The organism is Aminobacterium sp. UBA4834 (genome assembly GCF_002400205.1).
GTDB lineage: Bacteria > Synergistota > Synergistia > Synergistales > Aminobacteriaceae > Aminobacterium > Aminobacterium mobile.
This window is the reverse complement of record NZ_DHFC01000004.1, coordinates 1-57,671: the sequence shown is the minus strand read 5'-3', so window position 1 is coordinate 57,671 and position 57,671 is coordinate 1. Positions and strand designations below refer to the sequence as shown.

Here is a 57,671-nt window from a genome sequence, read left to right as displayed (position 1 = left end):
TCTGCTATTTTTCTCAGGGAATTTCATCGGCTAGGTCTCAAGAAAGGAGATAGGATTGCTATCTTTTCTTCCTCCTCTTTTCCAGGCTTGTTGCTTAATGTTTTAGAGGCTGCAGAACATGGCGGTTTCCAGATCGCTCTCGTAGTATCGCTGGGAGCCTCTACATGGGGGGCGAATGTGCCGGAAGCTCCTTGGCCTGTAATGGCTTCAGAGCTTCGAAGGGTAGGCCTTTTGCATAGCAAGGCTCAATATTATACCCTTGGTGGCAATGATGAAAATGGCGGTGGTATAGCACCTGAAGGAATAGCCATTATGGAGAGGGCTGCAGCAGAAGAAGGCGTTCCCATTCTTCGTGGAAAAGATCTGCAGGAAATGATAGATCAAAAGATAAGGCTTGTGCGAAATTTTTCTCCTAAACTTGTTGTGAGCATTGGGGGATCCCATGCCAATATGGGAGAGGATGAAGAAATTCTTTCTTTACCTGGAGGGCTTCATCTTCCAACATCCTCTAATCATGGCGGGGATGGGCTTATAGGGAAAGCTCTGAGAGAGGGGTATCCTGTCCTTCATCTTTTAAATTTAAAAGATCTCAGCTTGAAATATGGCATTCCTTATAACGTACAACCTTCACAACAGCTTTCATCAAGCATCGGTTGGAAGTTTTCTTTATTGGGCATAATCCTATTTATGGGTGTTCTAGCGGTTTATAAACGGTGGCAAATAAGCGACGACAGTGTGGGAGGAGTAAAGGATTGACGACTCTTCATATAGGCGTTATAGATGATGATCGAAATGTTCTTTACCAGCTGGAAAAAATGGCGGAGGAAGAAGATTGGCGTTTCTTTTCTACTGTGGAACCTGAGGAAGCATTAGGTTGGGTGAAGGATGATGAAGTAGACCTTCTGTTGATGGATGTTTGGTTGCCGGTGGCCAGTGGCTTGCAGCTTATTCGAAAAGCCAGGGGATTGTCAGAAAAAGTAGTTCTTATTGGCCTTTCAGAAATGGATAAGGAAAACGTGGCTTCTCGCCTCCTCTTGGCGGGGGCCGATGATTTTATTTTGAAACCCCTTAGGATGCCAGACTTTCGTGCGCGCCTTCGGCTCCACGAAAAGTTGGTAAATTACAGGGATCAACTGAATTGGGATATTCGTAAAAAAGGTATTAGCATAGATACGATGCGAGAAATTATCTATTGCGTTAAAAGGCATAAGGGGCCTATGGATTGTGATGCGGTTGCGGCTGCAAGCGGACTTGCGTATGTAACAGCTCATCGATATCTTGACTTCCTGGCGGATCGAGGAATGGTTGTACGATTAACAGCTTCTCCAGATGGCCGTCCAGGGCGCCCTAAAACTTTTTATGAATGGAAGGGGGGGCTTTAAAACATATGAAGTCCAACATATCCTTAGCTTTAGGTCGAAGGAAAATAAAAATTTCTTTAGATAGAGCAGTATTGAGCGGAGTACAAAGTAAAAACAAGCCCCTTCCTAACTCTCCTGAAAATGCATTGAGCTCTCCTTATGAAAGCCCTTCTTTGCGAGAGATGCTTCGTTATGTAAAAGACATAACGGTTGTTGTTCCCGACGCTACTCGATCGTGGGAACAAGTCCCCCTTATGGCCCAAGCTATACGACGAGAAATTAGATCTGGCGGACGTTTTCCCGTGACATGGGTTATAGGTGGAGGTCAGCATCGTTTGCCCACAAGGGAAGAGACGGAAATGCTTCTTGAAGATATTCCTCTTGCTGGCGATGTGGTTTCGCCCCATGATAGTTTAAAGGGTATCGATACAGGAGAAAAAACCAGTCGCGGTACGCCGGTTATTCTTCATGAGGCTGTGGCTCAAGCAGATAGTCTTATCCTTCTGGGGGGAATAGTACATCATGATCTCGCAGGTTTTAGTGGGGGACGAAAATCTCTCTTGCCAGGTGTATCTGACGGCATCTCTATTCAACATAACCATAGCCTGTGTCTGGAAGGGGAGACTTTTGCTTCGGGTGTAGAATGTGGGCGATTGGAAGGTAACCCTGTGGCAGAAGATATGGCTGAATATGAAGAACTTGTTCTTCGGACGCGGAAAGGTTTTCTGCTCAATGTTATTCCAGATAGTTCTGGTTCCCCTTATTGTTACATAGCAGGACATCCAATTCGTGCCTGGCGCTACGGAACGGAGATAGCCTCATTGCTTCAAACGTTGTGGATTCAGGAATCAGTCCCATTAGTACTCGTTTCCTGTGGAGGATATCCTTACGATATTGATCTTTATCAGGCGACAAAATCTATTTCTGCTGTATTGCAAGCCCTTGCCCCGGGAGGTGGAATTCTTCTTTGTGCAGGTTTGGAAGATGGGGCTGGCCCTGGTACTTTCGCTCAGTCTCTCGCCCTTGCTATGGAAGCTCCGGAATTGGCCATGTCCGAACTGTCAAAAAATTTTACTATACCGGCTTTTATCGCGTCAAAGGTTGTTTTTGATCTGAAAGGCCATCCAGCAGCTCTCATGACTGAAAAGCCGGGACTTCCTTTCCCTGGGAAAACTTTCTTGAATTCAGCCGAGGCCATATCATGGCTTAATAAATATATTCCTAAAGGCCCAGCTTTATGTGTTGAGGCAGGTAATTGTGTAGTTGTAAAAAAGAATATAAAGGGGGGCGGACGATAGATAGGTCCTCCCCCCTTTAATGATTTTGTTTAATTTTAGAGATGGAATTTTCAGTTATTAAACCATTTCTTTTGTAGGTCTTGAAGTTCCCCAGAATCTATTATTTCCTGTAGAGCTTTGTTAACAGCATTGAGAAAATCTTTTTCTTCTAAATGAATAGCCATAGCCTTGCCTGCGCCAGTAATTTCTTGCTTAAATGCGGCGGCTATTTCTCCTTCAAAATCCCTTTGCTCCAAAAATTTTTTCGCAACAGGAATGTCCATGAGAGAAGCGTCTGCCCTGCCGAGTATTACTTCTCGCACGCAGTCGTCAAACTTCTGAAAGGTCTTTACCGCCGCTCCTTCTATAGATCGGGAGAAAGATTCCTGAACTGTCCCCAGCTGTACCGCAATAGTTTTCCCCTTCATGTCGTTGAGTTCTTTCATCGAATTGTTCTTAGCCTGTACAATAAAGGTACTCATGGAGATTTCATAAGGAGTAGAGAAAGCGACTCGCTTAGCCCGTTCAGGTGTAGCGCTCATCCCTGCGGCAACAATATGAATTTTCTTTGCCAAAAGAGAGGGGATAAGGCTGTCAAAAGGCATGTCTACCCATTCAAGCTTTTTCCCGAGCTTTTTAGCGATAGTCTCCATAAGTTCAATATCGAAACCTTGCAGGTTATTTTTTTCGTCGCGAAACTCGTAAGGGGGATAAGTACTCTCTGTCCCTACTATAATTGTATTGCTACCCAATACTGCAGCAGAGGCAAGAAAAGGAAAACACAAAAACAGAAGAGTTACAGCGAGAAATACGGAAATTTGTTTCATTATATACGCACCTCCATGGTAAACAATTGTTTATTTATGATATAGAATATGCCTTAAAGTTTATAATAAAATGCTAACAGAATTATTTTTCATGTCAAGAGTAAGATATTATTACAATGAGGTGATGACATGTATTGGGAGTCTCTTTTTAACCACCGAGCATTGCGACTACAACCATCTATCATCCAGGAAATGATGGCGTTTGCTTCTCGTCCAGGTGTCATTTCTTTTGCGGCAGGACAACCTTCTGAAGATTTGTACCCTACAGAGGCCATTGCTGAAGGGCTGAAGTTTTCATTATCGGAACTTTCTGTTCTAGCCTATCCGAATACAGCAGGGGATACTTCTTTGCGAGAGTGGATTTCAGTATGGATGGCGAAAGAGGGTCTGTCCTCAGGGGAAAAAGGGGCGGAAAACATTCTCCTTACAACTGGTTCACAGCAGGGGCTTAATATCCTTTCCCAACTTTTTTTGCAAGAAGGGGATGGAGTTATAGTCGAAAATCCGTCATATCCTGAGGCAATGTTGACATTTGCCAAGGAAGGCGCAAGATTTTTCCCGGTCTCTCTCGATGAAGAAGGACCAATCCCAGAAGAATTAGAGACTCTCTTATCTCAAGAAAAAATTCGTTTCTTCTACACGATCCCTACTTTCCAAAATCCATCAGGGCGCAGCACCTCTGCAGCGAGGAAAAAAATAATTCTTGAGGTGTTGAAGAGACATAATGTTTTTGTTGTAGAAGATGACCCCTATCGTCAATTATGGTTTGATGAGGAACCTGCGTGTACATATTTAAGTATGGCTGAAAAAGAGAATCATGTTGTGTATTTAGGTAGCTTTTCAAAAATTATTGCTCCTGGTCTTCGATGTGGCTGGATGGTGCTTCCCCCTGAAGTTATGGAAAAAGCCGTGTATTTACGATTGACCTTAGAACTAGGAGTGTCCTCTCTTTTGCAGAAAACCGTATTATATGTTGTGTCGCAAGAAAAATTTTTACATCATATGCGCAGAATTAGAGCTGTATATGCTCAGCGCCGTCATGCTATGGCTTCAGCGGTGGAAGAATATTTGAATCCTCTAGGCTTTAAAAGTGTCGTTCCCAAGGGTGGTTTTTTCTTTTGGGGTGAGCTCCATGGGGTGAATGGCGTGGATCTTGCATATTTGGCAGCGGCTAAACATAAAGTGGCTGTTATTCCTGGGGAAATATTTTTCTCCAAACCTGAAGAGGGACGTTTCTGGATGCGTCTCTCTTTTGCCAAGGTGGGAGAGGAGAAAATTATAGACGGAGTGAAACGTTTGTCTTGTGCAATTCAGGAATTTATATGAAAATTTAGTTTTTATTATGTTGACGGAGTAATGGGTGTTCGTTATAATACCTCCAAATATTTTAAGCAATGGCGATGAAGCAGGGCGCAGAATCGATGTAAAAGTGATACCAGGGATGAACATTCAGAGACTGAGAGATGTTCTTATCACGGTCGGGAAGCTCAAAACCTGCAGAGCTGAAGCGGAAAGAGAAAGCGAAAATAAAAACTTGGAGTACGCTTCCGGGTTGTCTCCGTTATCAGACGAGAGAGGGGTATTCGTTGTTTGAGAATATCCAAGCAGGGTGGTATCGCGAGCATAAGCAGCTCGTCCCTTCGGGGACGGGCTGCTTTTTTTATGAGGAGGAACAGAGATGTTTGCTGAGGAGAAACATTTTGTTTTTGATGGGTGCGATACGGTGGAGCTTGCAGACACTTTCGGAACGCCGCTTTATGTCGTATCAGAAACGGCGATTCGAGAGCGATGCTGTGAAATTAAAAGAGATTTTCTCGATAAATATCCTGGGACGAGGGCCGTTTACGCGAGCAAGGCCTTTTTAACTCTTGCGATGGCCAGAATTATTGCCAGTGAAGGGTTAGGTCTTGATGTGGTTTCCGGCGGAGAAATATATACAGCTTATAAAGCAGGGTTCCCTATGGAGAAAACAATATTTCATGGGAACAACAAAACTCAGGAAGAGCTTGTACTAGCCATGCAGACAGGGGTAGGTAGAATAGTTGTGGATAGTGAATCAGAACTTGAGCTTGTTGAAAAAACTGCAAGAACCATAGATGTACGACCAGCTCTTCTTTTTAGAATAGCTCCAGGCGTAGATGCTGAAACCCATCAATATATAGCTACAGGGCATTCTACGTCTAAATTTGGCTTCTCTTTAAATGACTCCTCTTTGGAACAACTTGTTCGGCGTGTAATGGATTCAGACCATATGGTTCTGAAAGGGTTCCATTTTCATGTGGGGTCACAACTTCAAAGCAATCGGTCACACCTCTTGGCGGTAGATGTCTTGGTCCATTGGATGGGGGCCCTTTCTCGAAATATAGGGTTTGTTACAGAGGAGTTGAACATAGGGGGAGGTTTTGGCGTTCCACAGCAACCTGATGAGGGAAGAAAGCCCCTTGCCTATTTTACAGATTCCATAATGACCAGAATTCGAGAGGAATCAGAAAAAGAGGGTATTTCTCTCCCTTCCGTGCTTATTGAGCCCGGGCGATGGGTTGTATCGGAAGCTGGAATTACTCTTTATCGCGTAGGGAGCATAAAAGAGATCCCGGGAGCTATGACATACGTAGGAATTGACGGTGGTATGACGGATAATCCAAGACCAGAACTGTATGGAGCTCAGTATTGGGGAGTTTTGGCAAATAAAATGGGAGAACCGGCAGTAAAGCAGGTAACCGTAGTGGGTAAATGCTGTGAGTCCGGCGATGTGCTGATGCGAGACGTTATGGTACCTGACTCTATCAGGAGAGGAGATGTTCTGGCAGTCTTTAATACAGGTGCTTATACCTTCTCTATGGCGAGTAACTATAATCGTTTGCCTCGTCCAGCAGTGGTCCTTGTTCATGAAGGAGAAGCTCATGCTATTGTAAAGCGTCAAAGCTACGACGATCTTCTTCGAGGGGAAGAAATTCCTGAACACTTGCGCTCTTAGTTTCTACATATTTCACTTTGGACAGAGAAAGGATGGACATAATGAGTTATAAGGAAGAAGTTTCGACGAGCTCAACATTGCCCGGAGAAAAAAAGAAATTCAAATTGCCCCATGTTTTTGTGCTGCTCTTTTTAATGATTTGTTTTGCTGCTTTTCTTACCCATATTTTGCCAGCTGGGCAGTTTGATCGCCAAGCTCTCGAAATTGGACCCAACCAGGTGAGGCAGGTTCTTGTCCCTGGAAGTTATCATACAGTGGAGCCTTCTCCTGTCGGACCTTTTGAAACCATGATTTCCATTTATAAAGGCATGGTTGCTGCGGCAGATATTATTTTTTTAGTGTTTCTCCCGTATGCTTCTTTTTGTATTGTAGTAAAAACTGGGGCCATGAATAGTTTTGTTAGCGGGCTTCTACATATTACTAAGGGGAAAGACGTTCTTCTCATTCCTCTATTTTCCATTGTTTTTAGTTTAGGCGCCTCATTATTTGGCATGTTTTCCGAATTTTACGGTTTTATACCTCTTTTTGTAGGCCTTGCTATTGCGCTTGGTTATGATGCGATGGTTGGTTTGGCTATTGTTGGGTTATCTACAGGTATTGGTTTTGCTGCTTCTATGACAAATCCATATACCGTTGGTATTGCTCAAAAAGTTTCAGAGGTTCCCCTCTTCTCGGGATTAGGGTTCCGTTTCTTTCACTGGGCTCTTTTTACAGCTATAGCTATTTGGTGGACCTTGCGATATGCCAGGAAAGTAAAAAGAGACCCTTCGACTAGTTTGGTGAACGGCACAAACTATGACCATGTCGCTATGAAACAGGAGGATATAGAAAATAACTCTACATCGTGGAGAGATAGGGGTGTTTTGTCCATAGTGGCTGTGACTATGGTGCTTCTTGTCTACGGGACATTAAAAAAGGGATGGGGGTTCAATGAGCTGTGTGGGCTTTTCCTATCTATGGGTATATTGAGCGGACTCACTGCTGGTTGGTCGCCTAATAGAATCGCTCAAGAGTATTCAAGCGCATGTAGTGATGTTGTAGGTGGTGCTTTCGTTGTAGGATTGGCTAGAGGTGTCCTTGTTGTTTTAGCAGATGGAAACGTAATAGATACCGTTATTTACGGGTTATCTCTTCCTCTTTCTGGGCTCCCTCGTTTTATATCTGCCCAGGGGATGCTTTTTACCCAGACGCTGATCAATTTCTTTATTCCATCAGGGTCAGGACAAGCTGCTACAACGATGCCTATTATGGCACCTTTAGCTGATATTTTAGGAGTAACACGCCAGACGGCTATCTTAGCCTTTCAGTATGGTGATGGTTTCTCTAATTTGCTTTTCCCTACGTCGGCTAATATTGTAATTATGTGTGGCATTGCCCATGTTACGTTGGAGCAGTGGTGGAAATTCTTTATTCCTCTTTTTGGACTTTCCTACCTTGTACAGATGGGCCTCCTTGTTTTGGCGCAGTTGACTGGATATTAGTAAGTTTAGGAGGTGTTGGGGGAGTTTATTTTAAAAGGGAGTGATGATGGTGAAGAGATTGAGACGATGGAAAGTTCCAATGGAATTTGGTCTAGTAATAGTAACGCTGCTGTTTTTTGCCAGTATAGCTTTTGCAGCAGAGGGGGAGGCCAAACCTGATTTCGGAATTCTTTCTCTTTTGCCACCATTCATTGCTATTAGTCTCTGTATTATTTCTAAAGAGGTAATTCCTTCTCTTTTTATTGGAGCTTGGTTTGCTGGTACTATGGTGGCAGGGTGGAATCCCATTGTAGGTTTTGGGAAAGCAGTAGAGCTCCTGTGGGATAATTTGGGAGATCCCTGGGGGGCTCGAATAGTTCTTACAAGCCTTACAATGGGTGGGCTCGTGGGGATTATGCAAATTGGGGGAGGCATAGAGGCAATAGTTCGCTGGATTACGAAAAAGGTTGAAACAGCGAGGGGAGCCATGTTCATTGCTGAACTTTCAGGTTTCATCATTTTCTTCGAAGACTATGTAAATGCCCTCGTTGTTGGGACGACAATGAGCCCCATTACAGATGAATATCGAGTTTCGAAAGAAAAACTTTCATATATAGTAGACTCTACTTCGGCACCTATTGCTTGTATTGCCGGCATATCCTCATGGGTGGCATATATGGTGGGGCAGATCGGGAATCAGTTCAACAACCTTGGAATTACGTATTCTCCTTACATTGCCTATCTTCGCTCCATTCCCTTTGTCTTTTATAACATTATCGCTTTGATTCTTCTAACATATGTTATTTATTCCGAGCGAGATATGGGATCTATGCTTCAGGCAGAACGTCGAGCCCGAACTACTGGACACGTGTTGCGAGAAGGTGCTAAGCCTCTTATTAACACGAAGCAGGCTGACTTGCAACCAGAAGAGGGTCTCCCGAAGCGCATTATAAATTTTCTTATTCCTCTTGGTTTTATGGTGGGGCTCATCCTTTTAATGCTTCTTATAACCGGGGGATGGCCGGAAGTCTCTATGCCAGTTGCCATGGGAGAAGGGGACAGTTCGAAGGCTTTAGTATGGGGAGCTTCGGGAGCAGTGCTTCTCACTCTTATTTTCTTTAAAATTCAGGGGCTCGCTACATGGGAACGGCTCTTCTATGGTTTTCTGCAGGGCATGAGCTCTATCTTTTTCGGCACCCTTATTCTTATTTTTGCCTGGGCTATTAGTTCTGCCATTAAGGAAGTAGGGACAGCCCAGTACATTGTAAGAGTGGCTGGAAGTGCTCTATCTCCTGCATGGATTCCTCTCCTCACTTTTTTTGTGGGAGCGGTTATCTCTTATTGTACAGGTACTTCTTATGGCACAATGGGAGTGCTTATGCCTATAGTTGTTCCCCTTGTCTATTCTGTAGCCCAAAATCACGGAGCTGAGCTTGTAGATATACTGCTTCCTTCTATTGGCGCTGTTTTTGCAGGGGCGGTGTGGGGAGACCATTGTAGTCCTATTTCTGATACCACTATTATGAGTTCCATGTTTAGTGGAGCAGATCATATGGATCACGTAAATACTCAAATGCCTTATGCTTTTGTTGCGGCTTTCGGGGCTGTTGTGGGATATGCTCTTCTGGCCTTGGGAATATCTGTTTACGTTGGTTTGGCGATAGGAGCCCTTGCATCATGTGCCTTGTTCTATTTTATTTCTAAACCTATAGAGCAAAAAGCCTGAGGAAAATACGGAAGCCTTCTTATAAAAGGTACGGTACAATAATGGCAGAGGAAAACCTCTGCCATTATTAATGAATAATACGAGGTGTTTACTTTGTTGGAATTTGTTAAAATCCAAGGGAATGGTAATGATTTTGTGGTTATAGATAATCGGGGTAAGAAATTATCTGACAGAGAGCTATCTGCTCTTGCTCAAAAGGTATGTGAGCGCCGTCAATCTTTAGGCGGCGACGGGCTTTTGGTCGTAGAGGTATCGAAGACGTATGATTTTAAAATGCGGCTTTTCAATAGCGACGGTTCAGAAGCGGAAATGTGTGGAAATGGAGCTCGATGTATTGCCAGGTATGCTCAAAAAAAGATGCTGGCAGGGGAGCAAATGGTATTTGAGACATTAGCTGGTGCGATTCGTGCTACAGTTCAAGGAGCTTATGTAGAACTTGATATGGGAGAGATACATCTTTCAGAAGGTTTTTGGGGGGAGAATCTTACAGTGGAAGGAATGACTTTCCCCTTCGTATACCTTGTAGTTGGAGTCCCTCATTGTGTGCTATTTGTGGAGGATCTCCATGGTTTTTCGAGAGATGAGCTGGTTTTTATAGGACGGACAATTCGGCATGATACGCAACGTTTTCCCAAGGGAACAAACGTTAATTTTGTAGAGAAAACAGGCCAGTCTGCGTTACAGAGTATCACTTATGAAAGAGGAGTAGAAGATCTGACTCTTTCCTGCGGGACAGGTTCCGTAGCTTCAGCTATTGCCTCGGCTATAGTTTTCGATATGTCCTCACCAGTGGAGGTGCATAATCCTGGAGGAATAAATTGGGTATCTCTGCAATTTAACGAGTCGAAGAGTCAATGCCATGCTTACTTGAAAGGGAAAACAGTAATAGTTGCGGAAGGACGGTTTTGTGAGGAGCAACAATAGGTAAAAGGAGAAGACGGGAAGACGCCGAGGAGGTGCAATGGATGAAACGAAGTAGAAAAATGACCCTCGCTCTTTTTGTAGCTGTAGGGATAGTAGGCTTACTTCTCATTGTGGGAAGTTTGAATATTGGCGGAGACTTGGTAAAACGAGAGGCTAGTCAGGCCGCAGCTACCATCATGGGGGCAGATCTTGCTATCGATAGTGTCACGGGCAATCCTTTGCGAGGATATAAGCTTTATGGTCTTCACTTAAGAAAGGGAGAGAACGTTCTCTTCTCGGCGGAGTCGATTGGGGTAAAAATAAACCTTATGTCAGTTTTGTCGAAAAATCCTCGTCTCTCTCAGGTGGCAATCGAAGGTATTATGGCAGATGCGGATTTATTAGCTAAAGAGATTGCTTCTATGAAAGTGCAACCTGGTGGTGGAGAAAGTCCAGTAGAAGAGCTAGCTCTAAAGGGAGGAGTCGTTCGCTCTCCGTGGGGGGAGACTTCTATCACAAAAGCTTCAATTTCTCTTGGGCGAGAAAGTATAAAAACATTTCTAGATATAGCCATGAACAGTGTTCCGGTTAAAGGGGATATTGCTTTGAAGCGGACTGAAAAAGGACTGGACCTGAAAGATCTCGATCTACGTGTGGGCGATGGAAAAGTAAAGGTAAATGGAAGTGTCATGCCCGCCCTTTCGTTGAAAGGGGATCTCAATAAATTGAATGTAGCTCAAATCGTACACCTTTGGCCAGTTCTTCCTATGGATAGTTACGATGGGACTCTTTCTGTCCGTTTCTCTGCTAATGGAACGTGGGATAATCCCCAACTTCAAGGTCATCTTTCTTTTGCGGGTGTGTCTCTAGCAGGGTATCCAGTACAGGAGGTCGAGAGCGACCTGAAATATGAGAATTTCCGCTTAGATCTCGATAACCTGCAGGGGGCAGTGTTTGCATTGCCTCTTCAAGGACGAGCGACAGCGGCATTTGCTCCTGGAAAAGTGCCATCCCTGGATCTTGCCCTTAGAGGCGAGAAGGTGTCTCTTGCCAATCTTCGAGATAAATTCCCTGCCCTGTCTTCTGTTAAGGGAACAGTGGATTCTTTTTCAGTTTCCCTAAAGGGTTCTGTAACGGCACTTTCAGGAAGCATAGATTTAAAAGCTTCGCAAATTGAAGCTTACGGGCAGGATCTTCGAAATAATATGTTGACAGTTGTTTTTAAGGATTCTACCGCTACTGTAAATGGAACGTCTATGCTAGACAAAGGGGCTCTCTCATTGAAAGGTACGATAGCTCAGATACAAAAGGATCCCCTTCTTAATATCAATGTTGCGGCACGAAGTCTCGATATTGGTAAAATCGCGGCTTCCTTTCCTCAACCTCCTAAAGTGAAACCTATAGGAGATGTAAGTGGTGATGTAACTGTGAAAGGGCGTATGGCTCAGCCTCGTTTAGAAGGATCGGTATGGTCTAATCATATAGCTGTAGGGGAAGAATCTATGGATGATCTGGCTTTAGCTTTTATTTTCCAAAATGACACGCTATCAGTTTCTACGGCGAAAGGTCGATGGCGTGGAATTCCTCTTGTAGGGAGGGGAGGCATAGCTCATGTTTCCCAGCCGTCTCCTTCTCTGGATCTTGTTTTTGAAGTTCCCAATGTAGAGCCTCGAGTTCTGGAATCTTTCGTCCCTGCTTTAAAGGAGTATGAACTTCGTGGTTCAGTAACAGGAACGGCACATATATCTGGCACCCTTTCTACTCCTGGTGTGCAGATGTCTCTTCGTTCAACACATCTTGGGTTTATGGGGCGGGGATATGTTGCGAATATGGATATGGGAACGGCATTTACTTTCAAAGAGGGGGTACCTAAAGAGGTGGAACTTAACCTTTCTGCTGGTGCTATGGGCTTTGCTGGTATAGGTGCAGAGAAAATATTAGCTCGTATTGATGTTTCTCAGGAACGGATATCACTAACTCAGGCTCGTGCCACTCTTGGGGCAGGTGAGATTTCCGGGTCGGGAACGGTTAAAATAAAGCCTAAAGAGCCAGCTGACGTGGATCTTTCTTTCGCAGTAAAAAATGGGGATCTCGGTGTTTTAGCTCGTGCAGGAAAATTATCCTACCCGATGTCGGGGATCCTTGATGGCGCCATTACGTTGAAAGGTCGGTCTGATAATCCGTCTATTTCGGTGGATATGAACTCTTCGCGAGTTGTCTTTTCAGGATTGTCTTTCACAAATATGACGGGAAGCCTTGTAGGCAATGTTGAAAAACTGACTTTAAAGAATTTTAACGCAGCTGTTGGCGGTGGTTCGCTTACTGCTTCCGGTGCTTTCTACCTTAAAAAAGAAACTCCTGCTGCTGAGATTGTCTTCGATGGCAAAGGACTCGACATAGCTTCTCTTTCATCGGGATTCCCAGAGGCTGTTGCATATAAACCAACAGGATCTTTTAGTGTAAAATTTGATGGAACTATTTCAGGGAGTACCAGTAGCGGGAAGGGGGCCCTTTCTTCCCCGGCATGTTCCATAGCTGGAATAAAATTTAATGACATCTCATACCCCTTTATCCTCAAGGGGATGACTCTCTTTTTCCCAGAAGGTCGGGCTCGCCTTTATGGTGGTGCAGCCACTGGGAAAGGAGAGGTAGATTTTAGCAAGGGATTTTTCAGTAAAACGGTAAGCATGGAAAATGTAGACGTGGATCCTCTTTTACAAGACGCTACAGGAGGACTGAAAGGTCATATTCAAGGAAAAGCGAAAGGGTCAGCTGCTATTTCTGGAACCTTCGGCAAAAAGTTTTTGTTGAATGGAAAAGGCGAAATGCGTATGGGAGAAGGGGCTATTACAGATTTCAAGGCGGTAAAGGTAGGGGCGGCTCTTTATGGCCTTTCGTCTATACGATTTGTTTCAGTAGTAGCTCCATTTAAGTTGGAAACTCATCGCATTCTTCTCGATAATGCCAAGGCGACGGCGGTGGAGGGAGATCCGATCTATCGCTTCATTAAGGCTTCCGGGCCAATTGGATTTGATACTTCCTTAGGGCTTCAGTGTAGTGGGGACGCAAATATACAGGTATTAAATGCTCTTTTTGGAGGAGTAGCGGGCGTTCTTGGCGCGGGTTCAGGAAAATCTTTGGAAGATGTGGTGAGAGGGGCCCTATCGGGAGCCAAAACAGGATTGGAGAAGCCTGATTTCAGAGATGTATCTTTTTATGTAGGTGGTACTATTGCTAATCCTAGCTTTTCCAGTATTAAAATAGCCCCCGCCCCTCAGGGAGCGCAGCAGCAGGTTCCTCAGAAAGCGCCTGTAGAGCAGACAGCTCCAACTCCATCTCAGGAAGAGCCTACTGAACAGCAGCCTACCAAAAAAGAACAGGAACCAGAGAAACTTCTTGAAGAAGCTATTCAGGAAGGGCTTAAAAACATTTTAAAATTGAACTGATTTTTCATTTCAAAGCAGGTGAGATTGGTGAGGCTATGGGCTTTTAACGGCAGCCCACGCGGTGCGCGAGGGGCAACGGCTATGATGATAAACACGTTTTTAAAAGGGGCAAGGAGAGGAGGCGCAGAAACCCACGCAATTTCTCTCAGTGAGAAGGTTATCCATCCGTGTCTTGGTTCTTTATATTGTTGGACGAAAACTCCTGGTCGGTGCCTTCTTCAAGACGATATGCGTCTGCTGCTGAAATGTTTTGTAGAGGCTGATGTGGTGATACTTGCGACCCCGCTCCATTTTTTAGGGGTTACTGCTATTATGAAGGCCTTTATTGACAGGCTTCTCCCGTGTTTTCGTCCAGAGACATCCTCTGACAATGCTCGAGTGAAGCTTTGTTTTCGAGATAGAAAGGAGCCGCTTCCCATTGTTGTGATGGGAAGTGGCAGTTTTTCTGAAGAAAAGTCTTTCCATTCTTTGAGCAGCTATATGCATGTTTTAGCGGAAAACATAGAAGGAGGACATGTAGCTCTGGAAATATATCGATCACAGTCCGACTTCCTTCATCAAAGGAGTGCAGAGGCAGCAGACAGTGTTAATAGATATCTCGATGCTCTTGAAGAGGCTGGAAATAGCTTTGCCCTTTCAGGTAAAATAGAAACTGATCTCAAGGAAAGACTCTCTATGCCATTAGCAGATGGGCAAACGTATTCCAGTTATTTTTATGATTATTGGACATCTATTTTTCAAACGAATGGAGTTAACGGAGGACGGTAGAATCTTTACCGTCCTTTCTTTTTATTCATGAGAGCGCTTTCGTAAATTTTTTTGTAATGGAGTGATGATGCATTCCATGAAAAATCCTGCCCCATGCCACGCTTTACTATCTCTTCCCAACGTTTTCTGTCACGAAAGGCATTAAATGCTCTTTGAGCTGTTTCAAAAAGAGAGGAGGCGGTGTAGGTTTCAAAGGTAAATCCATATCCTTCCTTGTCATGATCGGCATCTTTTATAGTGTCTGCCAACCCGCCTATTTCTCTTACTATGGGGACAGTTCCATAGCGTAAGGCTATCAGTTGAGCTAAGCCGCAAGGTTCGTAGAGAGAAGGCATGAGAAGCATATCAGAACCAGCATAGGCAGTATGAGAAAACTCTTCATGAAACCCATTGAAAAAAACAACGTGGTCGGGATAATCTTTTGCTGTTTTGTGGAGATGCATTTCAAAATCAGGATTACCGGAACCGATAAAAATACACCGAAACCCTAGTTTCAATAATTCTGGGAGAGCTGGAAGTAAAATGTCATATCCTTTTTGTAGTGTAATTCGGCTTATAGATAGAAGCAATGGACTGTGTTCCTCTCTCCATCCAATCTGGTTAAGCAAGGCACTACGGCACTCTTTCTTCCCTTCTAAATTTTCAGACGAGTATAAAGACGGGATAATGTGGTCGCAAGTAGGAGACCACTGCTCGTCTATGCCGTTAAGTACGCCATGGAGCTTAAAGTGATTTTCGCGCAACACTCCGTCTAATCCATACCCCATGGCTCGTGTCTGTATCTCTTCTGCATATCGAGGGCTTACTGTTGTTACGAGATCTGAGGTTATAATAGCTCCTTTTAACAGATTAACGTGACCAAAATATTCTAGCCCGTAAATAGTAAAAGCTTCATCCCCAATTCCCCACTCGTCTAGAACATGAAACGGCAATATTCCTTGATGCGCTACATTATGGATAGTGAAGAGTGTAGCTGGTTGAAGTGTTTTGTTACGATAATATTTATGCCACGAGAGCGCTATGGGTACTAAGGCTGAAGGCCAATCATGACAATGGATAATATCTGGAATCCAACGGGTCCGTTTTTCTAGCTCAAGGGCGGCAAAAGAAAGAAAGGCGAAGGGAAGCACGCTATCTGACGTCATTTCGTGGGGATATATGGGAATTCCTTCAAATAAATTAGGATTCTCAAGGATAAAAACAGGAACCCCATCAATTACCGCTTTCCATATTTTCCCGCTATAGACCTGCCATTTAAGGGCAGCGTGAAGTTGCGCAGGCAAACGAGTCAGCTTCTCTCCTTTCTTATTGGCTCTTTCAAGAACTCCAGGCCAGGCGGGAGTGATAACACGTACGTCTATATTCAGTTTTTTCAGGGCTTTGGGAAGCGAGCCTACCACATCTCCCAATCCTCCTGCTTTCGAAAGAGGGGCCATTTCAGTAGCGACATGAAGAACTTTCAACGTACGTCACCTTCCTCTCTCATTACATACCTCGAAAGGCTATGCCATATGCTTTTTCACAATACTCCTTTACCACTCTGTGTGTATGAAAGTAGCAGCTGTTGATTGCTATTGTATTTTTCATCATATTTATCCACTTGTTCCTATCATCGTAATAAGTGGGGATGATTTTTTTCTCAAGCTTATCGAAAAGGTCCAAAGCATCCTGTGACTCGTTATAGACATGAAGATCTGAGCTGCTAGGTTCAGGTCCGATAGACCAACCTGTTATGTCTTCTATCCATCCCTCAATCCACCACCCGTCCAAGACAGAAAAATTCATAACTCCATTTAATGCACACTTCATTCCACTCGTTCCCGAAGCTTCTCTTGGCCGAAGCGGTGTGTTGAGCCACAGGTCTACACCTTGCGTCATGAGTCGTCCTAAATCCATAGTGTAATTGGGGAGGTAAATAATGGGGATAAAGAGATTGACCTTATTTGATATATTTAAAATTTCTTGTATAAGGGCTTTCCCGCCCTCGTCTTTGGGATGGGCTTTACCTGAAAAAATCAGTTGCAGCTTCCCGTGCCCTATTTGCGTGAGTCTTTTTATATCGGAAAATATAAGGTCAGCTCGTTTGTATGTGGCGGCTCTTCGTGCGAAACCTATAGTGAGAATGTCAGATTTTAAATCCCATCCGGTTTCTTCAAGAACGTATGTCAAAAGGCGCATCTTAGAGGCCTGGTGAACCTTCCAAAGCTCATCTGACGGTAGGGCTAGAGCTTGAATAAGACGGCCAGGTTCGTTCTCCCATCCTGGAATGTGTCGAGAAAGGAGGTTTTTTATCCCAGGGCTGATCCAAGTCATGGGGTGTATCCCATTTGTGACGTTTTGGATATTAGGCACATTAAAAAGCTTGCGACTTACTTCTGCGTGTTTTTTTGACACCCCGTTTACGAAATGACTGTATCGGAATCCCAGCTCTGTCATCGAAACTCCTTCTGAAGGCATCATGCGTTTTAAGGTGGCGAGAGCATCTTCCGACATAGTTTTTTCTATCAGGTCATATTTGAAATAATCATGTCCTGCTGCAACAGGTGTATGTGTTGTAAATACTACCTGTTCTCGAACCTTTTGAGGGTCGTAATAACCCATTTCCCGCATAAGTTCGAGAGTTAAAAAGCCTGCATGTCCCTCGTTAAGATGAAAAGTTTCTATGTTGTTGTAACCTAAATCCCTTAAGATCCTAAGACCTCCTACTCCCAAGATAATTTCCTGACATAGACGACAAAGAATATCTCCGCCATAGAGAGACCATGTAAATTGACGATCTTCAGGTTGGTTCAATTCAAAGTCTGTATCGAGAAAATAAATAGGAACGGTATATCCTGTAAGACCGGATATCTCATAACTCCAAGCTCTAATTCGAACATCACGACCTTGTATAGACACTGATATCTGATTAGGCAGCAAAGTAAGTTCTGCAGCTGGATCCCAAGTTGAAGGTTTTTCTATTTGCCAGTTTTCTTTAGTGAACGCCTGTTCAAAGTATCCCTTGCGATATAGGAGGGTAACGCCTACCATAGGGACCCCAAGGTCAGCGGCGCTTTTTAACATATCTCCAGCAAGAAGACCAAGGCCGCCTGCATACGTAGGGATAGAAGATTTAATTCCTATTTCCATTGAAAAATAGGCTACTGTGCGGAACGAAGGGTCCTGTCCCGTAAAATCTTGAATAGCCCGTCCCAAAGTTGCCCGAGAATAGGAAGACATTACGACTCACCTTCTTTTTGTTAGGTTCTCCCATATGTTTGTGAAAGAAGGAACAGAGAAGAAGAAAGTTGTTCTGTAAAGGCTGTATTGGGAACTCTCCATTCCCAATTTCCTTTCGATAGCGAAGGAGTGTTTATGCGACTGGAACTTCCAAGGTTAAGAATATCTTGCATTGGAATTATGGCCACAGAGGCTACAGACATGAGAGCCATTCGAATGAAGACTGAAGCTACATTAAATGAGGTAACTTCCTGACCGGTATAAGTTATAAGTCGCTTTTTCTCTTCTAATAGAGCCTCTTCTTCAAACCACCCGCGAGCTGTATTATTGTCATGTGTTCCCGTATATACGATATTCTCGGGGCGGTGATTATGGAGAATATAGGGGTTCTGTGGCATAGAACTGTCGAAAGCAAACAGGAGAACAAGCATCCCCGGGAGCTCGTATTTTTTCATCATTGCTGTCACGTCAGGTGTAATAATCCCTAGATTTTCTGCTACGAAAGGCATAGAGGGAAAGTTTTTTTTAAGGCACGATAAAAAACTCTCCCCTTCCCCTTGTTCCCAATGGCCATGTACAGCGGTTTTTTCATGAGAGGGAATAGACCAATATGCGATAAGTCCTCGAAAATGATCGATTCTTAAGATATGGAAAAAATTCAGGGCGTAGGAAATGCGTTTCATCCACCATTGAAAGTTATCTTCTTTTAATAAAATCCACTTATAGAGAGGATTCCCCCATCGTTGCCCTGTAGAACTGAAGTAGTCTGGGGGAACTCCAGCAATAAATTCGGGCTTAAGTTGAGAATCAAGTTGAAAAAATTCAGGGTGGCTCCATACATCGGCGCTGTCATAACTTACATAAATAGGGAGATCACCAATGAGGCAGATATTATGTTTCTGACAATAATTTTTTAACCTATTCATTTGGGAATAGGCGATAAATTGAATGAAGATGGTTAGGAAAATTTCCTCTTCATATTCATTCCAAATCTTTTTTAGAGCTTGAGGGGATCGGAAACGAAAAGGTTCAGGCCAGCAATTCCAAGAAAGATTGTTATGGAGACGGCGAAGGGTGACAAAGAGAGCGAAGTCTTTGAGCCATATTTCCTGTTCTTCCAGAAAGTAGAGAAGAGGATCAGAGCCTTTCTGCCTTAAAAAAGAATAAAAAGCTTTTTTGAGAAGAGGTAGTTTTTCCTCTTGGGCTTGCTCATAATTCACAGAAAGCTGAGAATGCGAAATAGGAGGGGATAGGTCTTTTCCCTCTAGAAATCTTTCATTAGCAAGATCATCCAGAGAGATGAGGAGCGGAGAACAAGCGAAAGTAGAGATACTGCTATAGGGAGAATTTCCGAGCCCCACTTCAGTAGGTGTTAAAGGCAAAATTTGCCAATAAGATTGTCCAGCTTGTGCCAACCAATCTACAAAATTCCTGGCACTTCCCCCAAAATCTCCTATAGCCCAACGAGATGGTAGAGAAAAGATTGGCAATAGAATTCCAGCTCCCCTGTGGCTCATGCTCTCACCTCCAAATGTAACATGGGAGCACGATCATTTTACACCAACAACTTGGAAGATTGGTATAATTTAAAAAATTATATTTTGTTTCGGAAGTGAGGGGCACGGCGAATGGAAAAACAGGAAAAATTCTCTCTCTTCTCGGAATTTGACGTTTATCTATTTAAGGAAGGAACTCATTATGCTCTTTATGAGAAAATGGGAGCTCATCCCTTATCCGTTGAGGGCGTAGAAGGAACATATTTTGCTCTCTGGGCTCCTAGCGCATGCCACGTATCCATCATTGGCGATTTTAACGGGTGGAATCCATCCCTTCATTTTTTGAATCAACGAGCGGATGGAAGTGGCATATGGGAGGGATTTATTCCTAGGGCTCAACTAGGGGATCGATACAAGTTCCACGTGGAGACTCTTTTCGGAGAGTTTTTTGATAAGGGAGATCCGTTTGCTTTCTTATGGGAAGAGCCTCCTAAAACAGCTTCAGTTATTACGACTCTGGATTATTTGTGGGGAGATAACGAGTGGCTTGACAAAAGAAAAAGCATAGATTGGGCACAATATCCTCTTACTTTTTATGAAGTGCATCTTGGATCGTGGATGAGGTCTTCCGATGAAAGATGGTTGAATTATAAAGAGATAGCTTCGCATTTAGTTGCTTATGTAAAAGAAATGGGGTTCTCCGCTGTAGAGATTATGCCTGTTATGGAGCATCCTTTCTATGGATCTTGGGGATACCAAGTGACAGGCTTTTTCGCTCCAACACGACGATACGGTATCCCTCAGGATTTTATGTTTCTTATCGATGCTCTTCATCAGGCAGGAATTGCTGTTTTTCTCGATTGGGTTCCTTCTCATTTCCCTTCTGATAGTCATGGCTTAGCCTCTTTTGATGGAACGGCTCTGTATGAACACCTGGATATGAAGCAACGGATCCATCCAGAATGGAAGAGCTATCTTTTCAATTATGGGAGAACAGAAGTGGCAGAGATCTTAATAAACAGCGCATTGTTTTGGCTTGATTATTATCATGCAGATGGGCTTCGTGTCGATGGCGTGGCTTCGATGCTCTATTTAGATTATGGAAGGAAAGATGGAGAATGGGTTCCTAACAAGTATGGTGGCAGGGAAAACTTGCAGGCAGTTTCCTTTCTCCAGAAGCTGAATCAGGCTATTTTTTATCGCTTCCCTTCCGTTCAGACTATTGCTGAAGAGTCCACAGCATGGCCTCTTGTTACGAAGCCTCCTTATGATGGGGGGTTGGGCTTTAGCCTTAAATGGAATATGGGATGGATGCACGATATCTTAGACTATATGTCTCTTGATCCATTCTACAGGCAATTCCACCAGAATGATTTGACGTTCAGCTTTATGTATGCATTTTCGGAAAATTTTGTGCTCCCCTTTTCTCACGATGAGGTTGTTTATGGGAAACGATCTCTTCTTTGGAAGATGCCAGGTGATCTGAACCAAAAATTTGCTCAATTACGACTCTTATTTGGATATATGTATGCCCATCCAGGAAAGAAATTAATTTTTATGGGAGGAGAATTTGGGCAATGCAGGGAATGGGACCATCAAAGGGCTGTAGATTGGTGGTTACTCGGTGAAAAGGTTCATAAAAACTTACAGCGGTGGGTGCAAGATTTGAATCGCTTCTATACAGAGGAACAGTCTCTTCATGGATGGGATTTTATCCGGGGAGGGTTTGAGTGGATAGGGTGTTCCGACAGTTCTGCCAGTGTTCTGGGTTTTTTACGAAGGGCAAAGGGGATTCCTCCTATTTTAGCTCTTTTCAATTTTACCCCAGTCCCAAGGTTTCAATATGATGTGGAGGTTTCAGAGGGAGGGTATTGGTTAGAACTTCTGAACAGTGATGGAGAGGTCTATGGAGGAGATGGAGTGGGCAATTTAGGTGGGCAGAGAGCTTGGGATCGGCCGGGGAATTCTATGCGCTACTCCCTTTCTCTGACCCTTCCTCCTTTTGGCGCTCTTTTCTTCAGAAAAGAGGGAGAATGAAATGAAATACATTTGTATTCATGGACATTTTTACCAGCCACCTCGGGAAAATCCTTGGCTAGGAGATGTGGAAATTCAGGAGTCAGCGTTGCCTTGGCACGATTGGAATGAACGAGTAGCAGCCGAATGTTATGCTCCTAACAGGGCTGCTAGGATTTTAGGTGACGGTGGGAAAATAGTAAAAATTATGTCGAACTACGAGCGAATGAGTTTTAATTTTGGTCCGACACTTCTCTCTTGGATGGAGCGCCATGACCCTGAAACATATCAAGCCATTTTGGATGCAGATCGACGAGGACAGGTTCGCTATGCAGGGCACGGTCCAGCTATAGCACAGGTTTACAATCACATGATTATGCCTTTAGCTTCGAAGCGAGACAAAATTACGCAGGTACTCTGGGGAATTCAAGATTTCACCCGTCGTTTTGGTCGCTTCCCTGAGGGCATGTGGCTTCCTGAAACGGCGGTAGATATAGAAACTCTTGAAGTCATGGCAGGGGAAGGGATTCTTTTCACCATATTAGCTCCCCATCAGGTTCAGGCCTGGAGACGTATAGGAGCTATGTGGGAGTATCCCCTTGAAAAAACTCTGGATACGTCTCGCGTCTATAAATGCGAGCTTCCTTCTGGACGGTCTATCGCATTATTTTTTTACAATGGAAGCCTAGCACATGAAATAGCTTTTGGCACATTGTTGTCTAACGGAGAGGCATTTGCTCAAAAACTTGTTAATTCTATTGCTAGTAGAGGGGAAGGGGCGTTAGCTCATATAGCCACAGACGGCGAGACTTTTGGGCATCATCATAAATATGGAGATATGGCTCTCGCTTGGTGTCTTCACCGTTTCGAAAAAAATGATGAAGTCCGCTTAACAGTTTATGGTGAATATCTGAAAAAATTCCCTCCTCAATGGGAAGTAAAAATTCAAGAGAATACTTCGTGGAGTTGCGTGCATGGAGTTGAGAGATGGAGAAGGGATTGTGGGTGCAAAAGCGGTGCACATCCGGATTGGCATCAGCAGTGGAGACAACCTCTACGGCAATCTTTGGATTGGCTCCGAAAGGAGATCGATGCTTACTTTGAAAGGGAGGGAGCTCGTTTTTTTAAAGATCCCTGGAAGATTCGAGAGCTTTGTGGCGATTTTTTCTCATCGGCAAATACTCCAAAAAGGGAGGAACTTTTAAAATCCTTTGCTTGGCGGGAACTTACGAGGGAAGAAAAAGTGAGGGCGGTAAAGCTTTTAGAAATGGAGCGAAGCGCTCTTTTTATGTACACTAGTTGCGGTTGGTTTTTTGATGATATCTCTGGTATTGAATCTTTGCAGGTACTTCTTTATGCGTATCATGCTCTTTCTTTATATCAGGACCTTTCTGGGGAAGAAATTTCGGAGCCCTTTCTTTCTCGTCTGGAGGGAGCCTTAAGCAATATTCGTGAGTTTAGAAATGGTCGTAAGGTCTTTGAAATTTTTGTTTTTCCCCTTTATGTTGACTTTTTACGGGTTGGAGCCCATTATGCTGTGCAAGCGCTCTTTGAGCCCATTCGAAAACGTTCTCTAGCTGTAACGCTCTACGATTACAGGATATTTCCGAGCACACTCTTTTCTCTTGAAAAGGGGGAGGAATCTCTTTGTATGGGGCAAGCCTCCTTAACATACGTTATAACGGACGAAAAGCAAGACATATTTTTTGCGTCCTACTATAAAGGAGGTCACAAAGTTTTATGCGGGGTAAGAAATTTTATAAACGAAGATATGAACAGACAATGGATGGCTGAGATTCAAAGGGGGTTCCCTGAGGAGGCAGATAAAGTTTTTGTAGAGCTCTTTGGGCATAGGACCTACTCTTTGCGCCATCTTTTTCGGGACGGACAGAGAAGAATCATTCACCAGATTATAGAGAGAGACGTAGCTAATATTGAAACATATCTTGCCTCTGTGGTTCGAAATTACGAGGGGTTGTTGGATTTTATGGGGCTTATTAGGATGTCTCCTCCGGAAGCATTGCTTAGAGCAGCAGAAGTTGTCCTTAATGGAGAACTCAGACGATCTATAAAGAAAGAGGAGCCAGATATAGATCGTATAGCAGATTATCTTGATCAGGCCCAAACGTGGGGAGTCGTGTTAGACTTTAACAGTTTCCTGCACCATATTCGGGACAGGCTAGAGCGAGAAATGTTGCAATTTGTAGAAGGAGGAGACGGCGAGAAGCAAGTATCCCTTCGCCGGATGACCAAAATGCTTGGATTTGTTCGAAGTCGAAGGTGGGATATAAACTTATGGAAAGTACAAAATTTTTATGTCGCTATAGCGGAACAACAAAAAATCGAGAGCTCTGAGTATAGACAGTTAGGTGATTTTTTAAATATAAGGGTTAGAGAATGATGAAGGATTGTGATACATATTGTCATATTTTCGTGAGTTTCCCCTTATATTATTATTATTTTTATCTAGAATCCTACCTCCAGAGGCTTCTTTCCCTCCTGATATTTGTGTTGGTTTTGGCCTAGGGAATTTCCGATCGAGAGATGTATTATGAGAGGCGTTCTTTTTAAAAGAACTGTTACTATTAAATTGTTAAAGGAAAAGTTTTAGTGTGGGGTGAAGAGAAATGATACAGCGAGAGAAACTTCGAAATTGCCATCGAGTTGTAATAAAAGTAGGCACAAGCTCGGTGACTCATGATTCGGGAAAACTTAACCTCCTCAGGTTGGAGAATCTGGCGAGGGAGGTGTCTGACCTTCACAGCGACGACAGGAATGTCAGCCTTATAAGTTCAGGGGCTGTAGGCGCTGGGGTAGGGAAGATACATTTCCCTGATCGTCCTAAAACAATACCGGAAAAACAGGCTTTGGCTGCTATTGGGCAGGGTCGATTGATGCATATGTATGAGAAGTTTTTTTCTGAATATGGGAAAACTGTAGCTCAGGTGTTGCTCACGAGAGATGTTTTTGCTAACCGGCTTCGTTATCTTAATGCCAGACATACCCTTCTGACCCTTCTTGATTTTGGTGTAATCCCTATTATTAACGAGAACGATACGGTAGCGGTCGATGAAATAAAGTTTGGGGATAACGATACTCTTTCGGCTTTAGTAGCTTGCCTTATCGACGCAGATCTCTTAATTATTCTATCTGACATAGACGGGCTTTATAGTGATGATCCTCGAACGAACCCTGATGCTCAGCTTCTTCCAGTAGTATCGGAAATTACCAATAACATGATAGCTCATTCCCGATCTCGTGGGAGCAAACTTTCCAGCGGGGGGATGTTTACGAAGCTTACTGCGGCAAAAATTGCCATGACGTCTGGCATCCCCATGGTTATTGCAAACAATAAAGAACAAAATGTGCTTCGCCGTATTGTTGCAGGAGAATCTCTTGGAACTCTTTTTGTCCCTTCAAGAGAGCCAGTTCAGGGGAGAAAACAGTGGATTGCTTTTGGTAGCTCGCCACATGGTTCTATTGTCATTGACCAAGGGGCTGTAGAGGCTATCCTTAAAAGAGGGAAAAGCTTGCTTCCTTCGGGAGTGGTGGAGGTAGAAGGGGGTTTTTCCCGAGGGGATGTGGTTTCTATTATCAGTCCCGAAGGTTCGGAAATAGCAAGGGGAATGGTGAATTTTTCTGCCGATGAAATCTCCATTATAGCGGGACATCATACAGATGAGATAGGTGAACTTCTTGGAAGCATTGATTATGATGAAGTGGTTCATCGCAATAATCTAGCCCTTATTTAAGGAGGGAGACGAATGGAAATAAAAGATACGTTGTTAGAAATGGGACGAGTAGCTCGATGTGCAGCTCGTTTTCTGGCGACAGCTACAGGGGATCAGAAAAATCGGGCTTTATTTTTAATGGCTCAGGCTCTTCGAGATCATAAGAAAGAAATACTCCTGGCCAATCATAAAGATATAGAGGCAGGGCGAGAAGCAGGACTTACGTCAGCTCTTATCGAGCGCCTTACATTGAACGAGAAACGCGTAGAGGCGATGGCCTTGGGATTGGAGGAGATTGCTGCCCTTCGTGATCCGGTTGGAGAAGTTTTAGGAATGTGGACGGCGGAAAAAGGCCTCCGGGTGGGGAGGGTACGAGTTCCATTAGGGGTTATAGGCATTATTTATGAGTCTCGCCCTAACGTTACAGCTGATGCGGCAGGACTTTGTTTGAAAGCGGGTAATGCCGTCATTCTAAGGGGAGGTAAAGAAGCATTGCATTCTAATATTGCTATTGCTTCCATACTTTCCCAAGCAGCCTTTTCTGCCGGCATTCCCCAAGGGGCGATTTCTCTTATTGAAAGTCCTGATCGCCAGGCTACCACTATGCTCATGAAGATGAACGAATATGTAGATGTCCTCATTCCCCGGGGAGGGAAGGGGCTGAAACTGGCCGTGTTGGAAAATGCCACGGTTCCTTTTATTATGACGGGCATGGGGAATTGTCATATTTTTGTTGACGAAACGGCAAATATAGAGAAGGCAATTCCCATTGTGGTGAACGCTAAGGTGCAGCGTCCTTCAGTTTGTAATGCTATGGAAACTATGTTGGTCCATAAAAATATTGCCCCTCTTTTTATCCCTCAAGCATTGACGGCTCTTAGAGAGCAAGGGGTGGAAATACGAGGAGACAAAGCGGTTTGTCGCTTATATTCTCAAGCCGTATCGGCTACGGAGAAGGATTGGAGCACTGAATATTTAGATCTCATTCTCGCGGTAAAGATCGTAGACAATATAGAAGAAGCTATGAATCATATCGCGAATTATGGTACAGGACATAGCGAGGCTATCCTTACAGAGAGCTATACAAATGCTCAAGCATTTCTTAACGGAATTGATGCTGCTGCAGTATATGTTAATGCCTCTACTCGTTTTACAGATGGTGGAGTTTTTGGGTTCGGAGCAGAGATGGGGATTAGCACGCAAAAACTTCACGCGCGAGGGCCCATGGGAGTGGAACAGCTTACATCAACGAAGTTCATTATCTATGGGAACGGGCAGGTCAGAGAGTGATCGTTTCGTTATAAAGAATATAGGAAGGAGTGTCAGGCATGTACCATGGAATGAAAGGTCTGTTGCGAGGTGTGGCTGTATGCGTGTTTCTCTTTTCTCTGACAGCTACGGCAGCAGCTCAAAATATAAAACTATCTTATAACGGGCCGGCAGATGAAGAAAACAATGCGGTCCATCTTTTTGCAGTTCATTTTAAATCTATGGTGGAAGAGGAGAGCAAGGGAACTCTGTCGATACAGTTATACCCCGATAGTCAGCTTGGGAACGAGGAAGAGCGCATGGAGCTTCTGACCCGAGATGGAATGAATCAACCTATTATGAATATCGCATCTTTTGGTGGAGTTGCTCCTCTTTTCCCAGAAATTTATGCTACGGCGGTACCTTTTATGTTTAATAGTTATCAGGCGGCACACTCTTTTTTTGACAAAGGGTTATTTTGGGACAAGGCTCGCAAAGAGTTTCAAAATCGTACAGGAGCTATATTGCTGGAAGTAGTGGAGGAAGGGGGGTTTCTCGCCTTCACAAACTCGAAAAAAGCACTTCAATCGCCGAAAGATTTTGAGGGCCTTAAATTTAGAGGCATGGATGAAGGCCAGATTACTCTCTATAAATCTTTTAGCGCCAGCGGTACCCCGATACCATGGACAGAGCTCTACATGGCATTAAAGACAGGTGTAGTAGATGGTCAGATGAACCCGGCCATGTATATTAAAATGGGGAGTTTATACGAAGTACAAAAATACCTGACTTTAGCCAATATTCAATATTCAGATCAGTTTCTCGTTATAAATGGGGATCTTTTTGAGTCGCTTAGTGAAGAGCAGCGGTCTATTATTCAGGAAGCCTCTCGTCAAGCTAATATGATGAATAGAGAAGCAGTGGAAGCTCAAGATTTTAAGGATATTCAGTTTCTTCAAGAGCGAGGGATGGAAGTCTATACTCCTACAGAAGATGAGATGGAAGTTTTTAGAGATAAGGCTATCCCGGCATATCTGGAATGGCTTAAAACAAAGCTCTCTAGAGAATGGTTAGATCTGGCTCTTGAAAGTGCTAGAAATGCGAATACTGAAGCTGCAGGACATTAGAGAGATAGGGTTGCTGCTGTTATGACTGCTGATATTCATACGTTCTCTGAAAAATGGATCTTTCGATTAGAGCGTTTTAGCGCTTGGAGTGCGGGGGCTCTTCTTGTTATAAACGTGGGAGATGTTCTCTTAGGTATCTTCATGCGATATATCATGAAAAGCTCTGCTATATGGACTGAAGAGGTTGCCCGCTTTTCCCTAGTATGGCTTGTGATGGTGGGAGCTACAGGAGCTCTTTGTCATGGCGATCATATGGTTGTTGATTTTGTCACTCCCCGGTTACCTCAAAAATTTCAGCGAATTATAAAGTTCTTTCAAGGGATCATCACTCTTTTAGTGCTAGGTGCCATGGTCTATCTTGGCAGCATTAATGCTATTAAAATATGGGGAATGCGGACTATGGCTCTTAATATCCCTAAAACTGTCCCTCTCCTCTCTGTTCCAGTAGGTTGTGCTCTTCTGTTGGCAGAGACATCGCTTTTTCTCTTCCGATCTATAAGGAATGGTGGTCAGAACTAATGGTCCTTTTTATGCTCTGCGCTTTTTTCATCATGATGGTGATAGGGTTCCCTCTCTATCTTTCGTTGTTGGGGGCGGCCTTTCTGGGCGTCGTTGTTTTAGGGGATTGGTCTCTTTGCCGTGTTATTGCTCAGCAATTCTATGGCGGTATGGATGTCTTTTCCCTCATGGCCATCCCGTTCTTTATTTGGACAGGAATTCTTATGAACCGCTCTGGTCTCACTGACCGTCTTCTTGATTTAAGTCGACTTTTGGTAGGGTCAGTACGGGGAGGACTTGGCTACGTGAACGTGGTGGGTGGCATTATTCTCGCAGGTGTTAATGGTTCTGCTGCTGCAGATGCTTCGGCACTAGGATCCATACTTATTCCAGCCATGATTAAAGATGGTTTTCCCCCTGCTTATTCGGCTGGTCTGACAGCGAGTAGTTCTTTAATAGGTCCTATTATTCCCCCGAGTATTTTTATGGTTATTTACGCCACCATGACAAATACATCTATTGGAGGACTTTTTGCTGCCGGCATTCTCCCGGGGATCGTACTCGGTGGTGCCTTTATGATTATGAACTATTTTTATTCCATAAAACATGGAATGCCTGTTTCTGATTTTAGAGAGATTCGTTCTCAAGGAAAAGAGATTTTACGGCGTTCCTGTATTGGTTTGGTGGCTCCCCTCATTATTATTGGCGGTATTGTAACAGGAATTGTAACACCCACAGAGTCTGGAGCCTTAGGAGTGGCTTATTGCATAGTGGCTGGTTCCCTTTACACTCGAAAATTGACATGGAGAGACATAGGGGAATCTATTTATGAAACGGTCCGTATGACGAGCTCCATCTTTTTGATTATGGGGGCGGCGACGGTGATTGGCTGGATATTGAAGTGGGAGCAGGTTCCCCAACGTTTTGCGGGTATGGTGATACAATCGGGTCTCATAGAAAACCCTTGGCTCCTTATGATGGTCCTCTCTGCTATTATTTTCCCTATTGGCATGTTTATGGAAGAGGTCTCGACGTTGACGCTTCTCACCCCTATCTTTGCACCTCTTGCTGCAAAGGCCGGCATTGATCCCCTCCATTTTGGCGTGGTAATGACATTGAATGTAACCATTGCCCTTATCACTCCTCCTATGGGGGCGTGTAATTATATAGTGGCTGCTGTTGGTGGAGTTGAATTGGGAGATGTCTTCAAATATATATGGCCCTTTATAGGGGTGGCATTGCTTGTGCTGTTGCTCATCATTACGTTCCCTTCTATAACGACCCTTATCCCGCGTCTTCTCGAACTGTCATGAAAAATAAAAATCCGTCGTGCCCCTTTTAGGGGAATGCGACGGATTTTATATTCTTATGAATATCGAAATTTATTTCGGAATGATACTAACGATATTTCCCCTTTAATGTTCCCATACAGATGCTACTTGCAAAATACAGAGGCAAGTACTCCTGCTACCAAGAGAGCAGGCAACATATTGGCCACTCTGAAACGACGAATGTCCAGAATGGAAATGCCGAGAGCTATGAGCATGAGTCCCCCAGCTGCCGTTACTTCGTTAATAATTGCTTCTGATAGATAGGGCTGAAGATGCCCGGCAAGAAGAGTTATTCCCCCTTGATAGAGAAGGACAGGAATAGATGCTATAAGGACTCCGCTTCCCAAAGATGCAGAAAGAGCGATAGAAGATATGCCATCCATAAAAGATTTAGTGATAAGCAAGTTGGGGTAGTGTCCTAACCCTTCTTCTATTGCCCCCAGAATCGCCATGGATCCCATGCAAAAGAGCAGACTCGCCGTGAGAAAACCTTGAGCGACACTCTCGCCACTTGTTCGGAATTTCTCGCTGATCCTCTCTGAAAATCGGCTAAATGCCTTGTCCAGATTGATTGCCTCTCCAATCAAGGCGCCTCCGACCATGCTAAAAATAAGGATCAGAAAGTTCGATGTCTTCTGGGCCATAAAGAAACCGAGGAAAAGGGTGAAGAGACCCAGAACCTGGAAAGCCATTTCAATATAACGCTTAGGCAGGCGAGAGCGAAGTAAAAGCCCGGCAATACTTCCTGCTATAACGGCTACGCTATTAATAATGCTTCCTGCAGCTGGTATGTTGCCCCAAAATAGGCTCAAAATAAATTAATCCCTTTCTTCTCTAAAGAATGGTTGCCCCAGAGAGGAAGGTGCTCCAAACAGAATCCCCTTCCCTTGACTTACAGAGATAAAAAATAATACCACAATTGTCAATATATAAGGAAGCATCATGAGCAACGGAGTAGGGATACTGGTTCCGGCAGCTTGAAGGCGAAGCTGGAAGGCTTCTACTCCTCCGAAGAGATATGCTCCCAAAGCTGCCCTCATAGGGTTCCAGATAGCAAAAATAACAAGAGCCACAGCGATCCATCCGCGACCGGCAGTCATAAGCTCTGCCCACATTTTTGTGTATGCTATAGACATATAGGCTCCACCTACTGCGACAATACCGCCACCAATAAGGGTGTAGAGGTACCGCGTTTTATCTACGCTAATGCCCATGGCATCAGCTGCCTGCGGGTTATCTCCTACCGCTCTTAGATTTAATCCGTTGCGAGTACGAAGAAAAAACCAATAAAGAAAAAACACTAATATGAAAGAACCATAAATAAGGGCATCGTTGTTAAAGAGAACGGGCCCAATAATAGGTATTTGGGATAGGCCGGGCAAGGGAATTTTATTAAGCCCTTCAATAGTGAATCCTATATATGAGCGACCAAGAAGGGAGCTTGCACCAGTTCCAAACATAGTAAGAGCCAGACCGCTTACGACCTGATTCCCCTTCATTGTAATAGAAATGAAGGCATGGATGAGAGATAACAATGCGCCTACGACAAAAGCCATGACCACTCCAAGCCAAGGGCTGCCCAAATGGTATGTGACAGCAAAGCCCGTATAAGCACCTACGAGCATAATGCCTTCTAACCCTAGATTAAGAATTCCTGCCTTTTCTGTAACAATTTCTCCCAGAGTGGCATAGAGAATAGGCGTACCACTTCGCACGGCTGCGGTAAGAATAGGAATAAGAATCTCCATATTAATTGTCTCCCCTCGAAACAAGACGCACTCGATATTTTCTGAAAAATTCCCCGCCGAGAACAAAGAAAAGAAGTAACCCCTGTAAAACGAGTATGCTCGACAGAGGGAGCCTCATCACTATTTGAAGGGTTTCTCCCCCTACAAGCATAGCTCCTATCAGGAAAGAAACGAGTAAAACCGCTAAGGGATTCAATCTTGATAGCCACGCTACGATAATGGCAGTATACCCAAATCCAGCAGAGAAACCATGTTGAAGCCTCCCTTGGAGCCCAGCTATTTCACACATGCCTGCCAACCCGGCCAGGGCACCAGATATGAACATAATAATTAATACGTTCTGAAGATAATTGATTCCAGCAAAACTGGCTGCTCTGGGATTTTCTCCAATAACGCGAATCTCATATCCCCATCGAGTCCATTTCAGAATAGCCCAGAAGAGCATGGCAAAAACAATCGCTATTAAGAAGCCGAGATGTACTCGGGTATTCCCATAAAGGGGCAAACGAGCAGCATCTGGGAAAGGGGCTGTCATGGGAAAACCGAGGCTGGCTGGATCTCGCCAGGGACCATACACAAAGAAATCTACCAAATGGATGGCGATGTAGTTGAGCATAAGAGTTGTAATGATCTCATTGACATTCCAACGAGCCTTGAGATATCCGGCAAATGCAGCCCATATTCCACCAGCACAAGCTGCTGCCGCAAACATAATCCAAAACATGATAAAAGGCTGATCTACAAAGGCGTAGCGTACTGCTGCTGCTGTGGCAAGAGCCCCCATGAAAATCTGGCCTTCCGCCCCAATATTCCAAATAAGCATTTTAAAAGAGAGGGTTACAGCCACTCCTGCTATGGAAAGGGGGATAGCCTTCACTATGGTTTCCGTAAAGCCGTATGCATCTCCTAATGAAGCCTTGAACATGGAGGAATAGGCTTGTAGTGGAGATACTCCAAGAAAATAAAGGAAAATACCCCCAGAGAGAAGGGCAAGAGATATTGCCAACAGAGGGATAGCGACAGCAAACCAACCGGGGGTGGAAAGTCTCTTTTCTACTCTAAAATATTTCATGGAACTAAACCTCTTTCAAAAGGAATTGAAGAGGGGTCCCAGCCATCATGAGTCCTATCTTTTCGGGAGTCGCCTCTCCTGGATTATCGAAAATGCCCATGATTTCACCTTTAAAGATTACTGCTAATCTATCACTGAGAGAGAGAAGTTCTTCAAGATCTTCTGATACAAGGAGAATAGCAGTTCCTCGATCGCGTTCGTGTAAAATCTGTTGTCTGACAAAATGTGTTGCAGCCACGTCGAGACCCCATGTAGGATGAACGGCAACCAGCGCTTTGGGCGCATCGCTTAGTTCCCTTCCCAACATGAGTTTTTGCAAATTTCCACCAGATAAATTTTTCACCGGCGTCTCTACAGATGGAGTACTGACACTGTATTTTTTTACAAGATCTATTGCTTGCTTAAAAACCACTTTCCAATTGATCAAAAGACCTCGTGCGACAGGTTTTTTCCAATATTTTTTGAGAATAGAATTCTCTTTAATATCCATATTGGGGACGAGTCCTGTGCCTTTGCGGTCGGCAGGTATATAGCGCATCCCACTGGAAATAAAAGATTTTGGAGTTTGATTCTCCAGCTCCTTATTATTCATTATAATGTGCCCTGACTCAACAGGACGGAGCCCTACCAGTGCTTCGCAAAGTTCATGTTGTCCATTTCCGGCGATGCCAGCAAGGCCTAAAATCTCCCGTTCTCGAATAGAAAGTGAAAGATTGCGGACAGCAGTAATTCCTCGATCGTTTAGAATAGAGATTTTTTCGGCTTTTAGCACGGATTCCCCAGGAGCCTGACTTCTTTTATTTATAGTAAATGCTATTTTTCGCCCCATCATGAACTCTGCGAGCTCTTCCTTAGATGTATGAGATGTTTGTACAGTTCCAGTTTTTTCTCCTTTACGGAGAATTGTAATTCTGTCAGAGAGAGAGAGGACTTCGTCGAGTTTGTGGGATATAAAAACGATACCATGACCTTCCGCTGTCATCTGTTGAATAGTTTTAAAAAGATTGAGAGATTCTTGTGGCGTCAATACAGCTGTAGGTTCGTCAAGAATCAAAACCTTTGCTTTTCGGAAAAGCATTTGTAATATGGCAACTCGTTGCTGTTCCCCGATTGAAAGTTGCCATATTTTAGCGTCAGGATCTATTTCCAAGCCATATTGAGACGAGATGTTCCGAATTTTTTCACGGATTTCATTTCGAGGAAGAATATATGGAAGATCCTCCAAACCGAGAATCATATTCTCCCAAACAGTCTGGCTTGGGACAAGCATAAAGTGTTGATGAACCATCCCAATACCGGCTGCGATAGCATCTTTGGGAGACATAAAAGTGTAAGGGGTCCCTTTAATGAAAATATGTCCAGCATCAGGCCGATAGAGCCCATAAAGGATATTCATCAATGTAGACTTCCCGGCCCCATTTTCTCCAAGGAGGGCATGGACTTCCCCTGACAATACATCAAAATCAATCTCTCGGTTGGCGGTTACCCCTGCAAAGGCTTTGGTAATACCTTGCATTTCTACGAGTGGAGGAACAGCCTTTTCTTTGTTCATAGCTCCCTTTCCTTTCTTTCAAAAAAAAGAGGGCGCCACAAAAGCGCCCTCCCTAATCTTTGAAGTGTTTATTTAGGAATATCTCCCTTTACACCTTCAACGAACCAGCTCATGGAGAGCTTGTCTGCATCAGAAATCGATTGCCCAGCTTCAACTTTTATTGTACCGCTCTGATCTTTAATAGGGCCATCAAAAACATCCCATGTGCCAGAAATTATTTTCTCTTTCTCTGCTTCTACAACGGCCTTAACCTCTTCTGGAACATCTTTCCCATAGGGAGCAAGCTTGACCATGCCTTCTTTTAATCCCCACCAAATGTCCTCAGATTCCCATGTGCCGGTAGTGACCTGCTCCATCACATGCTTATACACAATTCCCCAATCCCAAATAGGAGCTGTAAGGTGTTTTGTGGGGGCATATTGGCTCATGTCATTGTTGTATCCTACCACATAAACCCCGGCCTCTTCCGCTGTTTGAGGAGCGGCTCCGCTATCTGCATGCATCCCAATAACATCGGCCCCAGAGTCGATAAGAGCCTTCGTGGCTTCCTTTTCTTTACCGGGGTCAAACCAAGAGAACAGCCAAACTACTTTTACCACAGCTTCAGGATTCACTTTCCGAACGCCAAGAGTAAAAGCATTAATGGCACGAATTACTTCCGGAATAGGATGAGCAGCAACAAAGCCTACAACGTTACTCTTTGTCATTTTTCCTGCCACCAAGCCAGAAAGATATCGAGCTTGATACATTCTACCAAAATAAATACCTACATTATCAGCTCTTTTATACCCGGAGCAATGCATAAAGACAACATCAGGATGTTTTTTCGCTACTTCTTGTACAAAATCCATATATCCAAAGGAAGTGGCAAAGATAACTTTTGATCCATTTCTTATAAAGGTTTCCATAACTCTGGCAGAATCAGGGCCTTCTGGTACTGACTCGACAAAACTGGATTTTACTCCAGGAAAGGCTTCTTCCATTTCTTTTCGTCCCTGATCATGCATATACGTCCATCCGCCATCACCTACAGGACCAATATAGACAAAACCAGGGTTTGTTTTTTCTGCGGGGATAGCCTCCATAGCAAATGCCGTTCCGCAGAGGACCATGCTGAGCGCCAGTAATGCTACCACAAACTTTCTTCTCATTTAGATGCCCTCTCTTTCCATAATTTTTATAATAGAAATACTAGTTTTAAAAGGCGTTGACCCTTACAATTATACTGTTTTAAGAATAAAAGGAAAGGGTTTAAAAAGAAGAGACGAAAGAATGGGTATCTATTTTGGAATAAAAACGTGTAATATATCTATGATTTCTTAGTGTCGGGGAGGCATCTGTTATGGGTAGTGAAGATCGGTATCATAAAACATTTCCCGTTTCGTGGGATCAGCTTCACCGCGATTGTAAGGCTCTTGCGTGGAGGCTTTTGTCAAGAAAATGGGACAAAATCATAGGTATAGCTCGAGGCGGCCTTATTCCTGCAGCTATTATTGCGAGAGAGCTTAATATTCGTGTTGTAGATACAGTTTGTATATCAAGCTATACCCTTCGGACTCAAGGGGAGGCCCATATCCTGAAGAAGATCGAGGGTGATGGAGAAAATTGTCTTATTATCGATGATCTTGTGGATACGGGGAAAACCGCTCAGGTTGTGCGGAAAATGCTTCCGAAAGCGTACTTTGCTACGGTATATGCGAAACCGGAAGGGTGTTCTTATGTAGATACCTATATTACTCAGGTAAGCCAAGATACATGGATCCTCTTTCCATGGGATGCGGAGACGGCGTATTCCACCCCTCTTGTGGACAGAAGTTCGGAAGAGTCCTCCTTATAGAAAAAAATAGGGATAGGGCTCTTTGGAAACACCAAAGAGCCGGGGAGGCGGGAATATTCCTTTAGGCTTTCACATTCAGGTTTTGACCGAGGCCCATGCTCTCAAAGAGCTGGGCCATCATTTTCTCCTGAAGCTCCGCTACGTTTTTAAGCGTGTAGGTTTGGGTAGCCATAAGTATGTTTTGACAAACTTCTTGGGCTTTTACACTTTGTACTGCGTTGACTATATCCATCTATATTCACCTCCCAAGGAAATCCCGCCTTTTTATATATCGGAGATTCCCTTGAATAGATGTAGAATATATGTAGGCTTTTTATTAGAGGGGGTGGAGTGTAGGTGCTCTATATGAAGTTTGCCGTACCTTTTGTTCTTTGGGCTTGGGTTTTATCCAGTACGTATGCTCGTTATGTTGTTCCCCAAGTGGCGAATCTCTATGCCTCCCTTGAGAGATTAGAAGAGGGAAGGGGGAACTCTGCTCTTTTTCCAAAGGTTATTGCTTTTTCCATTAAGATTGTTCTTACCTTCGTCCAAATGTATGTGCTCTCTACATGGTCTGCTTATTCGGTATTGAGAACTCTTCGCTTTGTACAATCACCAGATATTAAAAAATGGATCTGTTATCTTTTGGCCTTTCTTATTTGTGAAGGAGCTTTAGGTGTGGTTGCCAGAAGAGAGGAATATCGAGGCTTCCTATCTATTGTTCACTCTGCTATGGCTATGGGGCTTTTTGTTATTTTTGCTTTCAACCCTTCTTTGATGAAAGACACATACCCATGGCTTATTCGAGCCATGGGGGTGGATTTCTGATAAGAACATGGTTGAGTCTTAGCCAAGGGAGCTACTGTGAATATAAAAATCCAGCGAGAAGCGTTTCGAGACAGTCCTCTCGCTGGATTTTTTGTGTAGTTACTTTAGTGAATCTATTGATATATTCAATATTTTTCGTGGAAAAATGTCTGAACTACGCTTTATTGTACGTATGAGAAGGTACCATTCCCTTTCCCGAAATGCTCGAAAATAATAAGTCCTATTTTGGAGCATAACTCTACCCCCATCATTCGGCTGGAGAGATCTTTAGTGAGGATCGTTACGATGACAGGTGTTTCTGTTCCATGGAAAAAAATTCCTGCATCATGCTCAGATCCAGGAAGCTCTCCTGTTTTATGAGCAAGGAAACCTTCAATGTCGTCCACATCGTTGAAGGGAATTAATGAAGGAAGCTTGGAGTTCAATTTCTGAAGGGTCATGAGTTCAAGCATTCTTTCCCTCAATGACGCTGGAAGTTTTGGGGATGTCAGCATTATTTCCAAGAGAGAAGCCATGTCTTCTGGGGTTGTGTAGTTGTCTTTCCCTTCCTTTTTCGCTTCAAAATCAAGCATTTTTCTGCCTAAGATCGTTTTATGCAGACCGAGGTCTTTTATCTCATTGTTGATCCTGTCTTTTCCCAGTCGGTCAATCACAAGATTTGCAGCAGTGTTGTCGCTCACAGATATCATTAAGAGAGCGAGGTCTTCAAGTCGCAACAGAGCTCCTTCTCTATATTTATGGAGTATCCCCCCATCGACTTTATCTTTGTTTTTAAGCATAAGTGTGTCGTCAAGAGATAACTTTCCGGAATGAGCCGCCATAAAAAGGGTCCAGAGCACAGGTAACTTGATGAGACTCGCTGAAGGGAATACCTCGCCTCCATTTACAGACATTTTAACTTTGCCCTGCACGTCTTTTATTACAACTCCGGCAGTTCCCTTGAAGGATGCGGGCGCAAGTGTTTTCTGTACTTTCTCTTGCCAGGTCATTTTACATCGCCACGATAATGGCTCGAATAACGACATAAATAACGGTACAAAGAACGATGAGCCATCCATTGCAAAGCACGGATTTAAGATCATCGGATCTGGCAAGGCCCATCTGCCCCTGCATATCTCCTTCCGGCACTGCAAAAGATGTCATTTGCGAGCCGACGAGAAGGACTACTACCCACAATGTCATGGGGATATTCAACGATTGAACTAAGGGAGCAAACATTTTGTTGATAACCTCAGCCTGAGCCACAGCCGCGCCAGGAACGCCAAATATGCCTACGAGTGTTGACAACGTTATAAAACCGACAGTGCCGCTTCGATTGACCAAAGGTTCCAACATGGTTGCAAGAGCTTGGAAGGCGCCAGTGTCTGAAATAAAAGTGATAAAGGGGTCCAAAAGAACAAAGAAGAAGAAAAGCCAAATGAGGCCCCTGGCCCCTTCGCATACAGATTCTATAATTTCTGTTATTTTGAGACGGCCAGCAATGCCTGTTAAAAGAGAAGCGAGGATCATGACAGCCACTACAAAAGTAGACCCTCCTTCTATATAAATTCCATATCCTACTGTACAGAGCATTGTAACGAGGAAGGCGACAGTTGCCTGCTTTACATGAGAATTTGATCCTAAATCATGAGAGGAAGTTTTTTCCATGTCTTCCTCTGTGTATCGAACCTTCCCGAAGGTCTTTTTTTGAACTTTCGATGCCCAAAAGAACGTAACAATCCACATGATAATGGAAATTGGCAAGCCTGCATTTACGAGAACCTGGGGGTAAGAAAGCCCGGTAAACTCCATGAGAGCTACCATCGGTGGAGTGAAAGGTCCAAGAAAAAGCCCGGAAGCGCCTGCTCCATGAAGCAAAACAGCCATAGCGCTAGGTGTAACTCCAACAGAAGCTGCGATAGGAATAAGGATAGGGGCTAAAATAGCGTTTCCGCCTGCGAGAGTTCCAAGAAGGCTGACAATAAAAACGGAACAGACCATGGTGACTAAAAAGGCTTTTCGGGGGGAGTTGACATTCATCCTTCGCGTAACCATATGTACAAGTTCTTTCACAACCCCCGTTCTTTTTAGAACATGCCCCAATCCGCCGCCAAGTAAAATTATGAGTCCAATATACCCTAGGAAGGAACCGAGTCCGCCTCGAATCCCTTGCGCAATGTCCATAATCCCATGATGTCCTATTATCGCTGCTACAATAATACCAGCCGAAACGGCAAATATCTGACCAAAAGGACTGAAACACAATACGATATATACAAGAAGAGGAATAAGACCTAAAAGACTTCCATTTTCCATTATGATAACCTCCTTTTAATCCAACGAGTGAAAACAATACGTTCCTGATTAATTCCACGCAATGTCAGGAATGATAGTGACTCCTATCCCAAACCCTTCGCCAGGTGTAATTACAGGCCCTACAAAGTGTGCTCCGCCAAGATTCAGTAAAGAAGAACATAAAAGTGGACCGTCTATATCTACACGAGTTACATTTGATTTTGAAAGGGCGAGATGAACTGCGGCACTTGCGCTAACCTGGCCTTCTAGCATACTGCCCAGCATAACTTCGGCACCAAATATTTCCGAAATAGCGATAATTTTCATAGCATTGGCGAGTCCGCCGCATTTCATCAGCTTAATATTAACCATATCAGCAGCCTTGCTTCTGAATATTTCTAAAGCGTCTTTGGGAGACCAAATACTTTCATCAGCTACGACAGGAATGCACGTATTCGCTGTTACATGAGCCATCCCCTCCAGATCTTCTGCTTTTACAGGTTGTTCCACAAGTTCGATGTCAAAACCGGCATCTTCCATACTTCTTAGGATGCGGACTGCTTCTGAAGGCTGCCATCCTTGATTGGCATCAATACGTACTTTAACTTCACAACCTACAGCTTCCCGTATTGCTCGTATGCGCTCGAAATCTTTTCCTGTTTCTTTCCCTACTTTAATTTTAAGAACTCTATACCCTAGATCCACGGCATTAATAGCATCTTTTGTCATTTCATCGGGATCGTTTACGCTTATTGTAATATCAGTTTCGATATACTCTCTGTGACCTCCCAGAAGTCGGTATAGTGGAGCTTTGAGGCTTTTTCCCCATATATCGAAAAGTGCCATATCCAACGCTGCTTTTGCGCTCGTGTTCCCGACGATAGATTCTTGTAAAACCTTTAAGTTCCCTTCAAGATCATCCCCGTCTCTTCCTATAAGAGAAGGACGAATATGGTCCTCGATAGCACCTAAAATAGCACCGCTAGTATCTCCCGTAATCTTTCCGGTAGGAGGTGCTTCTCCAAAACCTACTACGTCAGAATCTGTTTCTATCTTTATCACTACATCAGCAATAGAATCTACAGTACGAACAGCGGTTTTAAAAGGTTTTTTAAGCGTGAGAGACATGGTTCCTGTTTGAATAGACGTTATTTTCATATATCTCGCTCCGATCTTTCTCTTAATAGATTATTCTTCTTTGCGAGCCCCACATAGAGTCGTGGCATTCCTTTAACACGTTCTTATCCCATATTGAAAACTCCCCATATATTATTTATATCAATTCTCATCCCCCTTTTTTCAAGAACAAAAAAGCAGGTATCTCCCCCTACAAAGAGGGAAACACCTGCTGGATTTCATCTTCAATGCTGACCGTGTCTTTCGGTCAGGCCGATAGACGAAGCAGCTTATTTATTTTCTGAAATAGGATTAATCCAAAAACAACTTGTTAAGTTGGATCTATATCAACAATAAGTATATCTATTATTAAAAAATTTTCAAGCTATAAAAATCGTCAGAAAATCCCGTCCAGGTTGCTATCCTTTATGTAAAATTTCAAGAAGGGCTTTTGTGAAAAAAGGCAGATCTGCTGGTTTTCTACTTGTGATGATTCGATCAGAAATAACAACCTGTTCGTCTACCCACTGGGCCCCAGCGGCCTTCATGTCATCTTTGATGCTTGGAAAAGATGTAACTTTTTTCCCTTGGAGTATTCCTGCGGAAACGAGCAAGCTCCCTCCATGGCAAATGCTTGCAATAATACCACCGACCTTATAAATTTCATGAACAAGAGCAACAATGTCTGCTGACATCCTCAGCTTATCAGGGGCCCATCCGCCAGGTATTACAAGAGCCTTGGGCATATTGTCCATAATTGTTTGGGCTGTGTATGTAACATCAACAGTAGTTTCATATTTCCCTGTATAGCGATGAGGAGCTACAGGCGCTACGGCTATAGGAGCGTACCCTTCCTCTACGAGTCGATAAAAAGGGTACCAGTACTCTAGATCGTTAAAACCATCTTCTACAAGGATGACTACTCCTTTTCCTGTCAATTTTGTCCTCTCCTTTCCTCTTTTCTATATGTTACAATTTTTGCATCTATTATACTGTTCTATTTCGGAGGGGTGCCGGGGTAAAATGATCATTGATCCTCATCCGGAAGGACCTATTGGAAAAATTTTTGAACAATTTTGGGATTCCATGGGCAGAAGTCCATCTCCTCCTCTTTTGATGAGTGACTATGATGGTACTTTAGCTCCTTTTGTGATGGAACGGGAGAAAGCCTTTCCTTGGCCTGGAATGACAGCATGTATTTCTCGCATAGTGGAGGCTGGCGGCATCGTCGTTTTGATATCTGGGCGAGATGCGAGGGACGTAGGGAGACTTTCTGGCCTTGTAGGAAAAGTTGAAATATGGGGAAATTATGGCAGAGAGCGTGTATTCCCTGATGGTACAGTATTTCAGATACCCCTTGATCCTTCTCAAAAAGAGGGTTTAGAGACGGCCGTTAAAATAGTTGAACAAGAGGGTATCTTGCATTGGATCGAAAAGAAAGAAATGTCTGTAGCTCTTCATTGGCGAGGAAGGGACTGTCGGTTTTATGCGAGGCAGATTGAAAATATTTGTCTAGGTTGGGAAAGTATATGCCGACGCTTTCGTCTCGTTATTTCTCCTTTTTGTGGAGGAATAGAAGTTACTGGTCCAGATATCCACAAAGGAGTGGTGGTGAAAGCTCTTTTAGAGGAGCATCCGAGCTCCGTCTCCGCTTATCTTGGAGACGATGTTTCCGATGCAAAAGCTTTTGCCGCAATGAGAGGGAAGGGGCTTTCTGTTCTTGTAACAGCAGAGGAGAGGGAAACAGAAGCCCTAGTACAGCTATCTCCACCTGGCGAAGTAACGAGCTTCCTTAACAGATGGTGTGCTTGTCTGGCAAGGAGAAGGGGGGCTAGCTATGGATAAATGGGTGGGGAAACGCGTGGTTGTAGTTTCAAACCGTTTGCCCGTTGTTTTGAGGAAAAACAGAGAAGAGTGGGTAGTAGATCCTGGCGCTGGAGGGCTTGTAACAGCCCTTTCTCCAGTATTGAGAAGCCGAGGGGGTCTATGGATAGGTTGGACAGGTTGTAAAGAAGAGATCGGATCTGAGAAGTTGCGGTATATTTTAGAGCCAGTCTCTCGTCGATCTGGTTTTCAGATAATAGGGGTACAGCTTGAAGAACTGGAAATAGAAGGATATTACCACGGTTTTTCCAATTCGGTGTTATGGCCCCTTTTCCATGATTTAGAGACAAAATGTTCTTTTTCCCCCCATTTTTGGGAGTTGTACCTCCAAGTTAATCATAAATTTGCTAAAATTGTTGCTGAAAATACTCGACCTGAAGATCTTATATGGGTCAATGATTATCAGCTTATTCCTTTAGCTGAAAGTTTCAAGAAAATAGGGGTTAAACGGCAATGTGTTTTCTTTTTACATATTCCGTTCCCTCCTCCGGATGTATTTATGAAACTCCCATGGCGAGTAGCGATAATGGAAGAATTACAACAATATACTTTCCTTTGTTTTCAAACTCACCGGGATCGTAAGAACTTTATCAATTCTATGAAGATTCTCTATCCGTCGAGTCATATAGAAGGTCGTGGTATGCTTGTTTCCCTTAATACAGGTATACATCAAATGAAAATAGGCAATCTACCAGCAAGTATCGACTATAAGGCTTTTTGCGACTTAAGTAAAAGAAAAAAAGTTGTAGATAGAGCTCTGAAAGTTCGGCAGGCCGCAGGGGGAAGGCACCTCTTTCTTGGCGTCGATAGATTAGATTACACAAAAGGTGTTCCAGAAAAACTTCGGGCATTTTCCCGGGCTCTTGAGAAATATAGTACGTTGCAGGATAAAATTATGCTTTTACAGGTGTTGGTCCCTAGCCGAGAAGGCATATACGAATACCGGAACCTCCGAGAAGAAATAGAAGAACTGGTTCGCGTTGTTAATAGGCGTTTTTCTACAGATATATGGACCCCCATTACTTATCAGTATACATCAGTTTCCCAAGAGGAGTTAGCAGCTTTATATCATGCTACAGATACGGCTCTCGTTACTTCTTTGAAAGACGGCATGAATCTCGTGTGTAAAGAATATTGTGCTTGCCATTCCAGTAATGGAGGATCCCTTATATTAAGTGAATTTGCCGGGGCGGCTTGTCAGATGAGAAAGGGAGCTCTTCTGGTGAATCCTTACGACGTAGAAGGTGTAGCCGATACCATCCATTACGCAGTGATTATGAGCCTATGCGAGAGAAAATCGCGCATGACAATTTTGAAAAATAATCTTAGAAAACATGATGTATACTGGTGGGGAGAGAAGTTTTTGCTTGGTGCATGGGGGGATTTTTAAGCGTAGATGAAGTGAGGGTGGTGAAATAGAATGAGAATCAGGGATAGCGAGACGATTCGTGCCATTTTGGGGCGTCGAAGCATTCGTCGTTTTGAGGAGAGGCTGGTAGAAAAAGAAAAAATAGAGCTTCTTGTTGAATGTGGATGTGCGGCTCCCAGTGCGGCTAATAGCCGTGCTCGTCACTTCGTGGTAGTAACGGACAGAGAGCTTCTTAATCGACTGGCAGAGGATCATCCCTACGGCAAAATGCTCTTTGAAGCTCCTTTGGCTATAGTTGTATGCGGAGACCCCGAAAAAAGTGATTTTGCTCATCGATACTGGGAAGAGGATTGCTCCGCTGCCATGCAGAATATTCTCGTTGCAGCCCATGCCATTGGTCTTGATGGAGTATGGCTTGGTGTTCGTCATGCTCCTGGCAAGGAGGAATCTATTCGAAAAATTTTATCAATACCCAATCACATAGCAGTGTTGGGTATTGCGGTTTTGGGGTATGGTAAAGAAAAAAAGGAACCTCATCAAGGGATAGATCAGGGCGCTTTGCATATGGAACGGTGGTAGACATTTTTATCATCGATAAAGGAGTTGGTTGACTATGGAGAGAAGAGAGCATCCCGTTATTCAAAATATTTTAGGCCGTCGGAGCATTCGTAAGTTTACATTGACCCCTACAGAGCCTGGCGTTGTCCATATCCTTCTTGAGTGTGCTTTTGCGGCTCCAAGTGCTCATAACAGGAGGCCGTGTCGATTTATAGTGATACAGAGAAGGGAAATATTAGACCAGTTGTCGGTTGCTCATGATTCAGGGAAAATGTTGGCAGAAGCACCCCTTGCTATTGCAGTTTGCGCCGATACGTCTCTCTATCCGGAAGGGGATACAGCTTGGATAGAAGATGGAGCGGCAGCGTTGGAGAACATGTTATTAGCAGCCAGAGCATTAGGTCTTGAGGGTGTCTGGTTAAAAGTTATGGGACGACATCCCCGGGAAGAGCGAGTTTGTCCTATTTTGAAGGTGCCCGCTCATATAAAAGTGATCGGAATCGCAGCCCTCGGATATCCAGCAGAAGAAAAAGCACCTCATCACGGAATAGATAATAATGCAGTTTATAAAGATTGCTGGGGAGGCGAAAAGTAAATTTTCGGCATGCAAATCCTAAAGAAGAGCAGAGCTTCTTCTTTAGGATTTTTCGCCATGCTGTTGAGACGTGTTAAAATGTTATAGTTTGTCATTTATGTTTATAAGCTCTTTTAAAAGGAACTTTATTTGGAGGTAAGAAGTATATGGATGAGAGAAAAGGTGAGCCCCTATTTGGGAAAGTAATTCCTCTCCCCTTAGTGGAAGAAATTAAACATAGCTATCTTGATTATGCCATGAGTGTCATAGTGGGGAGGGCTCTTCCTGACGCCCGGGACGGGCTTAAACCTGTTCAAAGAAGGATCCTTTATGCAATGATGGAACTCGGCCTTCGCCATTCCTCATCGTATAAGAAATCTGCTCGTGTGGTTGGAGAAACCATGGGTAAGTATCATCCCCATGGAGACGCTGCTATTTATGAAACCATGGTGCGTATGGCTCAGGATTTCAGTATGCGCTATCGCCTTGTGGATGGACAGGGTAACTTTGGCTCCATCGATGGAGATCCAGCAGCTGCTATGCGATATACTGAAGCGCGGCTTTATGAAATCGGAGAGCTTATGCTTGCGGACATCGATGAAAACACGGTAGACTGGGGACCAAATTTTGATGAATCCCTACAGGAACCCCTCTATTTGCCGGCCATGCTCCCCAACTTGCTTATTAATGGTAGCTCGGGAATAGCAGTAGGTATGGCAACGAACATCCCTCCTCATAATCTGAGTGAAGTTATAGATGCCCTTGAGTATCTTATCGACACGGATCCGGGAAATGTAGATCTTGGAGAAATTTTGCTTCGTATGCCAGGCCCTGACTTCCCTACGGGTGGAGTTATTCTGGGGAGAGAAGGCATTATTGAAGCCTATCAGACTGGGCGCGGCAAGCTGATCATGCGCGGTAAAACAGAGGTGGAGGAAGGGAAACGAGGAAAAACATCTGTAGTAATTACCGAGATCCCCTATATGGTCAATAAGACCAATCTCATCGAAACTATCGCCAAGAACGTTCAGGATAAGCATATAGATGGGATAACAGATATCCGGGATGAATCTGACAGAGAAGGGCTTCGCATTGTTTTGGAGATCAATAAAGATACTGACCCGAACTTGGTCTTGCGGCAGCTCTATCGTCGGACCCAGCTCCAGAGTACTTTCGGAGTAATTAATCTAGCCTTAGTAGACGGGCATCCCCGGGAGCTTCCTATTATAGAAATGCTCTCTATTTTTCTTAATCATAGACGCAACGTCGTTAGAAGAAGAACCCAATTCCGTCTCGAAAAGGCTCAGGCCAGGGCACATATCGTGGAAGGCCTAGTGAAGGCCCTTGATATTATTGATGAAGTTATCGCTCTCATAAGGGGCTCTAAAACTACAGATGAGGCGAGGAAGGGACTTATAGAAAAGCTAGGTTTTTCAGAGCTTCAGGCTCAGGCAATTCTTGATATGCGCCTTCAGAGGCTTACAGGGTTAGAGCGAGAGAAACTTGAAACGGAGTTAGCTCAGCTTCTTTCTGATATAGAGAGATTCCAGTCTATTTTAGGGAACCCTAAAATCCTTGACTCAGTGATAAAAGAAGAGCTTCTTGATCTTAAGAAGCGCTTTGGAGATGAAAGAAAGACTGAAATTATCGAAGCATTCGAGGAGCTTTCTTTAGAGGATCTAATCCCTGAAAGTGACATTGTTGTAGTTCTTTCTCAGGATGGATACCTGAAAAGGAAAGATCTTGAAGAATACTCCCTCCAAGGGCGGGGGGGGAAAGGCAGAAAGGGAGCGACTCTTCAGGAAGAAGATGAAATAGCCTTAGTGGCCGTAACAGAAACCCATCAAGATATTTATCTTTTTACCTCCATGGGGAGGGTTTTTGCCCTTCGAGGCTATATGATTCCCGAGTCGAAGAGTGGGCGCGGGAAGATGGTAAACCGCTTTATTGCTCTTGAAGAGGGAGAACGTGTAGTGGCCATGCATGGACGTGCGGTGGAAGGAGCGCAGTATGCCTTCTTTATCACTAAAAAAGGCACGGCAAAACGTCTGGATCTCAGTGAACTCAAAAACTTGACACGGGCAGGACGAAGAGTGTTGGGGTTGGATGAGGGAGATGAGATAGCCCAGATAGTCCTTACTTCCGGCGAAGATCATTTGCTGATTGTTACGGCTCAGGGTCAGGCACTTCGAGTTGAAGAGAGTGAGTTTCGCCCGATGGGAAGAGCTGCTCGGGGCGTGAGAGGCATCCGACTTGCGAAAGGCGATTATGTCATTGGTTGCGATAGGGTTTTTGATAATCGCTGGCCCTTGCTTTTGAGTGAAAAGGGTGTTGGGAAACGTACGCGCTACGACGAGTTTATGCTTCGACATCGGGGCGGCCTTGGCGTTAAGGTTATGAATCTCTCCGAAAAGACAGGGCTCATTGTAGGGTGTTGGAGCGTCGCTGAAGAGGATGAGATTATTGCTATTACTAGCCGCGGTCGGATGATTCGTCTTGCTGTGGCAGAGACGCCGGTTTTAGGTCGAACCGCGATGGGAAGCATTATGGTGAGACTTGACGAAGGAGACACAGTAGCAGATGCGAGTGTTGTTTCTACTACGGAAGATGGGGATACTTCTATATGATCGCTCGTGACGGTTGGCCCACTATAATTTTTGCCGCTCTCTTAACAGGAGCCAGTTTTATGATATCTCCGTGGATGGCTGGAATAATGGGAGGGGTTCTGGCTTCGATGGTGTGGTTTTATAGAGACCCGGAACGAATTCTTCCAGAAGAAAAAGAGGGATGGGTGTCTCCGGCAGATGGCAAAGTAGTGGAGGTAGAAGAGGCTTTTCATCCCTATACGGGATCGGCCTTAAAGATAGGTATTTTTATGTCCCCTTTAGATGTACATATAAACAGGGTACCTCAAAAGGGAACAGTAGAGTACTTAGAATATGTTCCTGGTAAAAAGTGGATGGCTTTCGCTCCGAAGGCTTCAGAAGAAAATGAGCGCATGTATATTGGTCTCCATACAGACCGAGGGCCAGTGCTTTTAGTTCAAATTGCCGGTTTCCTGGCACGTCGCATTGTTTGTCGTCTTGAAAAAGGGCAGTACTTAGATCGAGGAGAACGTTTCGGGATGATTAAGTTAGGGTCTAAAGTTGACGTATACCTGCCCAAGAGTGTAAAGTCATCTGTGTATATCGGCCAGAAAGTAAAGGCTGGTAAATCTGTTTTGGGAGTGACGGCGAAAAATGAAAATGATTAAAAAACGGCATCTTTCTTTTCGCGAAATAGCCCCTAATATGGTCACGAGTGGGAATTTACTCTGTGGCATGCTGTCACTGATTCTTTCTTTTCACGGGAAATATGTCCCAGCTGCGTGGTTGGTTTTTTTTGCAGTGTTCTTCGATTTTATGGATGGACGCGTTGCCAGAAGTCTTGGGGGCGGAAGCCAGTTTGGAATGGAATTTGATAGCTTGGCTGATGTTGTGAGCTTCGGAGTAGCACCTGCGTTTCTGATGTATGTTACGTCTCTTCAGGGCTTTGCAGGCGTCACGGGGGGGCTTGCTGTTTGCTTTTTTGCTCTCTGCGGAGCTCTTCGACTCGCTCGTTTTAATGTGGTTCATGTTCCTGGCCCTTTTCAGGGACTTCCCATTCCAGCAGGAGGTCTTTTTCTCGCTTCTTTTGTGATTGCTGGTTTTTCTCTTCCTTCTTATGTGGCAGCGGCTTTGGCAGTAACTACTGGTGTCCTTATGATTTCGAGTGTTCCTTACGGGAATTTAAAGGGGCTTCGTAAAGGGAACAGCAATAAGAAAAAGTTTTTCTTTTTAGGCTTTGTTGCTTTGGCTCTTATTGTAACTCTCCATACCTCAGCCCCTCTGGCGGCTATTTCTATTTATGTCGTGAGCGGGTTGCTTCATTTTGATTGGGGAAAGTGGCTCTCTTTACAGGAGGGAGATCCATTGAAGGAGAGAGTATAGGCAAAGGGTAAAAGCATGCTTTTTATACAGGGGAGCTCATATGGAGCTGAGAGGAAAGCCGGCGTGCTTTCGACCCTTACCACCTGATCCGGATAATGCTGGCGCAGGGAGCTTTTATAAGGAGGAGTTCGCCGTTGCAGGCGGGGCTCCTCTTTTATTTTTTGGGAGGTGCTCTTTTTGGTATTGTATCGTGGTAACGCACTTACTATTGCAGGTAGCGACTCAGGGGGTGGAGCTGGAATTCAGGCAGATTTGAAAACTTTTGCGGCTCTCCATGTTTTTGGCATGTCCGTTATCACAGCGGTAACGGCGCAAAATAGCCTTACAGTTACCGATATCTTCAATCTTCCAGAGGAAAATGTGGAGGCGCAGTTGAAGGCGGTTCTTTCTGACTTTACTGTAAACGCTGTCAAGACGGGGATGCTCAGTCGAAAAGAGATTATTGGTGTAACATGTGAAGCTCTAAAAAACTATCAAATTTCGAACGTTGTAGTTGATCCTGTTATGATTTCTCAAAGTGGGGTGACCCTTATTGCAGAAGAGGCAATTACGGCCATGCAAGAGCAGCTTCTTCCACTTGCCCTGCTTGTAACCCCCAATATGCCGGAAGCAGCCAAGTTAAGCGGTATAGATGTCAACACTCAAGAGGATATGGAAAGAGCTGCCAGAATTATTGCAGGACTTGGCCCCAAAGCAGTGCTTGTAAAGGGTGGTCATATGGAAGAAGATGAGGCGGGAGAGACAGTTGTAGATGTGCTTTTCAATGAAGGGAAGATTACAGTTTTTGAAGATTCTCGAATCAATACCCAGAATACGCACGGTACAGGCTGTACTTTGAGCGCTGCTATTGCTGCGGAATTGGCTGCGGGACGAGACCTTCTCGAAGCTGTTTCTTTAGGGCGACAGTATTTACGTCTGGCTTTAAGCCATAGTTTTAAACCAGGTCATGGATGGGGACCTTTAGGTCATGCTGTAAGGCCTTCTTGGGTTGTCGATTCGAATGATACGGAGTGATTCTGGGTATTCGATTTCAGAACTGGCGTCTGTCTGGTCGGATCTAAAAAAGGAAAAACCATTAGTCTACCAGCTGAGCAATATGGTAGCAGCATCTCTTCAGGCTAACGTTTGTTTGGCTTCCGGAGCTTCTCCAGTCATGTCTTTATGTAGAGATGAAGCAGGGGGCTTTGTAGCTCAAGCTGATAGCATTCTTATGAACGTGGGAACGCCCACATCAGAAAGCCTTATGGCGGCAGAAGCAGTCCTTGTTGCTTTATCTCAAACTCCCGAGCATAAGGCTTTGATCCTTGATCCAGTAGGTTATGGGGCTACTGACGTGCGAAGGGATTTTGTCCATCGTATTTTAGAGAGTGGGCATGTCTCTATAGTGAAGGGCAATAGCGGAGAAATGTGCCTTTTAGGTGGGGAAGAGGGCGTTATTCGAGGAATAGATGGGGGGGCAGCTCAAGGGGATGTGAAAAAAGCGCTCTCTCGCATATCTGAACAATATAATGTAGTTGCCGTAGCTACTGGTGAGATAGATGTTATCGTTTATGGGGAAAATACCTTTTCGGTTAAGGGCGGAAGCCATTGGTTGCCAGAGATAACGGGCAGTGGTTGTTCTGTAGGAACGATCATTGCTGGGTGTGCTGCTGTAACGAAAGATCCTCTTCTTGCCAGTTTGACTGGACTTATAGCTGTTTCCATAGCCTCGGAACGTGCAGAAAAAGTAGAGTGGGTACGAGGCCCCGGTTCCTTTGGCTGTGCTTTTATAGATGAGATATATCGTCTATCTCCTCCCGATTTCTTCGACGCAGAGAGTCGATGGGAAGGGAGTAAGGAGAGATGTTTATGAAAAACATAATGGAAATGCTGAAGCTTTATGTCATTCCAGATAGAAAGATTGGAGCCCCTTTTTCTCTGGAAGAACAGACAGAAGCAGCTCTTCGTGGAGGTGCCACCTTAATTCAACTGCGAGATAAAGAAATGGAAGGACGTTGTCTTTTTGAAGTAGCGCAGTCTCTTAGAAAAATATGTCATTGTTATGGTACCCCTCTCATTATTAATGACCGTGTTGATGTGGCTTTAGCAGTTGGGGCAGATGGGGTTCATCTCGGTCAGGACGATCTTCCCCTTGAAGCGGTAAAACCCTTTGTTCCTGACTCCTTTATAGTGGGAGTTTCAGCTCATACGGAGGAAGAGGCGGAACAGGCTCTGGCCCTGGGTGCTTCCTACATTGGCATAGGCGCGGCCTATCCTACAGGAAGCAAAGTGGATGCGAAGGTGGTGGGGCCCTCTCGTATTCGAGAGATTATGAGAAAGGTTCCCATTCCGGCGGTAGCCATTGGAGGCATTACTATAGATAAAATTCCCGAAATAATGACGACTGGAGTTCAGGGGGTGGCCCTTATTTCAGCAGTAATAGGAGCCCCAAATATTCAGGCTGAGGCTCAAAAGATAATGTCTTTAATAGAAAAGAAATGAAGAGAGAGGGTGTTTCAAAACACCCTCTCTCTTTCAATTTTAATTCATTTTCCCCTAACAGACAGAGACGTTTTCTTAACTGTTTGTTAGACTTCATTTTCTGCTGTTGTTTCTCCCTATAGATAGAAATTTTTAAATAGCCCCATTCGTTTTGTTAAAACCACAAGCCCATATCCCAACAAAGCACCAGGGATACTGCTAGCGAGAAAGGCCATCTGGAGTCCTCCCAGAGCTGGAGTTTTTTCTATAGCAGGGCCTATGACCAGTGCCGAAAGAGTGGCTCCTATAGGTCCTGTCCCCAAGGGCTCTGCTAAAGCTGCCCAATCTTTTTTGAAGAGGCGATAGGTAAAACCCACCATTAGAGCGCCTGGAATGCTTCCTGGAAAGGCAAAAAGGCTTCCTGTCCCCATCATATTTCGAATGAAGCTCGTTACAAAAGCAATGGAAGCAGCCCACCAAGGACCAAGCAATATGCCAGAAAAAGCGTTAATAGTATGTTGAAAAGGAAAACATTTAGTGGGTCCGAAGGGAATATATACTCCAGAGAGCAGTACTCCTGCGGCAGCAAGAAGACCTGCTACAGTGAGCTTTTTTATATGCCTTTCTGTTGTTGTAAGGGGGGCACTATTTTCTGTTCCACAGGATGTCATACACGTTCACTTCCTTTCCGATCATTCCAATAGATAAGGCGAAATTAGCAAATTCTTGCCACTTCTCTTTGTCAAAAGACTGGCTTTCTGCAAAGAGGTGGAGAGTTTTCTCTAGAGCAGCGAATTCTAGTTTCTCTTCAGCTTCAGGTACAGCCTTTAAATACAGGTCCAACGATTCTTGGGGAGTTCTGCGTGTTTCCTCTATTGCTTCCTGAAGAGCCTGGCAAAAAGTGGCAATAGCTTTTTCTCGATTTTGAAGGTTTTTTTCTCCAGAGATGAAAACGAGTTCGTCATAGTCAGGTATACCGTATTTTTCAAGTTCGAAGTAGCCTGCTTTGTATCCATGTTGTTCCAGCTCTACGACTTCATAATTCTTATATGGCCCCATAACGGCATCTACTTTCCCTGTGGTGAGAGAAGGCAAGATGGAAAACCCCACATTGATGAGCTTGTAGTTTTTTACGTTATTTTTCCGGGCAAATCCATCTGTAAGAAAATCCATCATTCCTGGGACGGTATAACCGATATTCTTCCCTTCAAGATCTGATGGTTCCCTTATATCTTTATCATCTATAAAAAGAAGAGTAGACAGAGGGTGGCCAATAAGTCGTCCAACAACCTTTATAGGTATTCCTTCTGATGCTGCCATGATAGCCTGAGGTTCATAAGCTATAGCTAAATCTACGTGACCAGAGGCAGCTAGTTTAAGAGGATCTGCAGTTTCTGCAGGAGAAAGGATAGATATATCGAGCCCGTATTTATCAAAAATGCCTTTTTCTTGGGCAACAAAAAGGGGGAGATGATCAATATTAGGGAACCAATCAAGCATAAGGGAAAGCTTTTCTGCTCCCCATAGCGGAGAAACTATAGTCATAAGACATGCACAAACAATAAAAATAGGTGTTATCTGCCTTTTCATATGTGTCCCTTCTTTCTTAAAAATTTATCGATTCCACGTAATAACTTTTTTATTTAAAAAGCTAACAATGCTCCAGAGGGATATCCCTATAATAGTAAGCCAGAGTATGGCAGCAAAAACCATATCGACCCGAAGGCGAGCATTCCATTGGATCATAAGATAGCCAAGCCCACTTTGGGCCCCTACCCATTCCCCAATAACGGCGCCAATAGTGGCAACGGAAACTCCTACTTTAAGGCCGGCAAAAAAGTAGGGTAAAGCCCAGGGCCAGTAGAGATAACGAAGCCTTTTAGGAAAAGATGCTCCCATAAGGGTAAAGAGTTTATCGTAGTCTGAGTCGCAACTCTTAAACCCTTCCAGCAAGTTGACAGTTATAGGAAAGAAGATAATGAGGGCTGCCATACAGACTTTGCTCCAGATTCCGTATCCTAGCCAAATTATCAATAAAGGCGCTAAAGCGAAGACTGGTATAGCTTGAGAAGCTATCAAGAGGGGGGAGAGAGCTTGTTCCACCAAAGGTGAGGCAAACATGAGTATGGACATGGGAATAGCCACGATGACTGAGAGGGCAACTCCTAAAAGGATTTCGAAACACGTGATTAGTGCGTGATGAGCTAAAAGTGGAGCCTGAAAAATAGCTACGGAGACAATACGCGACGGGGCTGGAAGTATAAAGACAGGAATCTGGATAATTCTGCAGAGAACCTCCCATATTCCTATTAGCAGGAAGAGTAATACACATGAAGCGATTCGACCTTTCATTGTATTCCTCCTGCTTCCAACTCATTGAGAATGCGACATCTCAATGTCTCCATAGATGGTGCCATCGAATCACAGAGAGTAGGACGACATATGTGAATAGTATCTTGAACTCTCATGGGGCTGGCAGTGAGAACAATAATGTCATCGGCGAGAGCAAGGGCTTCATCTATATCGTGAGATATCATCAATACCGTTTTCCCATATTGATTCTTGAGCATGGCTAAATAAGTTTGGAGACCACGTCTTGTGATAGCATCCAGAGCAGAAAGAGGCTCGTCTAAAAGAACTATTTCCCTTTCGAACATAAGGGTTCGAATAAGAGCGCATCTTTGTCTCATCCCTCCTGATACAGATTGAGGAAGATACGATTCAAAACCCCCTAACCCAAAGTGCGAGAAAAGCTCATGGGCTCTCTGGTGTTCAGCAGGACCCTTTTTGCCAGCGAGCATAGAGGGAAGCAGAGCATTTTCCAAGAGGGAGAGCCAGGGAAGGAGCAGGTCTTTTTGTTGCATATAGGCTGCTTTAGTGCCAAGATGAGGAAGCTGTTCCCCTTCCCACTCTATAGAGCCACTGTCGCGAGGAAGTATCCCTGTCAATATGTCAAAAAGAGTAGTTTTCCCGCACCCTGATGGCCCGATGAGGACAGAGAAACTCTTTTGAGGCAAAACCATATTGACCCCTTCTATAACAGAAAGGTTGTTAAAGCGTTTATTCAGGTTTTGTATGCGAAGCATTTGTCACTGGTTAATATGTGAGAGCCTTTTCCAAACCATATAGGTCACGAGAATGCTCAACGCCAAATTAGGTACCATATAACTGCTGTTATAAACGATTGAATAGAGCCAGACATTTGTTCCTTCAGGGGCATAACTCCCGAAAAAAACGACTCCCGAAAGCACGTGACAGATAAGGCGACCACAACTTCCTAACGTTAAACCAGCCCACAGCGGTTTACGTATAAGTGCGGCAATACCTAATACCCCAAAAGCTAATGGATAGTCGAGAAGAGCTTGAATTGGATGCACCACATATCCACCAAGCAGAAGTTGGACTAATCCAGCTACAAGCCCTGCTCCTACTCCCCATTTAACACCGTGACGAAGCGCAAAAAGCAACAACGGGATATTTTCCAGTGTCACCGATCCCCCTTGAGGCATTCGCCATAGCTTTAAATGAGAAAAAGCTACAGTCATGGCTACTGCCAAGGCCCCTTCAACCAATACTCGAGTTTTAGTACGCATGAATTTTTCCTCCTTGTGTGTCTGCCGGAGGAAGGAAGGGAGTAACTTGTCGGAATATTTCTCTAGACTTCCCTTCGCCGGCATGACCCGGATCAGGTTCTAGGGGTCGAGACCTCTCGTCTCCTCTCAGCCGGTTTACGCCGACTCCCCCAGTACTTTATTATCTTCATTGTGACCCTAGAAAGTGGCTTTGTCAAATCAGGAAGAGAAAAACAATATAATATATAATAAAAAAACGATAGAGATTTTTTTAGGGTGAGAGCTTTGATACCGGTTTCTTAAAAGGATGTAAAAAAGCAAATGTGATGAGGCATGTTTCTCTTGCTTTTAATTGAGGCGAAAGAGGTGTGTGATGTCTAGAGAAACTCTATTTGTAGAAGGAAGCTTTGGTGATAAAAAAGTTTCCCTTAATTATGTTCCGTCGAAGGTCCCATCTCGCCAAGTGTTGATCCTTTTTCATGGGGTTCATGGATGTGCTTCTCTTCAAGAAGGAAATAAATATGCTGTCCTTGCGAATATGCTCTCTTCATTGGATATTTCTATTTATTTGACAGAAACGAGCCGTATTCGTCACGATAGAGAGACTTTCGGAGAAAACAGAGACCAATGGGCTATTGCAGCTTTTTCGGGAAAAACATATGCAATGGATCTTTTCGATGCATGTTCAGCTTTTCAATTTGTGGAAAGGCGACATCCTGAAGCAGAAATATATCTTTGGGGGTTTTCCTTAGGGGGACTTCATTCCGTTATGATAGCAGGGGATGGGTACATATCGATGCTGCAAGGCTCGAATATGCATGCTCCTCTTTTACAAAAGAAACCTTCAGGCCTTATCCTTTCCGGAAGTGGCGACGGAATAAGAGTCGACAAAGCGAAAGAAGCATTTAAACTTCCTATTTTGGACACAGTAGGAAGTCAGCAAAAACTGCTTCATTCTGCTTCTCATATTGACCGAGGATGGGCCGTTTGTTTCTATGGGGATGAAGACTTGACTTTCAGCGAGAGAGCATGTCGTCGCCTTTGCGGGGCTATTGCTGTACGGGATAAAGAGTTCATTATTATTCCAGGGGCAGATCATTCTTTTAGAAAGCTTTATGGGATCCCTTCTATTAAACCGTTGCAGATGATGACGTCTCATATTGCCAAACGCTTTTCAACTCCATATCAATTTCCCCATGGCCAGGGTAAATGAAGTCCGAATATGTGCTCTAACATAGGTGCGGCTAAAAGCGCAATGATTCCTCCCAGAGCAAGGAAGGGGACAAAAGGGATCGGTTGCTTTTTATGAACTTTACGGGCTAAAAGTAAAAACGAAGCAATGAGTCCACCGCAAAAAAATCCAATATAAAGAGAACAGAGAGTGAGCTTTGTACCTAATCCCATGCCAACTCCTCCCATGAGCTTAATATCCCCTTGCCCGACGCCCCCTTTGCTGAACAATCGGATTGCTCCCATTATACCTACACCTATACCTGCTCCCAATATGCCGTCGATGAAGGCCGTCTTGCCTCCTAGAATACGTATTGCAAAAGCTGAAAGAACCATGAGAAAAGGAATAACATCAAATACATATCCGCTATATAGATCGGTGAGAGCGGTGAAAAAAAGGCATGATCCTATTAAAAAGGCCAATAAAAGAGAGAAAGAAAAATGCCAAATTAAATAGAACCCAGTCATCATGATTAAAAAGATTCCTCCAGAAATCAACGGCCGGGAAAAAAAATGTTGAATTCCCAGAGTTTCTTCAAGACGCACGTTTTGAGTTATGTTTTGAGCTTCATGTTCAAGAAAAACGCCACAAAAAAAAGAGAACACAAGAAAAAGAATCATAAAGAATAAATTCATTTTGCCTCCATATGCAAGCTCTTTTTAAATAATTGGAAATAGTACCCATATATCGTTTATAATATTATCATTATCGACCCTAAAGGGGGGGATAGATATGAAAAAAATACTTGTTGCTGTGGATTTGAGCAAGGTTTCGGAGGAAGTTTTTGCTTATGGTTGTTCTTTAGCCCTCCGTCTTGGTGTTCATGCGACATTTATTCACGTTATGCCTCACCCTACCTTATGGAAAGGGTATGAACCATGGTTGCCTCCTGAAATTGATATGGAGATCTCAGAGATAGCCAGGAAAAAACTTGAATATTATTTCAAGAAGGCAAAGGAGAAGCTCCCAGAACTTGCAAATGTTGATTTTGATATGGTGGTGAAAGAAGGGAGCCCTTCTGATGTTATTATCGACTTTGCAAAGCAGGGAGATTACAACTTAATTGTGATAGGGTACCGAGGGCAAAGCACCATAGAAAGGCTTGTAGTAGGAAGCACGGCTGCCAATGTAGCTCGCTATGCTCATTGTTCCGTGCTTATTTATCGTCCTGGCCTTGAAATTTTCTAGAGAAGCGGGGGTACCCCCGCTTCTTCTTTTCTTAAGGTTTCCTTCCCTTTTCTCCGTATCGTTCCTGGCCATATGTTCGTCTTGTCTCTGTCGATGTGGAGCGACGTTTCCCTTCGTCTAGGTTTTTTTGAAATTCTTTCAAAAGTCGCTCTCTTTTTTCCTGTTCTTCTTCCTCAGAGCTAACATTACGTTCAATGTATTTCAGATCGATGAGCGCTTGAATATAACGAATATCTACCCCAACTTCTTCAGCAAGTTCTTCAGCATTGTACTCTTGAGAGGCATGATCCCTCAAAAATTCTCTGACGCGAGGATAGAGGTCATCAAGCTCTTCAAGGCACTGGGGGCAGATTTTCCCGCTATTGGAAGTGAATACCTTTCCACACAGCTTACATGTTATAAGATGCACGGAACGATTTCCCCCTTTTCTTTTTATTAAAAAGTCCCCGTAATAATACCTTATAAGAATTGTACCTTAAAACCTTGATTTTAGAGAGAGGAAAGTGGTAATTTGAGTTTTCTTTGTTAAGATTAGTAACGTTGCATTAGTATATATAAAGTCATTTGAAGCGTTATTAATATCTATAGTGATTATAAGTTTAACAAAGGAGGTCTGTCCAATGAAAGTCACCGTTGTAGATCACATTGGTATTGCGGTGAAAAGTATTGAAGAGTCGCTTAAGATATGGGAAAGTACCTTGGGAATTAAGTGTATAGGAATAGAAGAGGTGACAGATCAAAAGGTTAAAACGGCTTTTTTACCTATTAAGGATACGGAAATAGAACTTTTAGAGCCGACGGAAGATGAAAGCCCTATTGCTAAATTTATAGAAAAACGTGGCGAAGGAATTCACCATATAGCTCTAAGAGTAGAAAACGTAGAAGAAGCTTTGGCTGAATTGAAAGAAAAAGGGGTTCGGCTTATTGATGAAAAACCGAGGTGTGGTGCAGGAGGAGCAAAAATAGCGTTTGTTCACCCTAAAGCTACAGGTGGTATTTTACTCGAACTTTCTGAACGATAAAGGAGAAGTGAGCGATGACGAATCGCAG

The 57,671-nt window shown here is 43.9% G+C and carries 54 protein-coding genes and 2 riboswitches (1 of these 56 running past the window's edge); of the genes, 33 read left to right on the top strand and 21 right to left on the bottom strand.

Annotated elements, in window-relative coordinates:
- The 3 genes in view from pgsW to B3L97_RS02145 are tightly spaced (at most 5 nt apart) and all read left to right on the top strand, a layout consistent with a single transcriptional unit that may run on beyond the window.
- On the top strand, positions 1-756 hold the 3' portion of the coding sequence (gene pgsW, locus B3L97_RS02155; RefSeq protein WP_034327071.1) for a poly-gamma-glutamate system protein. 333 nt of this gene lie to the left of the window's left edge; 756 of the gene's 1,089 nt are visible here — the last part of the coding sequence; the start codon falls outside the window, past its left edge; it ends in the stop codon at positions 754-756.
- Positions 753-1,382: a response regulator gene (locus B3L97_RS02150; RefSeq protein WP_024822881.1), complete on the top strand. Its 630-nt coding sequence runs from the start codon at positions 753-755 to the stop codon at positions 1,380-1,382. The genes pgsW and B3L97_RS02150 overlap by 4 nt, the downstream gene beginning before the upstream one ends.
- Before the next feature lie 5 nt (positions 1,383-1,387).
- Positions 1,388-2,659, top strand: coding sequence for a lactate racemase domain-containing protein (locus tag B3L97_RS02145; protein ID WP_286933584.1), 1,272 nt, complete (start codon positions 1,388-1,390; stop codon positions 2,657-2,659).
- Positions 2,660-2,709: 50 nt separating this feature from the next.
- Here B3L97_RS02145 and B3L97_RS02140 read toward each other — a convergent pair whose 3' ends face one another.
- Positions 2,710-3,465: a transporter substrate-binding domain-containing protein gene (locus tag B3L97_RS02140; RefSeq protein WP_286933576.1), complete on the bottom strand. Its 756-nt coding sequence runs from the start codon at positions 3,463-3,465 to the stop codon at positions 2,710-2,712.
- A gap of 129 nt (positions 3,466-3,594) precedes the next feature.
- On the opposite strand from B3L97_RS02140, the gene B3L97_RS02135 reads away from it, so the two are divergent.
- The 8 genes from B3L97_RS02135 (at position 3,595) to B3L97_RS02100 (ending at position 14,745) form a co-directional block, all read left to right on the top strand.
- Positions 3,595-4,791, top strand: a complete 1,197-nt coding sequence (locus B3L97_RS02135; RefSeq protein WP_286933571.1) for a PLP-dependent aminotransferase family protein — start codon at positions 3,595-3,597, stop codon at positions 4,789-4,791.
- A 34-nt stretch (positions 4,792-4,825) separates the two neighbouring features.
- A complete protein-coding gene (locus B3L97_RS02130; RefSeq protein ID WP_286846190.1) occupies positions 4,826-5,059 on the top strand; it encodes a hypothetical protein in 234 nt (77 codons plus the stop codon).
- An 84-nt stretch (positions 5,060-5,143) separates the two neighbouring features.
- Positions 5,144-6,442, top strand: coding sequence for a diaminopimelate decarboxylase (gene lysA, locus B3L97_RS02125; protein WP_286846189.1), 1,299 nt, complete (start codon positions 5,144-5,146; stop codon positions 6,440-6,442).
- Between the two features lie 41 nt (positions 6,443-6,483).
- Positions 6,484-7,923 (top strand): YfcC family protein, encoded by a 1,440-nt coding sequence (locus B3L97_RS02120; protein ID WP_286933569.1) that lies wholly within the window; start codon positions 6,484-6,486, stop codon positions 7,921-7,923.
- A gap of 49 nt (positions 7,924-7,972) precedes the next feature.
- On the top strand, positions 7,973-9,628 hold the full coding sequence (locus tag B3L97_RS02115) for a Na+/H+ antiporter NhaC family protein (protein WP_286933566.1): 1,656 nt from the start codon (positions 7,973-7,975) through the stop codon (positions 9,626-9,628).
- Positions 9,629-9,721: 93 nt separating this feature from the next.
- The gene (dapF, locus tag B3L97_RS02110) at positions 9,722-10,552 is read left to right on the top strand and encodes a diaminopimelate epimerase (protein ID WP_286933561.1); all 831 of its coding nucleotides are present in this window, start codon (positions 9,722-9,724) and stop codon (positions 10,550-10,552) included.
- Between the two features lie 41 nt (positions 10,553-10,593).
- On the top strand, positions 10,594-13,977 hold the full coding sequence (locus B3L97_RS02105; RefSeq protein ID WP_286933548.1) for a hypothetical protein: 3,384 nt from the start codon (positions 10,594-10,596) through the stop codon (positions 13,975-13,977).
- Positions 13,978-13,995: 18 nt separating this feature from the next.
- Positions 13,996-14,745 carry a flavodoxin family protein gene (locus tag B3L97_RS02100; RefSeq protein WP_349679277.1) on the top strand — a complete coding sequence of 250 codons (750 nt, stop codon included), beginning with the start codon at positions 13,996-13,998 and terminating at the stop codon, positions 14,743-14,745.
- Positions 14,746-14,750: 5 nt separating this feature from the next.
- On the opposite strand, the gene B3L97_RS02095 is transcribed toward B3L97_RS02100, so the two are convergent.
- Genes B3L97_RS02095 through malQ form a run of 3 tightly spaced genes read right to left on the bottom strand, consistent with a single transcriptional unit; the run spans position 14,751 to position 19,481 of the window.
- A complete protein-coding gene (locus tag B3L97_RS02095) occupies positions 14,751-16,208 on the bottom strand; it encodes a glycogen synthase (protein ID WP_024822892.1) in 1,458 nt (485 codons plus the stop codon).
- Between the two features lie 22 nt (positions 16,209-16,230).
- On the bottom strand, positions 16,231-17,964 hold the full coding sequence (gene glgP / locus B3L97_RS02090) for an alpha-glucan family phosphorylase (RefSeq protein WP_286933531.1): 1,734 nt from the start codon (positions 17,962-17,964) through the stop codon (positions 16,231-16,233).
- A 20-nt stretch (positions 17,965-17,984) separates the two neighbouring features.
- A complete protein-coding gene (gene malQ / locus B3L97_RS02085) occupies positions 17,985-19,481 on the bottom strand; it encodes a 4-alpha-glucanotransferase (RefSeq protein WP_286933528.1) in 1,497 nt (498 codons plus the stop codon).
- A gap of 111 nt (positions 19,482-19,592) precedes the next feature.
- Here malQ and glgB point away from each other — a divergent pair, with 111 nt between their 5' ends.
- From glgB to B3L97_RS02050, 7 genes are all read left to right on the top strand, one after another.
- Positions 19,593-21,497, top strand: a complete 1,905-nt coding sequence (gene glgB / locus B3L97_RS02080) for a 1,4-alpha-glucan branching protein GlgB (protein ID WP_286933523.1) — start codon at positions 19,593-19,595, stop codon at positions 21,495-21,497.
- A 1-nt stretch (position 21,498) separates the two neighbouring features.
- A complete protein-coding gene (locus tag B3L97_RS02075; protein WP_286933509.1) occupies positions 21,499-23,877 on the top strand; it encodes a DUF3536 domain-containing protein in 2,379 nt (792 codons plus the stop codon).
- A 226-nt stretch (positions 23,878-24,103) separates the two neighbouring features.
- Complete coding sequence (gene proB, locus B3L97_RS02070) at positions 24,104-25,228, top strand: glutamate 5-kinase (protein ID WP_286933504.1); 1,125 nt, start codon at positions 24,104-24,106, stop codon at positions 25,226-25,228.
- Positions 25,229-25,240: 12 nt separating this feature from the next.
- On the top strand, positions 25,241-26,497 hold the full coding sequence (locus B3L97_RS02065; RefSeq protein WP_286933487.1) for a glutamate-5-semialdehyde dehydrogenase: 1,257 nt from the start codon (positions 25,241-25,243) through the stop codon (positions 26,495-26,497).
- A gap of 38 nt (positions 26,498-26,535) precedes the next feature.
- On the top strand, positions 26,536-27,582 hold the full coding sequence (gene dctP / locus B3L97_RS02060; protein WP_286933485.1) for a TRAP transporter substrate-binding protein DctP: 1,047 nt from the start codon (positions 26,536-26,538) through the stop codon (positions 27,580-27,582).
- A 21-nt stretch (positions 27,583-27,603) separates the two neighbouring features.
- Entirely contained in the window at positions 27,604-28,101 is a 498-nt protein-coding gene (locus tag B3L97_RS02055) for a TRAP transporter small permease (protein WP_286846172.1), read from the top strand.
- Positions 28,101-29,393 (top strand): TRAP transporter large permease, encoded by a 1,293-nt coding sequence (locus B3L97_RS02050; protein WP_286933482.1) that lies wholly within the window; start codon positions 28,101-28,103, stop codon positions 29,391-29,393. Before B3L97_RS02055 ends, B3L97_RS02050 begins: the two co-directional genes overlap by 1 nt.
- Positions 29,394-29,515: 122 nt before the next feature.
- Here the strand turns inward: B3L97_RS02050 and B3L97_RS02045 are convergent, their stop codons facing one another.
- From B3L97_RS02045 to B3L97_RS02025, 5 genes are all read right to left on the bottom strand, one after another.
- Positions 29,516-30,223: a DUF554 domain-containing protein gene (locus tag B3L97_RS02045; RefSeq protein WP_286846169.1), complete on the bottom strand. Its 708-nt coding sequence runs from the start codon at positions 30,221-30,223 to the stop codon at positions 29,516-29,518.
- A gap of 6 nt (positions 30,224-30,229) precedes the next feature.
- Positions 30,230-31,159, bottom strand: coding sequence for an ABC transporter permease (locus tag B3L97_RS02040; RefSeq protein ID WP_286846168.1), 930 nt, complete (start codon positions 31,157-31,159; stop codon positions 30,230-30,232).
- Between the two features lies 1 nt (position 31,160).
- On the bottom strand, positions 31,161-32,231 hold the full coding sequence (locus tag B3L97_RS02035) for an ABC transporter permease (protein WP_024822904.1): 1,071 nt from the start codon (positions 32,229-32,231) through the stop codon (positions 31,161-31,163).
- Positions 32,232-32,235: 4 nt separating this feature from the next.
- The gene (locus tag B3L97_RS02030; protein ID WP_286933478.1) at positions 32,236-33,783 is read right to left on the bottom strand and encodes an ABC transporter ATP-binding protein; all 1,548 of its coding nucleotides are present in this window, start codon (positions 33,781-33,783) and stop codon (positions 32,236-32,238) included.
- Positions 33,784-33,851: 68 nt separating this feature from the next.
- The gene (locus B3L97_RS02025) at positions 33,852-34,934 is read right to left on the bottom strand and encodes a BMP family ABC transporter substrate-binding protein (RefSeq protein ID WP_286933476.1); all 1,083 of its coding nucleotides are present in this window, start codon (positions 34,932-34,934) and stop codon (positions 33,852-33,854) included.
- Between the two features lie 191 nt (positions 34,935-35,125).
- Here B3L97_RS02025 and gpt point away from each other — a divergent pair, with 191 nt between their 5' ends.
- Positions 35,126-35,620 carry a xanthine phosphoribosyltransferase gene (gene gpt / locus B3L97_RS02020; RefSeq protein WP_024822907.1) on the top strand — a complete coding sequence of 165 codons (495 nt, stop codon included), beginning with the start codon at positions 35,126-35,128 and terminating at the stop codon, positions 35,618-35,620.
- A gap of 61 nt (positions 35,621-35,681) precedes the next feature.
- Here gpt and B3L97_RS02015 read toward each other — a convergent pair whose 3' ends face one another.
- Positions 35,682-35,852 (bottom strand): hypothetical protein, encoded by a 171-nt coding sequence (locus tag B3L97_RS02015; RefSeq protein ID WP_286846162.1) that lies wholly within the window; start codon positions 35,850-35,852, stop codon positions 35,682-35,684.
- A gap of 104 nt (positions 35,853-35,956) precedes the next feature.
- Here B3L97_RS02015 and B3L97_RS02010 point away from each other — a divergent pair, with 104 nt between their 5' ends.
- The gene (locus B3L97_RS02010; protein ID WP_286933473.1) at positions 35,957-36,427 is read left to right on the top strand and encodes a hypothetical protein; all 471 of its coding nucleotides are present in this window, start codon (positions 35,957-35,959) and stop codon (positions 36,425-36,427) included.
- A gap of 161 nt (positions 36,428-36,588) precedes the next feature.
- On the opposite strand, the gene B3L97_RS02005 is transcribed toward B3L97_RS02010, so the two are convergent.
- The 4 genes from B3L97_RS02005 to B3L97_RS01990 all read right to left on the bottom strand — a co-directional run bounded on the left by B3L97_RS02005 (position 36,589) and on the right by B3L97_RS01990 (position 40,755).
- Positions 36,589-37,416, bottom strand: coding sequence for a serine hydrolase (locus B3L97_RS02005; RefSeq protein WP_286933472.1), 828 nt, complete (start codon positions 37,414-37,416; stop codon positions 36,589-36,591).
- Position 37,417: 1 nt separating this feature from the next.
- Entirely contained in the window at positions 37,418-38,722 is a 1,305-nt protein-coding gene (locus B3L97_RS02000) for a Na+/H+ antiporter NhaC family protein (protein WP_286933470.1), read from the bottom strand.
- A gap of 48 nt (positions 38,723-38,770) precedes the next feature.
- The gene (locus B3L97_RS01995; RefSeq protein ID WP_286933459.1) at positions 38,771-39,859 is read right to left on the bottom strand and encodes a mandelate racemase/muconate lactonizing enzyme family protein; all 1,089 of its coding nucleotides are present in this window, start codon (positions 39,857-39,859) and stop codon (positions 38,771-38,773) included.
- A gap of 377 nt (positions 39,860-40,236) precedes the next feature.
- Positions 40,237-40,755, bottom strand: a complete 519-nt coding sequence (locus B3L97_RS01990; RefSeq protein WP_286846156.1) for a type 1 glutamine amidotransferase domain-containing protein — start codon at positions 40,753-40,755, stop codon at positions 40,237-40,239.
- An 85-nt stretch (positions 40,756-40,840) separates the two neighbouring features.
- On the opposite strand from B3L97_RS01990, the gene otsB reads away from it, so the two are divergent.
- From otsB to thiE, 10 genes are all read left to right on the top strand, one after another.
- Positions 40,841-41,662 (top strand): trehalose-phosphatase, encoded by an 822-nt coding sequence (gene otsB / locus B3L97_RS01985; RefSeq protein ID WP_286933457.1) that lies wholly within the window; start codon positions 40,841-40,843, stop codon positions 41,660-41,662.
- Complete coding sequence (locus tag B3L97_RS01980; RefSeq protein WP_286933450.1) at positions 41,655-43,091, top strand: alpha,alpha-trehalose-phosphate synthase (UDP-forming); 1,437 nt, start codon at positions 41,655-41,657, stop codon at positions 43,089-43,091. Before otsB ends, B3L97_RS01980 begins: the two co-directional genes overlap by 8 nt.
- 30 nt (positions 43,092-43,121) lie before the next feature.
- On the top strand, positions 43,122-43,649 hold the full coding sequence (locus B3L97_RS01975; protein ID WP_286846152.1) for a nitroreductase family protein: 528 nt from the start codon (positions 43,122-43,124) through the stop codon (positions 43,647-43,649).
- Between the two features lie 34 nt (positions 43,650-43,683).
- Positions 43,684-44,223: a nitroreductase family protein gene (locus B3L97_RS01970; RefSeq protein ID WP_286846151.1), complete on the top strand. Its 540-nt coding sequence runs from the start codon at positions 43,684-43,686 to the stop codon at positions 44,221-44,223.
- A 146-nt stretch (positions 44,224-44,369) separates the two neighbouring features.
- Positions 44,370-46,829 carry a DNA gyrase subunit A gene (gyrA, locus tag B3L97_RS01965; protein WP_286933441.1) on the top strand — a complete coding sequence of 820 codons (2,460 nt, stop codon included), beginning with the start codon at positions 44,370-44,372 and terminating at the stop codon, positions 46,827-46,829.
- On the top strand, positions 46,826-47,455 hold the full coding sequence (locus B3L97_RS01960; protein WP_286933436.1) for a phosphatidylserine decarboxylase family protein: 630 nt from the start codon (positions 46,826-46,828) through the stop codon (positions 47,453-47,455). Before gyrA ends, B3L97_RS01960 begins: the two co-directional genes overlap by 4 nt.
- The gene (gene pssA, locus B3L97_RS01955) at positions 47,442-48,170 is read left to right on the top strand and encodes a CDP-diacylglycerol--serine O-phosphatidyltransferase (protein ID WP_286933432.1); all 729 of its coding nucleotides are present in this window, start codon (positions 47,442-47,444) and stop codon (positions 48,168-48,170) included. The genes B3L97_RS01960 and pssA overlap by 14 nt, the downstream gene beginning before the upstream one ends.
- Before the next feature lie 18 nt (positions 48,171-48,188).
- A riboswitch (TPP riboswitch) is annotated at positions 48,189-48,297 on the top strand.
- 41 nt (positions 48,298-48,338) lie between these two features.
- Positions 48,339-49,184, top strand: a complete 846-nt coding sequence (thiD, locus tag B3L97_RS01950) for a bifunctional hydroxymethylpyrimidine kinase/phosphomethylpyrimidine kinase (protein WP_414631804.1) — start codon at positions 48,339-48,341, stop codon at positions 49,182-49,184.
- Positions 49,171-50,022, top strand: coding sequence for a hydroxyethylthiazole kinase (thiM, locus tag B3L97_RS01945; RefSeq protein ID WP_286933430.1), 852 nt, complete (start codon positions 49,171-49,173; stop codon positions 50,020-50,022). Before thiD ends, thiM begins: the two co-directional genes overlap by 14 nt.
- Entirely contained in the window at positions 50,019-50,651 is a 633-nt protein-coding gene (thiE, locus tag B3L97_RS01940) for a thiamine phosphate synthase (protein WP_286933427.1), read from the top strand. The genes thiM and thiE overlap by 4 nt, the downstream gene beginning before the upstream one ends.
- A 116-nt stretch (positions 50,652-50,767) precedes the next feature.
- Here thiE and thiW read toward each other — a convergent pair whose 3' ends face one another.
- The 5 genes from thiW to thiT form a co-directional block, all read right to left on the bottom strand.
- A complete protein-coding gene (thiW, locus tag B3L97_RS01935) occupies positions 50,768-51,301 on the bottom strand; it encodes an energy coupling factor transporter S component ThiW (protein WP_286933422.1) in 534 nt (177 codons plus the stop codon).
- Positions 51,276-52,220, bottom strand: a complete 945-nt coding sequence (locus B3L97_RS01930; protein WP_286933420.1) for an ABC transporter substrate-binding protein — start codon at positions 52,218-52,220, stop codon at positions 51,276-51,278. Before B3L97_RS01930 ends, thiW begins: the two co-directional genes overlap by 26 nt.
- A gap of 24 nt (positions 52,221-52,244) precedes the next feature.
- Positions 52,245-52,982, bottom strand: coding sequence for an ABC transporter permease (locus B3L97_RS01925; RefSeq protein WP_286933417.1), 738 nt, complete (start codon positions 52,980-52,982; stop codon positions 52,245-52,247).
- Positions 52,979-53,653: an ATP-binding cassette domain-containing protein gene (locus B3L97_RS01920; RefSeq protein ID WP_286933407.1), complete on the bottom strand. Its 675-nt coding sequence runs from the start codon at positions 53,651-53,653 to the stop codon at positions 52,979-52,981. The genes B3L97_RS01925 and B3L97_RS01920 overlap by 4 nt, the downstream gene beginning before the upstream one ends.
- Before the next feature lie 66 nt (positions 53,654-53,719).
- Positions 53,720-54,223, bottom strand: coding sequence for an energy-coupled thiamine transporter ThiT (gene thiT / locus B3L97_RS01915; RefSeq protein ID WP_286933405.1), 504 nt, complete (start codon positions 54,221-54,223; stop codon positions 53,720-53,722).
- A 52-nt stretch (positions 54,224-54,275) separates the two neighbouring features.
- Positions 54,276-54,384, bottom strand: a riboswitch (TPP riboswitch).
- A gap of 191 nt (positions 54,385-54,575) precedes the next feature.
- Here thiT and B3L97_RS01910 point away from each other — a divergent pair.
- Positions 54,576-55,415 (top strand): alpha/beta hydrolase, encoded by an 840-nt coding sequence (locus B3L97_RS01910; RefSeq protein ID WP_286933390.1) that lies wholly within the window; start codon positions 54,576-54,578, stop codon positions 55,413-55,415.
- Here B3L97_RS01910 and B3L97_RS01905 read toward each other — a convergent pair.
- Complete coding sequence (locus tag B3L97_RS01905) at positions 55,388-56,068, bottom strand: prepilin peptidase (RefSeq protein WP_286933389.1); 681 nt, start codon at positions 56,066-56,068, stop codon at positions 55,388-55,390. The two genes, B3L97_RS01910 and B3L97_RS01905, sit on opposite strands and share 28 nt — an antisense overlap.
- A gap of 97 nt (positions 56,069-56,165) precedes the next feature.
- Here B3L97_RS01905 and B3L97_RS01900 point away from each other — a divergent pair, with 97 nt between their 5' ends.
- The gene (locus tag B3L97_RS01900; protein WP_286846133.1) at positions 56,166-56,621 is read left to right on the top strand and encodes a universal stress protein; all 456 of its coding nucleotides are present in this window, start codon (positions 56,166-56,168) and stop codon (positions 56,619-56,621) included.
- A gap of 31 nt (positions 56,622-56,652) precedes the next feature.
- Here the strand turns inward: B3L97_RS01900 and B3L97_RS01895 are convergent, their stop codons facing one another.
- Positions 56,653-57,030, bottom strand: a complete 378-nt coding sequence (locus B3L97_RS01895; RefSeq protein ID WP_286846132.1) for a hypothetical protein — start codon at positions 57,028-57,030, stop codon at positions 56,653-56,655.
- A gap of 211 nt (positions 57,031-57,241) precedes the next feature.
- On the opposite strand from B3L97_RS01895, the gene mce reads away from it, so the two are divergent.
- Positions 57,242-57,643 (top strand): methylmalonyl-CoA epimerase, encoded by a 402-nt coding sequence (gene mce / locus B3L97_RS01890; RefSeq protein ID WP_024822932.1) that lies wholly within the window; start codon positions 57,242-57,244, stop codon positions 57,641-57,643.
- The last annotated feature ends 28 nt before the right edge of the window (positions 57,644-57,671 follow it).

Excerpts from the sequence above, each read along its gene's own strand:
- otsB (WP_286933457.1), top strand. The coding sequence starts at position 40,841 with ATGATCATTGATCCTCATCCGGAAGGACCTATTGGAAAAATTTTTGAA.
- mce (WP_024822932.1), top strand. The coding sequence starts at position 57,242 with ATGAAAGTCACCGTTGTAGATCACATTGGTATTGCGGTGAAAAGTATT.
- proB (WP_286933504.1), top strand. The coding sequence starts at position 24,104 with ATGATACAGCGAGAGAAACTTCGAAATTGCCATCGAGTTGTAATAAAA.
- glgB (WP_286933523.1), top strand. The coding sequence starts at position 19,593 with ATGGAAAAACAGGAAAAATTCTCTCTCTTCTCGGAATTTGACGTTTAT.
- thiT (WP_286933405.1), bottom strand. The coding sequence starts at position 54,223 with ATGCGTACTAAAACTCGAGTATTGGTTGAAGGGGCCTTGGCAGTAGCC.
- B3L97_RS02035 (WP_024822904.1), bottom strand. The coding sequence starts at position 32,231 with ATGAAATATTTTAGAGTAGAAAAGAGACTTTCCACCCCCGGTTGGTTT.
- B3L97_RS01930 (WP_286933420.1), bottom strand. The coding sequence starts at position 52,220 with ATGAAAAGGCAGATAACACCTATTTTTATTGTTTGTGCATGTCTTATG.
- B3L97_RS02000 (WP_286933470.1), bottom strand. The coding sequence starts at position 38,722 with ATGGAAAATGGAAGTCTTTTAGGTCTTATTCCTCTTCTTGTATATATC.
- B3L97_RS01910 (WP_286933390.1), top strand. The coding sequence starts at position 54,576 with ATGTCTAGAGAAACTCTATTTGTAGAAGGAAGCTTTGGTGATAAAAAA.
- B3L97_RS01900 (WP_286846133.1), top strand. The coding sequence starts at position 56,166 with ATGAAAAAAATACTTGTTGCTGTGGATTTGAGCAAGGTTTCGGAGGAA.
- B3L97_RS01995 (WP_286933459.1), bottom strand. The coding sequence starts at position 39,859 with ATGAAAATAACGTCTATTCAAACAGGAACCATGTCTCTCACGCTTAAA.
- lysA (WP_286846189.1), top strand. The coding sequence starts at position 5,144 with ATGTTTGCTGAGGAGAAACATTTTGTTTTTGATGGGTGCGATACGGTG.
- B3L97_RS02005 (WP_286933472.1), bottom strand. The coding sequence starts at position 37,416 with ATGACCTGGCAAGAGAAAGTACAGAAAACACTTGCGCCCGCATCCTTC.
- thiW (WP_286933422.1), bottom strand. The coding sequence starts at position 51,301 with ATGACATCCTGTGGAACAGAAAATAGTGCCCCCCTTACAACAACAGAA.
- gyrA (WP_286933441.1), top strand. The coding sequence starts at position 44,370 with ATGGATGAGAGAAAAGGTGAGCCCCTATTTGGGAAAGTAATTCCTCTC.
- B3L97_RS02030 (WP_286933478.1), bottom strand. The coding sequence starts at position 33,783 with ATGAACAAAGAAAAGGCTGTTCCTCCACTCGTAGAAATGCAAGGTATT.
- B3L97_RS02135 (WP_286933571.1), top strand. The coding sequence starts at position 3,595 with ATGTATTGGGAGTCTCTTTTTAACCACCGAGCATTGCGACTACAACCA.
- B3L97_RS02065 (WP_286933487.1), top strand. The coding sequence starts at position 25,241 with ATGGAAATAAAAGATACGTTGTTAGAAATGGGACGAGTAGCTCGATGT.
- B3L97_RS01970 (WP_286846151.1), top strand. The coding sequence starts at position 43,684 with ATGGAGAGAAGAGAGCATCCCGTTATTCAAAATATTTTAGGCCGTCGG.
- gpt (WP_024822907.1), top strand. The coding sequence starts at position 35,126 with ATGGGTAGTGAAGATCGGTATCATAAAACATTTCCCGTTTCGTGGGAT.
- thiE (WP_286933427.1), top strand. The coding sequence starts at position 50,019 with ATGAAAAACATAATGGAAATGCTGAAGCTTTATGTCATTCCAGATAGA.
- pssA (WP_286933432.1), top strand. The coding sequence starts at position 47,442 with ATGAAAATGATTAAAAAACGGCATCTTTCTTTTCGCGAAATAGCCCCT.
- B3L97_RS02015 (WP_286846162.1), bottom strand. The coding sequence starts at position 35,852 with ATGGATATAGTCAACGCAGTACAAAGTGTAAAAGCCCAAGAAGTTTGT.
- dctP (WP_286933485.1), top strand. The coding sequence starts at position 26,536 with ATGTACCATGGAATGAAAGGTCTGTTGCGAGGTGTGGCTGTATGCGTG.
- B3L97_RS01960 (WP_286933436.1), top strand. The coding sequence starts at position 46,826 with ATGATCGCTCGTGACGGTTGGCCCACTATAATTTTTGCCGCTCTCTTA.
- glgP (WP_286933531.1), bottom strand. The coding sequence starts at position 17,964 with ATGTCTTCCTATTCTCGGGCAACTTTGGGACGGGCTATTCAAGATTTT.
- B3L97_RS02140 (WP_286933576.1), bottom strand. The coding sequence starts at position 3,465 with ATGAAACAAATTTCCGTATTTCTCGCTGTAACTCTTCTGTTTTTGTGT.
- B3L97_RS02055 (WP_286846172.1), top strand. The coding sequence starts at position 27,604 with ATGACTGCTGATATTCATACGTTCTCTGAAAAATGGATCTTTCGATTA.
- B3L97_RS02025 (WP_286933476.1), bottom strand. The coding sequence starts at position 34,934 with ATGAGAAGAAAGTTTGTGGTAGCATTACTGGCGCTCAGCATGGTCCTC.
- B3L97_RS02145 (WP_286933584.1), top strand. The coding sequence starts at position 1,388 with ATGAAGTCCAACATATCCTTAGCTTTAGGTCGAAGGAAAATAAAAATT.
- B3L97_RS01980 (WP_286933450.1), top strand. The coding sequence starts at position 41,655 with ATGGATAAATGGGTGGGGAAACGCGTGGTTGTAGTTTCAAACCGTTTG.
- B3L97_RS02120 (WP_286933569.1), top strand. The coding sequence starts at position 6,484 with ATGAGTTATAAGGAAGAAGTTTCGACGAGCTCAACATTGCCCGGAGAA.
- malQ (WP_286933528.1), bottom strand. The coding sequence starts at position 19,481 with ATGAGCCACAGGGGAGCTGGAATTCTATTGCCAATCTTTTCTCTACCA.
- thiM (WP_286933430.1), top strand. The coding sequence starts at position 49,171 with ATGATACGGAGTGATTCTGGGTATTCGATTTCAGAACTGGCGTCTGTC.
- B3L97_RS01920 (WP_286933407.1), bottom strand. The coding sequence starts at position 53,653 with ATGGTTTTGCCTCAAAAGAGTTTCTCTGTCCTCATCGGGCCATCAGGG.
- B3L97_RS02075 (WP_286933509.1), top strand. The coding sequence starts at position 21,499 with ATGAAATACATTTGTATTCATGGACATTTTTACCAGCCACCTCGGGAA.
- B3L97_RS02050 (WP_286933482.1), top strand. The coding sequence starts at position 28,101 with ATGGTCCTTTTTATGCTCTGCGCTTTTTTCATCATGATGGTGATAGGG.
- B3L97_RS01925 (WP_286933417.1), bottom strand. The coding sequence starts at position 52,982 with ATGAAAGGTCGAATCGCTTCATGTGTATTACTCTTCCTGCTAATAGGA.
- B3L97_RS01975 (WP_286846152.1), top strand. The coding sequence starts at position 43,122 with ATGAGAATCAGGGATAGCGAGACGATTCGTGCCATTTTGGGGCGTCGA.
- B3L97_RS02040 (WP_286846168.1), bottom strand. The coding sequence starts at position 31,159 with ATGGAGATTCTTATTCCTATTCTTACCGCAGCCGTGCGAAGTGGTACG.
- B3L97_RS02105 (WP_286933548.1), top strand. The coding sequence starts at position 10,594 with ATGAAACGAAGTAGAAAAATGACCCTCGCTCTTTTTGTAGCTGTAGGG.
- B3L97_RS01905 (WP_286933389.1), bottom strand. The coding sequence starts at position 56,068 with ATGAATTTATTCTTTATGATTCTTTTTCTTGTGTTCTCTTTTTTTTGT.